This is a genomic window from Pseudonocardia bannensis, assembly GCF_012911875.1.
GTDB classification, from domain to species: Bacteria; Actinomycetota; Actinomycetes; order Mycobacteriales; family Pseudonocardiaceae; genus Pseudonocardia; species Pseudonocardia bannensis.
Genome location: NZ_JAAXKZ010000030.1, coordinates 1 through 50232 on the forward strand (window position 1 = coordinate 1; position 50232 = coordinate 50232).

At 71.1% G+C, this 50232-nt stretch carries 55 protein-coding genes and 4 pseudogenes; 24 read left to right on the forward strand and 35 right to left on the reverse strand.

Annotated elements, in window-relative coordinates; translation table 11 throughout:
• Nucleotides 1–325: 325 nt before the first annotated feature.
• The 4 genes from msrA (at nt 326) to HF519_RS10690 (ending at nt 3049) form a co-directional block, all read left to right on the forward strand.
• Nucleotides 326–841 carry a peptide-methionine (S)-S-oxide reductase MsrA gene (msrA, locus tag HF519_RS10675; protein WP_169412688.1) on the forward strand — a complete coding sequence of 172 codons (516 nt, stop codon included), beginning with the start codon at nt 326–328 and terminating at the stop codon, nt 839–841.
• Nucleotides 842–1286: 445 nt separating this feature from the next.
• Nucleotides 1287–1913 (forward strand): MarR family winged helix-turn-helix transcriptional regulator, encoded by a 627-nt coding sequence (locus HF519_RS10680; RefSeq protein WP_312860040.1) that lies wholly within the window; start codon nt 1287–1289, stop codon nt 1911–1913.
• Nucleotides 1914–1999: 86 nt separating this feature from the next.
• Entirely contained in the window at nt 2000–2479 is a 480-nt protein-coding gene (locus HF519_RS10685; protein ID WP_246243090.1) for a VOC family protein, read from the forward strand.
• Between the two features lie 54 nt (nt 2480–2533).
• Nucleotides 2534–3049 carry a nitroreductase family protein gene (locus HF519_RS10690; RefSeq protein WP_169412690.1) on the forward strand — a complete coding sequence of 172 codons (516 nt, stop codon included), beginning with the start codon at nt 2534–2536 and terminating at the stop codon, nt 3047–3049.
• A gap of 259 nt (nt 3050–3308) precedes the next feature.
• On the opposite strand, the gene HF519_RS10695 is transcribed toward HF519_RS10690, so the two are convergent.
• From HF519_RS10695 to HF519_RS33535, 5 genes and pseudogenes are all read right to left on the reverse strand, one after another.
• Nucleotides 3309–3575 carry a hypothetical protein gene (locus HF519_RS10695; protein ID WP_169412692.1) on the reverse strand — a complete coding sequence of 89 codons (267 nt, stop codon included), beginning with the start codon at nt 3573–3575 and terminating at the stop codon, nt 3309–3311.
• A gap of 46 nt (nt 3576–3621) precedes the next feature.
• Nucleotides 3622–3843, reverse strand: coding sequence for a ferredoxin (locus HF519_RS10700; protein WP_169412694.1), 222 nt, complete (start codon nt 3841–3843; stop codon nt 3622–3624).
• Nucleotides 3840–5051 (reverse strand): cytochrome P450, encoded by a 1212-nt coding sequence (locus tag HF519_RS10705; RefSeq protein ID WP_211169845.1) that lies wholly within the window; start codon nt 5049–5051, stop codon nt 3840–3842. The genes HF519_RS10700 and HF519_RS10705 overlap by 4 nt, the downstream gene beginning before the upstream one ends.
• A gap of 597 nt (nt 5052–5648) precedes the next feature.
• Nucleotides 5649–6125: a DoxX family protein gene (locus tag HF519_RS10710; protein ID WP_211169846.1), complete on the reverse strand. Its 477-nt coding sequence runs from the start codon at nt 6123–6125 to the stop codon at nt 5649–5651.
• Between the two features lie 99 nt (nt 6126–6224).
• A pseudogene (locus tag HF519_RS33535) lies at nt 6225–6371 on the reverse strand (DUF7455 domain-containing protein); the annotation flags it as partial.
• 469 nt (nt 6372–6840) lie between these two features.
• Between HF519_RS33535 and HF519_RS10715 the strand changes: the two are divergent.
• On the forward strand, nt 6841–7371 hold the full coding sequence (locus tag HF519_RS10715) for a hypothetical protein (protein WP_169412698.1): 531 nt from the start codon (nt 6841–6843) through the stop codon (nt 7369–7371).
• Nucleotides 7372–7524: 153 nt separating this feature from the next.
• Here HF519_RS10715 and HF519_RS10720 read toward each other — a convergent pair whose 3' ends face one another.
• Nucleotides 7525–7806 (reverse strand): hypothetical protein, encoded by a 282-nt coding sequence (locus HF519_RS10720; protein ID WP_169412700.1) that lies wholly within the window; start codon nt 7804–7806, stop codon nt 7525–7527.
• 518 nt (nt 7807–8324) lie between these two features.
• A complete protein-coding gene (locus HF519_RS33265; protein WP_169412702.1) occupies nt 8325–8741 on the reverse strand; it encodes a class I SAM-dependent methyltransferase in 417 nt (138 codons plus the stop codon).
• A 173-nt stretch (nt 8742–8914) separates the two neighbouring features.
• Between HF519_RS33265 and HF519_RS10730 the strand changes: the two genes are divergently transcribed.
• Nucleotides 8915–9352 carry an ATP-binding protein gene (locus HF519_RS10730; protein ID WP_211169847.1) on the forward strand — a complete coding sequence of 146 codons (438 nt, stop codon included), beginning with the start codon at nt 8915–8917 and terminating at the stop codon, nt 9350–9352.
• A 292-nt stretch (nt 9353–9644) separates the two neighbouring features.
• On the opposite strand, the gene HF519_RS10735 is transcribed toward HF519_RS10730, so the two are convergent.
• Nucleotides 9645–10406 carry an alpha/beta fold hydrolase gene (locus HF519_RS10735; RefSeq protein WP_211169848.1) on the reverse strand — a complete coding sequence of 254 codons (762 nt, stop codon included), beginning with the start codon at nt 10404–10406 and terminating at the stop codon, nt 9645–9647.
• Between the two features lie 804 nt (nt 10407–11210).
• Nucleotides 11211–11738 (reverse strand): bifunctional nuclease family protein, encoded by a 528-nt coding sequence (locus HF519_RS10740; protein WP_169412705.1) that lies wholly within the window; start codon nt 11736–11738, stop codon nt 11211–11213.
• A 132-nt stretch (nt 11739–11870) separates the two neighbouring features.
• Here HF519_RS10740 and HF519_RS32295 point away from each other — a divergent pair.
• Together HF519_RS32295 and HF519_RS10745 are read left to right on the forward strand one after the other, a co-directional pair.
• A pseudogene (locus HF519_RS32295) lies at nt 11871–11972 on the forward strand (hypothetical protein); the annotation flags it as partial.
• 3 nt (nt 11973–11975) lie between these two features.
• Nucleotides 11976–12275 (forward strand): hypothetical protein, encoded by a 300-nt coding sequence (locus HF519_RS10745; protein ID WP_246243091.1) that lies wholly within the window; start codon nt 11976–11978, stop codon nt 12273–12275.
• Here HF519_RS10745 and HF519_RS10750 read toward each other — a convergent pair.
• The 3 genes from HF519_RS10750 to HF519_RS10760 form a co-directional block, all read right to left on the reverse strand.
• A complete protein-coding gene (locus HF519_RS10750) occupies nt 12239–13435 on the reverse strand; it encodes a hypothetical protein (RefSeq protein WP_169412707.1) in 1197 nt (398 codons plus the stop codon). The two genes, HF519_RS10745 and HF519_RS10750, sit on opposite strands and share 37 nt — an antisense overlap.
• A 1218-nt stretch (nt 13436–14653) precedes the next feature.
• On the reverse strand, nt 14654–14941 hold the full coding sequence (locus HF519_RS10755; RefSeq protein ID WP_169412709.1) for an SHOCT domain-containing protein: 288 nt from the start codon (nt 14939–14941) through the stop codon (nt 14654–14656).
• A 40-nt stretch (nt 14942–14981) separates the two neighbouring features.
• On the reverse strand, nt 14982–15440 hold the full coding sequence (locus HF519_RS10760; protein ID WP_246243093.1) for a DUF6325 family protein: 459 nt from the start codon (nt 15438–15440) through the stop codon (nt 14982–14984).
• Nucleotides 15441–15551: 111 nt separating this feature from the next.
• Between HF519_RS10760 and HF519_RS30410 the strand changes: the two genes are divergently transcribed.
• Entirely contained in the window at nt 15552–15773 is a 222-nt protein-coding gene (locus HF519_RS30410) for an alpha/beta fold hydrolase (protein ID WP_211169849.1), read from the forward strand.
• Nucleotide 15774: 1 nt separating this feature from the next.
• On the opposite strand, the pseudogene HF519_RS31220 reads toward HF519_RS30410, so the two are convergent.
• Nucleotides 15775–15897: pseudogene (locus tag HF519_RS31220) on the reverse strand (IS5/IS1182 family transposase); the annotation flags it as partial.
• 35 nt (nt 15898–15932) lie between these two features.
• Between HF519_RS31220 and HF519_RS10770 the strand changes: the two are divergent.
• The 3 genes and pseudogenes from HF519_RS10770 to HF519_RS10780 all read left to right on the forward strand — a co-directional run.
• Nucleotides 15933–16034, forward strand: a pseudogene (locus tag HF519_RS10770) (IS5/IS1182 family transposase); the annotation flags it as partial.
• A 478-nt stretch (nt 16035–16512) separates the two neighbouring features.
• Nucleotides 16513–17586: an LLM class flavin-dependent oxidoreductase gene (locus HF519_RS10775; RefSeq protein ID WP_169412711.1), complete on the forward strand. Its 1074-nt coding sequence runs from the start codon at nt 16513–16515 to the stop codon at nt 17584–17586.
• 207 nt (nt 17587–17793) lie between these two features.
• Complete coding sequence (locus HF519_RS10780; RefSeq protein ID WP_169412713.1) at nt 17794–19023, forward strand: saccharopine dehydrogenase family protein; 1230 nt, start codon at nt 17794–17796, stop codon at nt 19021–19023.
• Between the two features lie 540 nt (nt 19024–19563).
• On the opposite strand, the gene HF519_RS10785 is transcribed toward HF519_RS10780, so the two are convergent.
• The 4 genes from HF519_RS10785 to HF519_RS10800 all read right to left on the reverse strand — a co-directional run bounded on the left by HF519_RS10785 (nt 19564) and on the right by HF519_RS10800 (nt 23096).
• Nucleotides 19564–20388, reverse strand: a complete 825-nt coding sequence (locus HF519_RS10785; RefSeq protein ID WP_169412715.1) for a hypothetical protein — start codon at nt 20386–20388, stop codon at nt 19564–19566.
• An 800-nt stretch (nt 20389–21188) separates the two neighbouring features.
• Nucleotides 21189–22148: a universal stress protein gene (locus HF519_RS32810; RefSeq protein WP_169412717.1), complete on the reverse strand. Its 960-nt coding sequence runs from the start codon at nt 22146–22148 to the stop codon at nt 21189–21191.
• Nucleotides 22149–22427: 279 nt separating this feature from the next.
• Complete coding sequence (locus HF519_RS10795; RefSeq protein WP_211169851.1) at nt 22428–22694, reverse strand: hypothetical protein; 267 nt, start codon at nt 22692–22694, stop codon at nt 22428–22430.
• A 126-nt stretch (nt 22695–22820) separates the two neighbouring features.
• The gene (locus tag HF519_RS10800) at nt 22821–23096 is read right to left on the reverse strand and encodes a DUF3040 domain-containing protein (protein ID WP_169412721.1); all 276 of its coding nucleotides are present in this window, start codon (nt 23094–23096) and stop codon (nt 22821–22823) included.
• Nucleotides 23097–23995: 899 nt separating this feature from the next.
• Here HF519_RS10800 and HF519_RS10805 point away from each other — a divergent pair.
• Nucleotides 23996–24415 (forward strand): hypothetical protein, encoded by a 420-nt coding sequence (locus HF519_RS10805; protein ID WP_312860036.1) that lies wholly within the window; start codon nt 23996–23998, stop codon nt 24413–24415.
• A 73-nt stretch (nt 24416–24488) separates the two neighbouring features.
• Here HF519_RS10805 and HF519_RS10810 read toward each other — a convergent pair whose 3' ends face one another.
• Nucleotides 24489–24731, reverse strand: coding sequence for an adenine nucleotide alpha hydrolase family protein (locus tag HF519_RS10810; RefSeq protein ID WP_169412723.1), 243 nt, complete (start codon nt 24729–24731; stop codon nt 24489–24491).
• A 193-nt stretch (nt 24732–24924) separates the two neighbouring features.
• On the opposite strand from HF519_RS10810, the gene HF519_RS10815 reads away from it, so the two are divergent.
• Complete coding sequence (locus HF519_RS10815) at nt 24925–25077, forward strand: hypothetical protein (protein WP_211169852.1); 153 nt, start codon at nt 24925–24927, stop codon at nt 25075–25077.
• A gap of 259 nt (nt 25078–25336) precedes the next feature.
• Here the strand turns inward: HF519_RS10815 and HF519_RS10820 are convergent, their stop codons facing one another.
• Entirely contained in the window at nt 25337–25618 is a 282-nt protein-coding gene (locus HF519_RS10820) for a hypothetical protein (protein ID WP_169412725.1), read from the reverse strand.
• A 335-nt stretch (nt 25619–25953) separates the two neighbouring features.
• Here HF519_RS10820 and HF519_RS10825 point away from each other — a divergent pair, with 335 nt between their 5' ends.
• The 3 genes from HF519_RS10825 (at nt 25954) to gvpJ (ending at nt 27236) form a co-directional block, all read left to right on the forward strand.
• Nucleotides 25954–26301 carry a carboxymuconolactone decarboxylase family protein gene (locus HF519_RS10825; protein ID WP_169412727.1) on the forward strand — a complete coding sequence of 116 codons (348 nt, stop codon included), beginning with the start codon at nt 25954–25956 and terminating at the stop codon, nt 26299–26301.
• Between the two features lie 85 nt (nt 26302–26386).
• The gene (locus HF519_RS31225; RefSeq protein ID WP_312860041.1) at nt 26387–26662 is read left to right on the forward strand and encodes a SulP family inorganic anion transporter; all 276 of its coding nucleotides are present in this window, start codon (nt 26387–26389) and stop codon (nt 26660–26662) included.
• Nucleotides 26663–26774: 112 nt separating this feature from the next.
• Nucleotides 26775–27236, forward strand: coding sequence for a gas vesicle protein GvpJ (gene gvpJ, locus HF519_RS10835; protein WP_169412729.1), 462 nt, complete (start codon nt 26775–26777; stop codon nt 27234–27236).
• A 96-nt stretch (nt 27237–27332) separates the two neighbouring features.
• Here gvpJ and HF519_RS10840 read toward each other — a convergent pair whose 3' ends face one another.
• From HF519_RS10840 to HF519_RS10850, 3 genes are all read right to left on the reverse strand, one after another.
• Nucleotides 27333–27782: a hypothetical protein gene (locus HF519_RS10840; RefSeq protein ID WP_169412731.1), complete on the reverse strand. Its 450-nt coding sequence runs from the start codon at nt 27780–27782 to the stop codon at nt 27333–27335.
• Between the two features lie 109 nt (nt 27783–27891).
• Complete coding sequence (locus tag HF519_RS10845) at nt 27892–28257, reverse strand: hypothetical protein (protein WP_169412733.1); 366 nt, start codon at nt 28255–28257, stop codon at nt 27892–27894.
• 168 nt (nt 28258–28425) lie between these two features.
• Nucleotides 28426–28770, reverse strand: a complete 345-nt coding sequence (locus HF519_RS10850; RefSeq protein WP_312860037.1) for a carboxypeptidase-like regulatory domain-containing protein — start codon at nt 28768–28770, stop codon at nt 28426–28428.
• A gap of 1 nt (nt 28771) precedes the next feature.
• Between HF519_RS10850 and HF519_RS10855 the strand changes: the two genes are divergently transcribed.
• Nucleotides 28772–29326, forward strand: coding sequence for a phospholipase effector Tle1 domain-containing protein (locus tag HF519_RS10855; RefSeq protein WP_169412686.1), 555 nt, complete (start codon nt 28772–28774; stop codon nt 29324–29326).
• 449 nt (nt 29327–29775) lie between these two features.
• On the opposite strand, the gene HF519_RS10860 is transcribed toward HF519_RS10855, so the two are convergent.
• The 3 genes from HF519_RS10860 to HF519_RS10870 form a co-directional block, all read right to left on the reverse strand.
• A complete protein-coding gene (locus HF519_RS10860; RefSeq protein ID WP_169412774.1) occupies nt 29776–31002 on the reverse strand; it encodes an RNA polymerase sigma factor in 1227 nt (408 codons plus the stop codon).
• Between the two features lie 24 nt (nt 31003–31026).
• On the reverse strand, nt 31027–31446 hold the full coding sequence (locus HF519_RS10865) for a YciI family protein (protein ID WP_169412735.1): 420 nt from the start codon (nt 31444–31446) through the stop codon (nt 31027–31029).
• A gap of 447 nt (nt 31447–31893) precedes the next feature.
• On the reverse strand, nt 31894–32790 hold the full coding sequence (locus HF519_RS10870) for an alpha/beta hydrolase (RefSeq protein ID WP_312860038.1): 897 nt from the start codon (nt 32788–32790) through the stop codon (nt 31894–31896).
• Between the two features lie 190 nt (nt 32791–32980).
• Here HF519_RS10870 and HF519_RS10875 point away from each other — a divergent pair, with 190 nt between their 5' ends.
• Nucleotides 32981–34630 (forward strand): flavin-containing monooxygenase, encoded by a 1650-nt coding sequence (locus tag HF519_RS10875; RefSeq protein WP_169412738.1) that lies wholly within the window; start codon nt 32981–32983, stop codon nt 34628–34630.
• Nucleotides 34631–35004: 374 nt separating this feature from the next.
• Here HF519_RS10875 and HF519_RS10880 read toward each other — a convergent pair whose 3' ends face one another.
• Nucleotides 35005–35865: a thermonuclease family protein gene (locus tag HF519_RS10880; RefSeq protein ID WP_169412740.1), complete on the reverse strand. Its 861-nt coding sequence runs from the start codon at nt 35863–35865 to the stop codon at nt 35005–35007.
• Nucleotides 35866–36121: 256 nt separating this feature from the next.
• Nucleotides 36122–36256 carry a hypothetical protein gene (locus HF519_RS32310; protein WP_281358490.1) on the reverse strand — a complete coding sequence of 45 codons (135 nt, stop codon included), beginning with the start codon at nt 36254–36256 and terminating at the stop codon, nt 36122–36124.
• A gap of 381 nt (nt 36257–36637) precedes the next feature.
• Here HF519_RS32310 and HF519_RS10885 point away from each other — a divergent pair, with 381 nt between their 5' ends.
• Nucleotides 36638–36859, forward strand: coding sequence for a hypothetical protein (locus tag HF519_RS10885; protein WP_169412742.1), 222 nt, complete (start codon nt 36638–36640; stop codon nt 36857–36859).
• A gap of 70 nt (nt 36860–36929) precedes the next feature.
• Here the strand turns inward: HF519_RS10885 and HF519_RS10890 are convergent, their stop codons facing one another.
• From HF519_RS10890 to HF519_RS30415, 5 genes are all read right to left on the reverse strand, one after another.
• A complete protein-coding gene (locus HF519_RS10890; RefSeq protein WP_169412744.1) occupies nt 36930–37253 on the reverse strand; it encodes an STAS domain-containing protein in 324 nt (107 codons plus the stop codon).
• Nucleotides 37250–38863, reverse strand: a complete 1614-nt coding sequence (locus HF519_RS10895; protein ID WP_169412746.1) for an ATP-binding SpoIIE family protein phosphatase — start codon at nt 38861–38863, stop codon at nt 37250–37252. The genes HF519_RS10890 and HF519_RS10895 overlap by 4 nt, the downstream gene beginning before the upstream one ends.
• 395 nt (nt 38864–39258) lie before the next feature.
• Nucleotides 39259–39948 (reverse strand): class I SAM-dependent methyltransferase, encoded by a 690-nt coding sequence (locus HF519_RS10900; RefSeq protein ID WP_169412748.1) that lies wholly within the window; start codon nt 39946–39948, stop codon nt 39259–39261.
• A gap of 177 nt (nt 39949–40125) precedes the next feature.
• Entirely contained in the window at nt 40126–41322 is a 1197-nt protein-coding gene (locus HF519_RS10905) for a zinc-dependent alcohol dehydrogenase (protein ID WP_169412750.1), read from the reverse strand.
• Entirely contained in the window at nt 41319–41537 is a 219-nt protein-coding gene (locus HF519_RS30415) for a hypothetical protein (protein ID WP_211169854.1), read from the reverse strand. Before HF519_RS30415 ends, HF519_RS10905 begins: the two co-directional genes overlap by 4 nt.
• 669 nt (nt 41538–42206) lie before the next feature.
• Between HF519_RS30415 and HF519_RS10915 the strand changes: the two genes are divergently transcribed.
• Both HF519_RS10915 and HF519_RS10920 read left to right on the forward strand, forming a co-directional pair.
• Nucleotides 42207–42608, forward strand: coding sequence for a hypothetical protein (locus tag HF519_RS10915; protein ID WP_169412752.1), 402 nt, complete (start codon nt 42207–42209; stop codon nt 42606–42608).
• A gap of 695 nt (nt 42609–43303) precedes the next feature.
• Complete coding sequence (locus tag HF519_RS10920) at nt 43304–43927, forward strand: hypothetical protein (RefSeq protein ID WP_169412754.1); 624 nt, start codon at nt 43304–43306, stop codon at nt 43925–43927.
• A gap of 237 nt (nt 43928–44164) precedes the next feature.
• On the opposite strand, the gene HF519_RS10925 is transcribed toward HF519_RS10920, so the two are convergent.
• Both HF519_RS10925 and HF519_RS10930 read right to left on the reverse strand, forming a co-directional pair.
• Nucleotides 44165–44917 carry an IclR family transcriptional regulator gene (locus HF519_RS10925; RefSeq protein WP_312860039.1) on the reverse strand — a complete coding sequence of 251 codons (753 nt, stop codon included), beginning with the start codon at nt 44915–44917 and terminating at the stop codon, nt 44165–44167.
• Nucleotides 44914–46341 carry an APC family permease gene (locus tag HF519_RS10930; protein WP_246243107.1) on the reverse strand — a complete coding sequence of 476 codons (1428 nt, stop codon included), beginning with the start codon at nt 46339–46341 and terminating at the stop codon, nt 44914–44916. Before HF519_RS10930 ends, HF519_RS10925 begins: the two co-directional genes overlap by 4 nt.
• A 252-nt stretch (nt 46342–46593) precedes the next feature.
• Here HF519_RS10930 and HF519_RS10935 point away from each other — a divergent pair, with 252 nt between their 5' ends.
• Both HF519_RS10935 and HF519_RS10940 read left to right on the forward strand, forming a co-directional pair.
• Entirely contained in the window at nt 46594–48573 is a 1980-nt protein-coding gene (locus tag HF519_RS10935) for a primary-amine oxidase (protein WP_169412756.1), read from the forward strand.
• On the forward strand, nt 48563–50104 hold the full coding sequence (locus tag HF519_RS10940) for an APC family permease (protein ID WP_169412757.1): 1542 nt from the start codon (nt 48563–48565) through the stop codon (nt 50102–50104). Before HF519_RS10935 ends, HF519_RS10940 begins: the two co-directional genes overlap by 11 nt.
• Here HF519_RS10940 and HF519_RS10945 read toward each other — a convergent pair.
• Nucleotides 50101–50232 (reverse strand): integrase core domain-containing protein (locus HF519_RS10945; RefSeq protein ID WP_169412759.1); only part of this gene is annotated, 132 nt, incomplete at its 5' end. The two genes, HF519_RS10940 and HF519_RS10945, sit on opposite strands and share 4 nt — an antisense overlap.

Genomic DNA, 50232 nt, shown 5'->3' on the forward strand with positions numbered 1-50232 from the left:
GCAGATCAAGGGCGCGGCGCCGGAACTCCGGCGGGTAGGGCTTCGGCACGACGGACGATCTCCTTCACAAGATCGTCGGACCCTATGTCTCCTCACGTCTGTGTCCGCTGAGCGGGGTCAACATCAAGGTGTCCGGCGTCAGGGGCCAAGCTCACCACGAGGCGTCGGCTCCGGCAAATGGTCCTGGGCTCCCTGACGGCGCCGCGGGCCGTTGTCTGCCGGACCGCGCAGCGGGCCACGGTACTGTCGTGTGGTGGCCAGGTCGGAACACCGGCCCGGATCAGGGTGTTCTTCCGACAGCGCGCGAGACCGAGGGAGGCACAGGATGAGTACTGAGACAGCGATCCTCGCCGGCGGTTGCTTCTGGGGCGCACAGGAGCTGCTGCGGAGGCGTCCTGGGGTGATCTCAACCCGCGTCGGATACTCCGGAGGCGACACCCCGAACGCCACGTACCGCAATCACGGTGATCACGCGGAGGCGGTCGAGATCGTCTTCGACCCCGAGGTGATCTCGTTCCGGGAGTTGCTGGAGTTCTTCTTCCAGATCCATGATCCGTCGACGAAGGACCGTCAGGGCAACGACGTGGGCCGGAGTTACCGCTCGGCGATCTTCTACACGAGCCAGGAGCAGCGGCGGGTTGCTCTCGACACGATCGCGGATGTCGACGCCTCGGGTCTGTGGCCGGGCAAAGTCGTCACCGAGGTGACCGCGGCCGGCCCGTTCTGGGAGGCCGAGGAGGAGCACCAGGACTACCTGCAGAAGTATCCCGCCGGCTACACCTGTCACTTCGTGCGGCCCGACTGGGTGCTCCCACGCCGCCAGGCGCAGTCCGCTCGATAGTCGAGGGGGGCCCGCGGCCTCGGGGCGAACTGGTTTTGGCCGCCGGATAGCGCGTCGGCGAGGCGCCAGGTGCCGCGCTCTGCGCGGATCTCCCGCGCGAGCTCGCTCGGATGCGCCGACACCTCAACAACCTCTGGCTGGGTGCCATCGGCGAGGCTCTGCCCTGGACCCGGCGTTCGCTTCGGGTGGGCCGGCTTGCCGTCACGGCCTACCGGCGAAACTGCGAATACCGGCGCCGCCAGGGCGAGCGCCGGGAACGGGGCGTGCTGTGGGGTGCCCCGGGTGCCAACAGCGTGGAGAACCCGTGCTCGACGGTCCGGCGTGCGGTGGCGAGCCACAGCTCGCCGGATCCGTGTGGCGCGGCGATGGCGCCGAAGCGGAAGGGGTGCATGCGTCGGCCTCCGCAGGGCGGGGGTGCGGCGGACCGGCGGTGGCCGGGGGCGCCGTGGTCACGACGGACGACAGCACTCCCGAGCCCACCCCCGGAGCTCCCGGGCCGGGCCCCGGATCCGCGTTCCTGCTGGCCCAGCTGGGCTCCTATGCCGCGGAGGGGTTCGGCGAGCGGATCGCAGAGCTCGGCCTGACCCCGCCGCAGACCGGCTTGCGCCGCGCGGTCGCGGCGCAGCCCGGGCAGTCCCAGCAGGCACTCGCGAAGCTGCTGGGCACGCCGCCGAACAGGCTCGTCACCCTCGTCGACGGACTGGACGAGCGGGGTGTCCTCGAACGCCGCCGCAACCCCGACGACCGGCGGGCTGCACGCGCTGCACCTGACCGAAGCCGGGGAGAAGTTGCTGCGCCGCATCGCCGATGTCGCCGGCGCCAACGACGACACGGTCTGCGCCGCCCTCGACGAGAACGAGCGGGACGCCCCTGCGCGCGCGACTCGATCGGCTCGCTGCCCACCACGGCCTCGCCCCCGAGTGCACCCGGGCTACCGCCGGCTCCGACCCCGCCCGCCTCGCCGCTGGTAGTTGATGTGCAGTCCTGTGCCGTCGGCGGCGCCAGGTCGACCAGCGCATCACCACCGCGGCGGGTGTCATGCAGGAGCAGGGACCGGCGCCGGCGTCGATGAGTCCGGGCCTTCCGCGGGGTCTACCTGGCATGGAGTCGAGAACGGGACGACGTGAGGCGGGTGCGGGAGCGCTGGCGAACGGTCGCGTGGCCACCAGGCTGCCGGCGCAGGACCTCGACCGGGCGCGGGCGTTCTCTGCGGAGAAGCTGGGCCTTGAACTCGCGGAGGAGCGCCCGGGCGGCCTGCTCTACCACTGCGCGAACGGCACATTCGCACTGTTCGAATCCACCGGAGCTCCCTCCGGCTCGCACACCCAGATGGCGTGGGGCGTCGACGACATCGAGGCGATGGTCGCGGAGCTGCGGTCGCGCGGCGTGGTGTTCGCGGAGGTGGATCTGCCCGGCCGCACCGCCGGCGGGATCACCACGGTGTCGGGCACCTACCCGAGCAAGGGCACCGGCGAGCGGGCGGCGCGCCCCGCCGCCACCGGCGTTGCGAGCTGTTCGACTGAACTACGGTCGCCGACGACGCGGCCGGATCGGGGGTCCAGCGGCGGCAACTGCCAACCACGAAGGTTTGAACGCGGATCTTCAGATCGTGACACGTTCGTTTCGAGCTCTGGCTGAAGGGGTTGTCCTCGCCCCTCGACCAGCGACCGCCATGGAAGGAGGATCGGACACATGGAGACATGGGATGCGATCAGGTCCCGGCGCAATGTGCGCAACTACGCGGACCGGCCCATACCCACAGAACACCTGGATCGAGTGCTCGAGGCGGCGCGCCGGTCGCCGTCGGCGAACAACTGGCAGCCCTGGGACTTCGTCCTGGTCACCGACCGGGCCCGCCTGACGGAACTGGCCCGGGTCTGGCAGGGCGCGGCGCACGTCGCGCGATCGGCCGCGACCGTGGCGATCGTCGCTCCCGTCCCCCAGGATGACCGGCAGCGGGAGCTGATCCAGTACGACCTGGGCCAGGCCACCATGAGCCTCATGCTCGAGGCGACCGACCTGGGAATCGGGACCGGGCACGCGTCGGTGGCCGACCAGGATCTCGCCCGCACTCTCCTTCGGTTCCCCGAAGGCAGGTTCTGTGCCTACCTCGTCGCGCTCGGCTACCCCGCCGACCGGCCACTCACACCCATCGAGCGACCGAACCGGCGCCCGTTCGACGAGGTCGTCCACCGCGAGCGGTGGTAACCGGAGCGCGAGTCATCGTGAGCGGCGATCCAGATGCCAACAAGGCCGCGGGAGCGGCCGAGGTCCGGTGTCGTTCGTAGCCGACCGGCGAGCGGTAGTCCAGGGCGGGGTGCCGCCGGGCCCGGGCGTACCGGGTCTTGATCCATTCGAGGATCGCGTTCGCCAGCTGCTGGGTCGTCCACGACGGGTGGAGAACAGCCGGCGGACCCGCAGCCGAACCAGCACCTCCCGGCCGGCGATCGGGGTGTCGGACAACCGCCTACTCCTCGCTCTTTGCCGCGGGTGGTTCGTGGCGCCGCAGGAAGAACCGAAGCCGGGTTCGTACCGTGATGATGCCCGTGCCCGGGCAAGTGGTGTCGATGAGTTGGAGCAGCTCGTGTGATTCGTCGAAGAACACCGACCTGGCGTCGAGGAACGCGGCAGCTCGTCCACGCCGCGCCAGCGGTGAGCGTCGGCAATGGCCGACCTCGGTCGCAAGGCGGACGGAGTTGCGCTGCGCGTCGATCCGGGGCGGGGTCACCTGCACCGGAGCACACTGACAGCGCGAGCCGGACATGCTGGTCATCCGGCGGCTACGCCCCAGCAGGGGTGCCGGTGCTGATCGAGAGCGCGCCGGACGGGCAGTTGGCCACCGCCCGGCGGACGGCGTCGATGTCCTCGGGCGTCTCGTCGAGCACCGCGACGACGCCGTCGTCGTCCTGGTCGAACACCGCGCCCGCCGTCAGCACGCACATTCCGGCCCCGATGCAGACATCACGATCCGCCCGCACGCGGAGGAGCTGCTCGTCGCTCACCACGCCACCTCCAGCGACGTCAGACCGTAGATCACGTTGAACGAGCGGAAACCCGGCTCGGTGCCGGCGGCGCGCAGGGTCGGGAACCGCTGCAGCAGCGCAGGGAACGCGATCCGCATCTCCATCCTCGCCAGCGGCGCCCCGAGACAATGGTGAATACCGTGGCCGAACGCCATGTGCCCCATCTCGCCGCGGGTGACGTCGAGCCGCTCCGGGTCGGGAAGCAGCGCCGGATCCCGGTTCGCCGCGGGCAGCGCGAGCACGACCAGCTCACCCGGGCCGATCTTCTGCCCGGCGATCTCCACCTCTGTGGTGGTCACCCTGGGGATGCCCGAGTGGACGATGCTGAGCCAGCGCAGCAACTCCTCGACGGCCGGCTCCACGGCCTCGGGGTGGTCGCGGACAAGCGCGAGCTGGTCCGGGTGCTTCAGCAACGCGAGCGTGCCGAGGCCGAGCATGTTGGCTGTGGTCTCGTGGCCCGCGATCAGGAGCAGCGAGGCGATGCCGATCAGCTCGTCGGTGGTGAGATCGTCACCGTGCTCGCGCACCAGCATCCCGAGAATGTCCTCACCCGGCTCGGCCTGGGCCTTCGCCACCAGCTTCGCCATGTACGCCCGTGACTCCCGGGCGATTCGCGTCCGTTCCTTCGGCGGCACGGACAGGTCGAGCATGCGGTTGCTGCGCGCCTGGAACTCGGCCCGGTCGACGTACGGCACGCCGAGCAGCTCACAGATCACCAGCGACGGCACCGGAAGCGCAAAGTTCGCGACAAGATCGGCCGGCGGCCCCTCCTTCTCCATCGCGTCGAGATTCTCGTCGACGACCTCGCGGATGCGCGGTTCCAGTCGCTTCATGCGACGAACGGTGAACTCCGGAATGAGGAACCTGCGCAGCCGGGTGTGGTCCGGCGGATCCTGCGCGAGCAGGTTCCCCGCGCGGGCCTGGGCGATCTCCTCATCGCTCAGATCCGCCATCCCCGGCGGCCGGCGCTCCAAGAAGCGGGCATGGCTGAATCGCTGCTGATCGCCGAGCACCTCGCGGACGTCGGCGTAGCGCGTCACGAGCCAGGCCTGCGAGCCGACCACCGTGTGGATGCGGGCGATCGCCGGCCCGTCACGCAGCTCAGCCAGCTCCGGCACCGGGTCGAACTCGGCGCGGCGCATGTGGACGGGCAGTTCCGACTTCTCCGTCATGACTGTGTCGGTCATGCAACCCTCCTCGATGCGTACCTCATCGGCGCGCTTCGACGGAGAAACGACAGTGATCTATCGAATGGTTCCGCGGGGGCGAGACTGCCTCAACGGTCCGTCAGGGGGACGAGCCGACGGAGATGACTACCGGCTTGCCGAACACGATCCGCATGGGCCGTTCGAAGGTGCGGAGCCGCCGCCGAGCACGGCGGCTACGTCCTGGCCCAGGACCTCACCGGTGAGCCGGTCGCCGCGACACCTGCCGCCCTGGGTTCCGGTCGGCTTCCACGGAAGCCGGTCGCTGACGAGTGGACCGTGTCGGAGCGAAGGGCCACGACTCCTGGAGGCCATCGACATCCGTGGAGCCTCCCGTGCAGGAGAGCCATGAGAACCCGTGATCTCGCAGTGAAGCAGGCGAACCAGGACCGGGTGCGGGCCGCCTTCGACGATCGGGCGGCCGGCGCCGGTGGGCCGTTCGCCCTGCTCGCCGATGACGCCACCTGGACCATCGTCGGGAACAGCCCGGTTTCGCGGACCTACCCCGCACTCGTGACACCACCTCAGAGCCGTTGGTGGTTTTCGAGCCGCGCATCCACCGGTCGGGGCCGGCCGCTGTCAGGCCGTCGTCCGCGACCTCCGGCGCAGGCGCCGGACGATCAGGTGGTCGAGCCCGAACCGGCCCGAACCGGTCACGGCGAGCACGAGGCTGAGCAGGCCGAGCGCGATGACCAGCTCGGGGCCGTTGTGGTCCATCGAGAACAGGCCACTGGTGTGCACGAAGATCCAGGCCCCTGCCATGTTCAGCGCCATCAGGACGCCGACCACCGGCACCGCGAGGCCGAGGATCATGGCGATGCCGCCGATGAGTTCCCCGAGCATGTTGGCCGGCCCGGTGATCGCGGGCAGCGGGACACCGGCCTGCTCGAAGAGCTTGCCCACTCCCGCGAGGCTGCCGCCGCCGAAGTCGTACTCGAGCTTGGCGTGCACCACCATCATCACCCCGAGGCCGACCCGGGCAACCAGGAGGACGAGATCACGAGCCATCTGAACGAGGGCTGTGTTCCGGACGCCGGTGATGTCCGTGGTGGTCATGTTCATAGTCCTTTCTCCTGGTGGAGCCGGTCGCGTGCATCGGGCGGGTCCGTACCGACTGCATCGGCCGACGGGGTGGTGCGTCGGGAACCGGGCCCAGCCGGGCCCGATCTCGAGCAGGCGGGCCAGGTGCTCGCGGGTATGGTGGCCGCAGAACAGCAGCTCGCCGGCGGGCAGCACCGCCCTGTACCGGGCGATCGCGGGACAGCGGTCGCAGCCAGGGACGGCGGCCACGGCGTGGAGCACGGCGCGGTCGCGGTGACTGAGCCCCGGTGGGCATGGTGCTCCCTTCCGGATGTCGGATCTCCGGGCCGGTCGCCCGAAGCCCTCACCAGGTCGACGAAGCCGGGGTTCCCGGTTCGACACGCTAAAACCTGAAGTGGGCTCGAGGTCAATGCCGCGCAGCGCCATCCGTAGCGACCCTGCTGCGGCTGTCGTGTTCAGACCGGGATGGCGACGCGGACGTCCCGGGGTGACTGCTGGTGGGCGCCGCGCTCGCCGAGGCGGCGCCGCCTTGCCGACCCGGCCCGACACGGCCCCCGACCTTTTCTGGGACCCCGGAACGGACCACTACGACGAGAAGGAACTCGCCGGACTGATCCTCGGCATCGCTGCCCGCAATGTCTGGAACCGCCTCAACGCGGTAGTCCGGATGGCTCTTCCGCGCTGGCCGCCCGGGCCGCCACCGTGGAGGCTCGCCCGGAGGAGGGTCGGGATGGCCGGGAAGTCGGAGGAGGAGATCCGCGCCGCCGCGGAGCGGGTGAAGCAGCAGCTGGACTTCTACGAAGCGGAGGCCAAGGCGCGAGGTGAGCGGTTCGAGCGCCTCGACGAGGAGACCCTGCTGAGGAAGCTCGCCGGAGACGAGGCCAACACTCCGTTCATCAGCGGGGCGGCCTGGAGCAGCAGCGTTCCGCCGGGAGGCACGGCCAACTTCAGGGTCTTCATCCAGAACCCCGATGCGTGGAGCTACTCCGGGAACTTCCTCTACGGCTACCTGTTCTTCGGGCCGGCCAACTTGGTCCAGTCCACCGACCTGTCACTCACGGCTGTGGACACGCGGTTCCCGCGCTACTTGCACCGGTTGGGGGTCCCCGCCGGTGGCAGCGCGGACACAACATTCACGATCGTGGTGCCCGCGGGCCTCGCCCCGGGTGTCTACGTCGCCAACTGCTATTTGGTGATGTTCGCCTGGTACGGCTCGGGCGGCCTCGCCGACCGGGTCGCCTTCGACATGACCGTGCTGTAGCTTCCCGATGCGCCCGCGCACGGCAATTCGAAGACCAGCAGTAGGGCCGCGACCCAGCTGGGCCAGTCGAGCAACCAGCCCGCGGCGAGCGCTAGTGGCGGCCAGAACCCAGCCCGTCTCGGGGCCAGGGGGCGTTCGTGCTCGGTGAGCAGCTCATCGGCTGGGGCCGACGCCGCCACGGAGCCGGATGATGCGGTCGATCACCGGCTTGCCGCCCGCCCAGCCGCACCCGGCAGCCCGCTCTCCAACCCGGCCTTGCCTGCCTCGACGAACCGATCCCGCCACTTGGCCACCGCCTGCGGTGAGGTGCCTCGCCGCCTCGCCGCCTCGCCGCCTCGCCGCCTCGGCCAGCGACAGCTCCCCGACCGGCGCCGCCAGCACGACCCGGACCTTGTCCTCGATCGGCAGCTGCGGCCGGCCCTTGAACCGGCTCATCAACGCCATCCTTCCCGACGGCCCCAACCTCGGGACCTGCCAGAAGGTCTGACTCACTGGAACGCAGGAATTGCGAACGTATGTTCGACCGGCTACGGTCGGCGGCGTCGCGGTGGCAGGGTTGGGGGAAGCAACCCTGCCACCGCGATCCTCGGTCAAGACGCCCGGATGTTGCCGCGGGCACGGCCGTGTACGGAATCGTCCGGGAGGCGAGCTGCGCAGTGCCGTCCCGTAGGCCGCCCGGACGGCAGTGGACGGCCACCGAGCCGGCGTCCGGCCGGTTGATAGTCGCGGGCATGGAACCGAACGGGCTGGCCCACCCACTGCCCGGCAGGCCATGAGCTGGGGCCGAATCGGGAGCTCAACGGGTGGCGGCCCTGTCGCTGCCGCGGCCACCGCACCACGACGTTCTGGGCGGGGGAGTGCCGGGCGACCTGGTACCGGCCGCCGCTACTCAAGACATGCCGGTCAATGGGGATCGATTGAGGTCCCGGTGACCCGAACGGCTTGCCGGGCTGTCAGCGGCTCGGCGAACCCGCTGGCCTCCACGTCGGCCTGCAGCTGCTCGGGTGGAACGCCCAGCACATGCCGGTGCACGCTGAGCACCAGCCGGCCGCCCGGACGCAACACCCGATGCAGCTCCGTAGGGCGACGGGCTGGTCCCACAGCATGACGTTGTTGACCGAGATCACCGCCTCTACCGAGGCCACCGGGCCGCCGGCGGCCTCCGCACCGCTCTCGCGGACCTCCACCACGCCGTCGGCGACGAAGGGGGCGCAGCGGGCCGCAGCCATCCGCCGCAGGGTGGCCGAAGGGTCCACGCCGATCACCTGGCTGGTGGGACCGGCCGCGGCCGGCGCCAGCACCACCCCGGGGCCCGGGCCGAGGACCGGAACCCGTTGCCCCGCCGCAGGCCGGCCTGCCCGATCACCCACTGCTCCTGCTCGGCGTTGCCCGCGCCATCAGCGCCCCGCCGACCGGGACGAATGACCCACGAGTAAACGGGGGCGGGTGATCGTGGCCGTGGCGCGAGCAGCGCAGAACCGCACGGCCGGAGCTCGGCGAGCTGGACACGTTTCTCCTGGGCGCCGGTGGGAAGCACGGGCCGATGGAGCTCGTCGTCATGGTCGGCCTGCAGGGGTGCGGGAAGTCGAGGTGGGTCCGGGAGCACCTCGCTCCGACGCACGCGGTGGTGAGCAAGGACCACTGGCCGAACGCGCGGCGCCGTGAGGCTCGGCAGCAACGGGTCGTCGACGAGTTGCTCGCCGCTGGACGCGACGTCGTGGTCGACAACACGAACCCTGCGCTCGAGGACCGGGCGCCGCTGATCGCCCTCGCGCGCCGACACGGCGCCGCGGTTCGCGCCGTGCACCTCGATGTCCCGCTCGAACTCTGCCTCCAGCGCAACGCCGGTCGGAAGGGTCGGGCCCGAGTGCCGGTCGTCGGCGTGCTCGCCACCCGGAACCGCCTCGTCGCGCCGTCGACGGAGGAGGGCTTCGATCGCGTCGACGTCGTCCGTCCGCCCGAGCAGGTACGGCCTGCGTGACGCGACGACCGGTTCCCCGGTGCCACCGTGTCCGCGGTCAGGTCGGGCCGGCGCGGCCCACCGGGTGGGAGCTCGGGAGGCGAGCGGCGCAATGTCGCCTTTCCGCGCCCCCCATCGGCCAGCAGTGCGCGGCCGCTGATCCGGTGTCCGATCAGACGGTCCCGCCGGGGGCGTGGAACCGCGCCGGCGAGCCCACTCACTGCCCGGCCGGGCATGAGCCGAGACCGGGCCGCGAGCTCAACGGGGCGGCTGCCGTGCTGCTACAGGGTGAACTGGGAGAGGGTGCCGTCACTCAGACGCTCGGCTGCGCCTCGAGTTCCCGCTTGGTGATCTGCTCGAGAACGGGCATGAGGTACTTCTTGAAGGTCACCGGGTTCTCGCACATCGGGAAGTGCCCGATCTCCTCCATGATGATGGTCTCGCTCCCCTTGATCTTCTTCCCTGTCTGGGCGGTCATCTCGGGCGTGCAGGCGAAGTCGTAGACGCCGGTCATGAGGTACACCGGCACGTTGCCGCTGATCTTCTCGGCGAACTGCCGAAAGTCGTGGTCAACGCTGTAGAAGTACAGGTCGCCGCGGAAGATGCCGGGGCCACCCTGGGCGTAGTACCACCAGGTCTCCCAGCGGTAGTCCTCCGGGCTCTGCGGCGCCATCAGCCCGAACACCGATGTAGCGCACGCCTCCCCGCCATGTACCTCGGGGTGGTAGAGCCAGTCGATGAACCAGCCGGGCGAGTAGTCGCACGCCTCGATCGCGATCAGGGCGCGCACCTTCTCCTCGAAGTTGAGTGCCAGGTGCAAACAGATGTTGCCGCCCATCGAGCTGCCCATGATGACCGGTCGCTCCAATCCGAGGGCGTCACAGAAAGCCATGACGAACTCGTAGTAGAACTTCGCGGTCAGCCGATACTCATCATTCTGGAAGCCCGGCGGGGGAATTGACTTGCCGTGCCGGGGAAGATCCAGTGCGATCACTCGGAACTGGCCCGTGATGTCGGGATCGGCGAGCTGGTGGCGGTACTCACGAGAATCGGTTCCGGCCGTGTGCAGGCACACCAGAGGAATTCCTTCGCCAGCCTCCTCGTAGAAGACCCGGTATTCTGTGCCATCGTGAGGAACGTAAACGTAACGACCGACAATGGGATCGTGCTTCGTCGCCATCTTCCTGAGCTCCTACCCTCGTGCAGTGCTCATGCGGCCACCGGCCGGCGAGCTCCACACCGGCGTGGGCGGCGCGAGATCCCGGAGCGCGGTACGGCGGCCCAGCAGGGCGGAGCGGTAGTTGACCCCCGCTGCCCGCTGTCCTCGGCGTCGACGTGCTCCTCGACGTCGGGCACCGGCGCGCCGGGGTTCCCGGCCAGGAAGAGCCGCAGTCCGTCCCTGCCAGAACAGCACGCATTCGTGCCCCGGACCGCCGGGGCCGGTGAGCACGGCCTCCGGCCCGATCCAGCGGTCCGGGTCGTAGCCGTCCGGTTCGATGACGATCGCCCCGGTCGGCCCGTGGTGGCCAGTGCGCTCTTCAGTCGCCCAGTGCTCGGTGCCGTCCACCACCGGGCGGGGTGGGAGGTCCTTGCTCCGGTGTCCGGCGAGCGCCGCGCTGAAGCGGTCGCTGGGAGATCGGGCTACCCCCTCATCCGGCTCCCGGCAGTCCCCGCGCCCTGAGCCAGGGCGGGACTGTTGACGGTTCGATGGCCACGGCGGCGCTGCCCCGAGCAGACCGACGAACGGCCGGATAGCACAGCCACCTGGGTTGGCGGTTGTCGTCGAGGCCCGCCAGGCACGGAGGCGTTCTCGTGACTGTTCCGGAGAGCCGGCCCGCCCCGCCGGGGCGCCCGTGCGGGCTCTGATGGGGAGGGCGGTTCAGCTCGGGTCGAAGTCCTCGGGGAAGATCGAGTTCAGGAACCGGCGGAACTTGGACACCTCCTCCTCATCGGGCCGCATGCCCCCACCGGCATCCGGGCCACTGCCGGCGACATCCTCGTCCAGGACCCACTCGACGCCGGCCACCCCCGCCGCGTCGAGCACTGTGTCCTCGGCCCAGATTCCGACCCCGGCGTGCAGCGCCAGGGCCACCGCATCACTGGTCCGGGCCGACACCACCGTCCCGCCGGTCACGCCCAGCTCGGCACGGAACACCCCGCCGCGCAGTTCGGTGATCCGCGCCCGCTCCACCTGGTGGCCCAGCGCTCTCAGCACCGCGAGGATCAGCTGGTGGGTCAACGGCCGCAGCGTCACGACACGCTCATAGCCCAGCACGATGGCCTCGGCCTCCGGCCGGCCGATCGACACCGGCACGTAGCGGCCCAGCCCCGCGATCTCCTGCAACACCAGCACCGCCCCGGTCTCGGACGGGCTCACCCCGATCCCCACCACACGCACCTCGGGCATGCCGACCATGCTGCCCACATCCCGCCCGGTTGCCCACCCGTACACCGCCTCACCCAACGCCTCCCTTCCCCGCGTGAGCGAGTGCCGACTGTCGGTTCTCAATCACGTTGAGCCTGATCGGGGTTCCCCGTCTCCCTGCTCATCGGTGAGCTGGCCTTCGGTGCCGGCACCGGGCGCGACGGCCAGGTCAAGGCCGGTGTCCTGGTCGGCTCGCTGCTCACCGCCCTGTTCGCGATTGTGCTGCTGCGCATCCGCAATCGTCACGACCGGCGGCTGTGCGCCGAGGAGGCACGCGATGCCGACGCCGTCCCCGACATCTACGCGAGCGGCGACGCACGCCTGACACCGCAGCCCGCGGCACGAACCGTCCCGGCTGAACTGTCCGCGGTGGTGCGGGCGCGTCGCCTGCGCGACGAGCTGCTCCCCGGCGCCATCCGGGTCGATGGTCGCGTGAGAATTTCGCAGCCGGGCGAACCGATGCAGGGGGGCAGCAGCAGCGGTCAGCCGTGCCGGGAGAGCTCCCTGTCCGGGCGGTAGGTGTAGGCCACCTCCCGAATCCGGCTGCTCTTCTCCAGCCCCGCACCGAGCGCACCGCCGACGGTGGCAAGTGAGGCGGTCAGCCAGGCGATCGCCAGCAGGTTTGCCGCGTCTATGGGGTGGCCGAGTTGTCTGGCGATTTGGTCGGGAGGCAGGAGGAGAAGGCTGACGATGACTGTCAGCGCGAACAGGATGAGGTAGAGCGCGACCACGCCGATGACGACGGTGATGACGGTGACGGCGTTGAACAGGATGACCTGCTCCTTGGCCCCGGGGAGCTCTTTTCGATCCTCGGATCGAGGGATCTCCTCCGGTAGCTTGCCGCCGATGACGAGGGTCAGCACCAGCGCGAGAACGGACGCGATGGTGAGCGCGGTCAGGCGCAGCACACCCCCACTGTCGGCGATCATCCAGATGAAGCCGTTGACCAACGACAGCACCGCAATGCCGAGCGCGGCGACCGCGACGGACGACAGCCGGATGACGGCTCGCCAAGGACGGTTGGCACGCAGCATGCCCAGCAGCAGTCGGAAGTTGCCGCTGATCACGTTGGCGAGTAGCCGGATCCCGTGTTGGTCTTCCTCGACGTGGCGGCCGAGTTCTGCCAGCTCCTGGGCTGAGACGGGCCTCCGCTCATGCCCGGCGCCTGTGCCCCAGCCGGTATCGCCGTATTGGGTGAGCAGGGCCGACACCAGGCGGACGATGGCCCGCAGAGCGCGTCGGCGCACGTCAGCCGGGCCCAACGCGGGGAGGGACAGCACTGCCACACCGTGTGTCGGACTGGTGTAGGCGATGACCGGCCGTCGGTCCGTCTCCAGTGGCAGGTCGGTGATGTACACCGCGAGGTGCCAACCCTCGTTGAGCAGCTTCTCGCGTGCGGCCTGGATGACACCATCGGGGTCGACCGGCGGTTGGACGAGCCGGTCCGAGACGAGCTGGACGACCCAGCGCACGTTCGGCACGCGGAGGGCCAGCTGATCGGGAAGGTCGGGCAACAGACTGCTCGCGAGTTCGGTCGCTGGGCCGGGAGCCGCGATCAGGCCGAGCACCAACTCCCGGTTCTCGTCGTCCGCGCCGCTGCCGGAACGATGATTCGACGATGGCATTGCATCACCCACCTCTTCCGACGAGCCACGTCCGGACCGGAAAGCGCGCTGCACCCGCGAGTCCTTCACAGGTGGCACGTGTGGCGTTCACCCGGTACCCGCCCTCGGGCGAGTCACTCACCGGTTCGGCTCCCGGTTCGCGCTGCTGTGCGGCTGGGTAGTGGCGCACGGTGTGCTGTGCCTTGGGGGCGCCCTCAAGCTGGATGCCGCGGTTCATCCCCACACCCGGTGGGCCGCTCGTCCGGCGTCGAGCCTGATCCCGGGGGTGCCGTGACTGTCCTGTACCCCAGCGATCCCGGTCGCGCTGGCCATCGCGTTCCTGTGCGAACGCCCCATCCCAGCTCAGGCCAGCCGGCTGGCGATGAGTGACTCGGCGATTATCGCTGTTGTCGGGCGACCATGAGCGCGCCCCGTTTGGTCACAGTGATCGGCACCGGTGCTTCCCGCGACGCCCGCGTAGCGACCGAGGCGGGGACCTGCCACCCGAGCAGGGCAATTGCGTACCGGCTGCCGGTCACACCCAACCCGACCAGGCGAGCGGCGACCGAATAGAGGCCGGCCACCGCGTGCCTGCGCGCGACCGCGATCCTGCGCCGGACTACCGAGAGGCCAGGATCGCCCTTGGCCCGCGTGCGCCCCTCGGGCTACAGCGACACGGCCTCGTCCGCCGCCGTACGGTGGACAGGTACTTCGAGGCCACCGCTGACCTCCGCCCCTCCGTGCCGGTCCGGTGTTGCCTCCTCGGAGGGCAACCACCGGGGCAGCGACAGCAAAGCACCGGTGGTTCGGCCTCCGACAGTCGCGTTGAGTCATGCCCGCAGCGACGAACGCGCCGAGCACGTTGCCGGCCGGGTTCGTCCAGTCCTCGACCGCCTCGAACGACAGCTCGATCGTGCCGGCGTCAGGATCGATCGCGAGAAGCCGCAGCCCGAGCGTCTGCGCGGCCCGTGGCATCGGCGCCGGCCCTCGACGCCGTCCCCGAACGGTCCGGTCCGCCCGCTCATCCCGCTGCTCCGTCCGGTGCCGTCCGCCGACAGCACCGACGCCACCGACGCCGGCCGCCATCCCGATGACGTTGCTCGTCAAGGTGCTGCTCGTCGACACCGATCCACGGCCGGGCCGGGTCACGGCGCTGATCCGGTCGCCGGACCGGCCGGGCCGGGCGGAGCAGAAGACGGCGAAGGCGCAGGCGTCCGGCCCGGCGGACGGCGCCGGGCCTGACGGGCTCAGGCTCGATGTCAGCGGCGGTCGAGGGCAGGCCGGGTCAGCAGGTCAACTCCCGAGGATGTGGGCCTTCTGGGCTTCGAACTCTTCCTCGGTCAGGATGCCCTGCTGCTTCAGCTCGCCCAGCTGCTTGAGCTGGGCCAGGGTGTCGGCCATGCCTCCGCCGCCGTCGCCACTTCCCTGATCGGGAACCTGCTGCGGCGGTGGCGACTCGGCGACTGCCTGCTCCTGCCGGGCCCACCGGCCCGCCTGTCGGCGGGACACCCGGTTGGACACGGCGGTGGCCGTCCCGGCGACGACGGCGGTACGGGCGATTCCGCGCAGCAGACCCGGCATGATGTTCCCCTCCTCTGATCGGTGATCGACCGACAGGCGGTCAGACTTGGGCCTCGACCGTGTCCAGCGATGCGAGCAGCGCCTGCACCGGGATCCGGCCGCCGGCGACCAGTTGCGCCCCCGTGCGGCGCAGCGCCCGGGCGAGCGGCGCGGCCCAGCGGTTCTCGTAGACGATGATCCCCGCCGCGCTGCCCGGTTCCAGCACATCGGCCGCCTCGGTGATGTCGTCGGCGTCGAGCAGACCGGACCGGGCGCCCTCGAAGATCGAGAGGTCCAGATCGGCGAGAGCGTCGGCGTCGTCGATCTCCAGCGCGGCCACCGTGCCGTCGGCGTCCTTGGCCAGGAACACCAGGTCCAGGATGCGGATGATGTCGCGCTCCACGAGGTCGACGAGCAGTGGCAACCCCTCGCCGGTCATTCGGCCCCCCGGGAACTCGACGACCAGGTAGTCGATCGGGCCCATCTCGTCGAGGACGTCGGGCGCGTCGGGAACAATCATCTGGCCCACCCCTGTCGGCTCTCACGCCATCTCTGGCCGCGCCATCTCTGGTGGCGACGGCACCTGCCGATCCTGGGCGCGTGGCGCCGTCGCCGTCGTCACCCGAGCGGGATGAGCCGCGACCGCCTCCGCTGCAGGCCCGACGGCGACCTTCTCGGCGAGGCGAGCGCCGGCAGGCCCCGGGTGGCGAAGGCGACGGCGTACGACCTGCCGAACTCGCCGGCCGCATTCCCCAACGCAAGCTTTCAGCCCACCCCCGACGCCGGGCACCTCGTGCAGGAAGACAACCCCGCCGAGCTCACCGCAGCCGTTCTGGCCTTCCTGCAACGTTGAACGAGAGGGCGACACGATCGTCGACGGGCTTGCGCCCCGGAAACCGGCGACAGCGCGGTGGACGAGCAGGCAGCAGCGGCGCCACCCGCTGCCACCGTGAGTCCGGAACGAGCTCCGCAATCACCCACAGGCAGGGTCCTCGAATGCGGCTTGGTGTAGCTGCACGCCGTCAAGCGGTTATGCACCCGCTACGAGCGCCCCGCCGACATCCACCTGGGCCGGCTTCAACTCGCCTGCGCCCTGATCCGCCGTCGGCAACTGGCACTGCACCGTCGATCACGCACACCTCGTCAGGAAGCGCGGCGGAGTCCGGAGGGCCGACGCGAGCACGGTTGGGACGAGAGTTCTTGCCAGTGGCGTGGATCACCCCTACGATTCATTGGAACGCTAGGATGCTAGCTATTGGGGGAGTGAACATGCTGCTGGCGTTCATGTGCGCTCTCGCGCACTCTGCTGATGGGCGGCGGTTGCCGCCGAGCGGTGCGTCAGAACTGCTCGGCCGTCGAGCTGGGCGAGATATGTAGTCCGTCATCCTCCGTCGACGGCACCCACCACGCCAGTTCGACGTTTCATGAAGCAATCCCGAACGTCTTGCGAAGTGACCCGGAGGGGATCTCCGGGTTCGCCGTTACTGCCGCCCGCGGCTGATCCAGTGCAGTCGCGCACAACTGATGCAGCGCCATCCGGGTGGGGACCGACTCTCCTCCGGCTGGACCTCCCGTCCGCAGAAGGAGGCCCCGTGGAATTTGTCGTCTGCTCCCTTGCCAAGATCGATGAAGTAGATACCGTCCGTCATGCTGAGGATGTGGGTGTCACCCACTTCGGAGCGGGGGAAGGGCCGCTGCTGTTCAGTGATCCGTACCAGTACCTCGCGTTGGCGGCGCAGCAGACGTCGTCGATCAAGCTGGGTCCGTACGTCACCAATCCGCTCACTCGGATTCCGGCCGTGACGGCCAACTCGATGGCGACGCTCAACGCGCTCGCCCCGGGCCGGACCTTTCTGGGTCTGGGCGCGGCCAATAATGCCCTGAGGTCTATGGGTAATCGCGTGGCTCGGATGTCCGAGCTCGGCGATGCGGTTCGGATCAGCAAGGGTCTGCTCAACGGCGAGCGGCTGACCCAGACCTGGCTCGGCCAGGAGCGTGAGATCATGTTCCTGGATCCGGACAGTGGCTGGTACAACATCAAGGACGAGGTGCCGATGTGGGTCTCGACCGGCGGCCCGAAGGGCCTGAAGATCGCCGCTGAACAAGCCGACGCGGTCGCATTCTGCCTCGGGCCGGACCCGGAGATGATCAAGCTTGTTCGGTCCGAGCTGGACAGGGCCGTCGCCGAAGCGGGACGGGCCCCCGGCTCGGTCAAGCTCATCGGGGTCTCGTGGTTCTACCTGCTCCGCAACGGCGAGACCTGGGTGGACGCCATCACCAAGGGTTTCGGTTCTGGCCCGATCAGCTCCTGTCTGACCAATCTCCCGATGATGAAGGCGCACGAGGACAAGCTCGATCCGGTCATCGTCGAGGCCTCGCGCAAGGCGGCCATGGCCTACCTCGGTGACCCCAACGACCCGAACCCGCCACACTACCTCGACGTGTGGCGCAGTTACATGCGCGGTTTCCATGCCGATCATCTTCCGCTCATCACCAAGGAACTCGTCGACTACTGGTGCCTCTACGGGTCGCCGGACGACCTGCAGGAGAAGGTCCAGCTGATGCAGGAATGCGGTGTCGATATGGTCAGTGCGGTCCTGTCCAATCCGGCAACGGTAAAGCGGGACATCACCGATATCGGTACCAGCATCATCTCGCGTTCCTGAGCTGAACAGAACGGAGCCCGTCGGCCCCAGTGGCCTCGGAATTTATGCGCCCAATAGACAGGCCATGGACGATGGATTGAGCAGCCGACCCGGCGGGGCGCGAGGTGTGCCGGGTGGTGGTGTGCCGGAGTGCGGGCTACGCCACGGGCGAGTGTCAGGGTTGCCCTGGCCCACCATCGCCACTCACGGGCACGCGATGATCGCACCATGTCGGACGCACCGCGCGAGCATGATCTCGTCGTCTACGGCGCCACCGGGTTCGTCGGCGCCCTGCTCGCCGCCTACCTCGCAGAGCACGCGCCGCCGCAGGTGCGGATCGCCCTCGCCGGCCGGTCGCGGGCCAAGCTGGAGAGGGTGCGGGACGGGCTGCCGCCCGCCGGGCGGGCGTGGCCGCTGGTCACGGCCGACTCGACCGACGCCGGCTCGCTCGCCGCGCTGGCCGCCTCGACGCGCGTGCTCGCCACGACGGTCGGCCCGTACGCGCGGTACGGGCTGCCGGTGGTCGAGGCCTGCGCTCGCGCCGGCACGCACTACGCCGACCTCACCGGTGAGGTGCTGTTCGTCCGCGAGGCCATCGACCGGTTCGACGCGATGGCGCGCGAGACCGGCGCGCGGATCGTGCACTCGTGCGGCTACGACTCCATCCCGTCCGACCTCGCGGCGCTGCTGCTCCACGAGCGCGCCATGGCCGACGGCGCGGGCGGGCTGCGCGACGTGCGGCTCGTCGCCACCGCCCGCGGGGGGTTCAGCGGCGGCACGATCGACTCGCTGCGCGGCCAGATCGAGCAGGTCCAGCGGAACCCGGCGCTGCGCCGGACCGCCGCCGACCCGTACGCGCTCAGCCCGGACCGCGCCGCCGAGCCGTCGACGCCGCAGCCGCCGGACGCCGGGCCGCCGGCGCGCACCGCGGATGGCACGTGGACCGGCCCCTTCGTCATGGCGCCGTACAACACCCGGATCGTACGGCGCAGCAACGCGCTGCAGGACTGGTCGTACGGCCGGTCGCTGCGGTACGGCGAGGCGATGGGCTGCGGCCGGGGCCCGGTGGGGGCCGTCGCAGCGGCCGGGCTCACCGCCGGGCTGGTCGGCTTCCTTGCCGCGATGAGCGTCCCCCCGGCCCGCGCGCTGCTCGACCGGGTGCTGCCCGCGCCCGGTACCGGACCGAGCGCGCAGTCCCGGGCGAAGGGCTGGTTCCACATGGCCGTCGACGCCACGACAGGCGACGGGCGGCGCTACCGTGCGACCGTGGCCGGCACGGGCGACCCGGGGTACGCCGCGACCGCCGTCATGCTCGGGGAGAGCGCGCTCGCCCTGGCCCTCGACGGTGATCGGCTGCCCGTGCGCGCCGGCTCGTTGACCCCGGCGACGGCCCTGGGTGGCGTGCTGGTCGAGCGGCTCCGGGCGGCCGGGCACATCTACGAGGTCGCGCCGGCCTGACCGCGCAGGACGGGCACAGGACCTCAGGGAGGCCAGCGGATCGTGTGTCCCGACAGCTCGGCATCGAGCACGACGATTCCGTTCGGCAGAACCCCATCCGGCGGCGTGGCAGATCACGAGCCAGGCGCAGGTCTACGTGCTCCCACACGGCGACCAGTCGTGTCGCGTACAACGCCGACGGTAGTACCCCCAGTGCCGCCACCGCGTCACCGGCGTCCGCTCTGCGGCAGAACCCGGCCGCGTAGCAACGCTGCGCAGGTACGGCGCACCGCCCAGGCCGTCCTGCATACCTGCAGTGGGCGCCCGACCACCGACGATCCAGAGCCAGCAGGGCGAAAGACCCCAGGGGCTCCACCCTCAAACTCCCGTCCCTTCCTCCGGCGGGGCCACGACACCACGACCTGCTGGGTTCGGGAGACCGGGGCAGAACCGGTGTCGGCTCCGGCGACTTGCGCAGCAGACGATCCGGGTAGGTGGAGCCCCGGCCGGCGGCGGAACCCGCATGAGTGGGCGTCGAGGCATGGTCTCCGCCGGGACCGCTCAGGTGCCGGGTGCGGGCAGCCAGTCGGCGGCCACGGGGAACAGGTAGCGGTCGGCGACGAGGGTGAGCATCCGTCGCGCCGAGCGCGGTGCCTCGGCGACGGTCCGCGGCATGCCTGCGCCGACCCTTTCGTAGGCGGCGGCGGCCAGCTCCTCGAGGAGGTCGCAGACGTCGCCCTCGGCCGTGGCGAGCCGCAGGCCGGTGGCTCGTTGCAGCCGGGCGACCTCGACCAGGCCGAGGGAGCGCCGCGCGTACTCGGGAAAGACCCCGGCCAGGAAGAGAGCGCCGTCGCCGATGCGCCGCCAGATGCCCGGCTGTTCCCGGGTCGGCACGGCCCCGAGCAGAGCGGCCAGGCGGGGCAGGTCCAGCTCGTCCCAGCGTTGCCGTCGCCAGCCGTGCTCGTCGCGCCGCCAGACGACGCCGGAGGCGATCCGTGCGTAGGACGCGAGGAGCTCGGCGAGGAACAGGCGATGCGCCGGCTGGGTGGCGAAGGCCGCCAGGACCGGTCCATCGAAGACCGGCACCCGGAAGCGCGGACCCGCGCGGTCGGTGACGTAGGAGCTGCCGACCAGCGCGTTGCTCACCCGGTGCACGGCCGCGGCGAACACCAGGAACGGCGACAGGTAGCTGAAGCGCCCCGCCTCCGCGCACCGCGCCGCCATGACGGCGTCGGCGACGCCGGGCCGGTCGAGCAGGTCCAGGACCAGCGTGGGCTCCCGACGCAGAACTGCCACCTGGTCGGCGCGACCCCCGGCGAGAGTGAGCAGGTCGTGGTCGGTCAGGTGTTCGCTGTACCGCCGGCCGACCGTCTCGCGTTCGTCCACGGCCACCATCTTGCGCCCGTCACCGGCCCGGGGGGAACGTGTCCGACTCCGGAACGGCAGGCCCGGATCACCTCGGACCCGTGTTCGAGGTGGCCACCTCCCGTCAGCAACGCGCGACGATGGCGCCGTTCTTGCGCCCATGGCTGGGAGGGCCGTCAGACCTCCCGAAAGCCGGCCCGCGGATGATCCTGATGAGGCTGTTCGATCTCGACGGCAGACGCCACTCATGACGTCATTGATGCGTTGACGCTTCTTATCGTCAACCGTAGGTTGACAATAAGACCCGGCGACGTCGAGGCCGCAGGCGTGCAACCGGAGAGAAAGCCCCGCGCGCGGACCGAGGGTCGGTCGCGAACGACGGATGCTCGACGAGGTCGATGAGCGGGGGCCACCCGCGGCCGCCCGCACCAGCTCGATGAGCTGCTCGACCGCCACCTCGAGTGTTCGTCGTCCGGAGGTGGGGCTACGTGGTCTCGGATTTCTCTGCGGAGGTCGACCACCCTCGGCGGTGATGCGGGGGTGCGTCGGCGCTCGCGTGGAAGCCGGCGGTCAACCGGGCCACGTAGCGCAGCGAGCCGTCGCAAGGGGCGGAGACGTCGCTGATCCCGAGGCGGACGTCGGGGGAGAGCCGGCGGTTGAGCGTGAGTTGCGACGGCAGGCGACGAGCCGCCGGCCGGGTGTGCTGAAGTCCAGGAACCCCGTGCGCTCCGGTTCCTTCAACTTGTAGCCGCGGTCGCCGAGCAGCACCACGCCGACGTGAGACCCACGGACTGCCGCGCACCCGGCGGTGGGCAGAACCGTCACCACAGTTCGCCACGGTCGTGCGGGTGGTTCGTCCAGGCGGGTGTGCTCGGTGTGGTCACCGCCGACGGGGCTGGAGCTGCGGTAGCCGGCGTGGTGCCGCTTACCGCATGCCAGGCGCTGGGGCGTACCACCTCGACGGGGCATGAACAGGCGCGGAGTACCTCGCGGCTGGTGGATCCGAACACCGCGCGCGCCGCGGCCCCGCGCCCGTGCGTGCCGAGCACGACCAACCGCGCGTGTACGGCCTCGCGCAGCAGGAGGTCCACCGGGTTGCCGAGCAGCAGGCGCAGGCCGGCCTGGACGTCGGGGTAGCGGGTGCGCCACGGTGACAGCGCATCGGTGAGGTGCCCGAATGCCTCGGCCTGTGTGTCGCGTTCGTGGAGGTGCCCGCGCCACGGGCCGGCGCCGTGCCGGGCGTGCAGCACGGTCAGCGGGGTGCGGTGGCGGCGGGCGTCGTCGAAGGCCGTGCGCAGCGCGGCTGAATCGGTGGCCGGGTCGTCGACGCCGACCACCACCGGGCGGCCCGGGGACATCGGGACCCGCCTGCCGCGCACCACGACCACCGGGCATCCGGCGCGGCTGCTGACCGGCAGCGCCGTGGACGGGATGAGTGCGTCGGTGAGCCGCTGCCCGCCCGCCATGCCGAGGACGAGGAGCTGGGCGCGGTCGGCCGCCTCGAGCAGGGCCTGCTCCGGTTCGTGGTCGGATCGTTGGGTGTGGACGTCGACGGCGTGTCCTTGGCGGCGCGCGAGGGTGTAGGCGCGGGCCAGGATCGCGTCGGCGCGGCGCCGGCCGGGCCCGGTCGGCTCGGTGGCGTAGGGCGCCGCGTGCACGATCCGTAGTGGTGCGCGGCGCAGCCGGGCCTCGTGCGCTGCCCAGAGGACCGCCCGCAACGCGGTCTGGGTTCCGTTCACGCCGACGACCACGGGCGGTTCATGGGGGGTCTGCTCGGTCACGAGATCTCCTCTGTCCGCAGCTCGTCGGCCCGGTCAGGGTGCGCTCGACCCGATACCGGCCAGCAGGGCCGGCAGGCCTGATCGTGCGGGTCCTCCTGCCCGCACGATCAGGCCTGCGGGTGGTCGGAGCATCTTGCCCTCATCGGTGACGGCCGATGAGAGGGCGGACAGGCATCGGGCGGCCTCCGCCCGGCTCACCGGTTCCCTGTAGGCGACTTCGACGTCTGACATCGCGGCCGATGGAAGGAGCGTCCTGCCGCGGCCGGGCATCGGCGCCGGTCAGCGGGAGGTGAGGGCCTGGTCGACGACCAGGTTCAGCCGGGCGAGCAGCTGCTGCGACTCCGCCGTGCTGATGACACCTGCGCGAGCAGCGGCGTCGATCTCCGAGCGGAGCAACGTCATCAGCTCGTCGGCCCAGGCGCCGACCGTCGAGAGGGGTGGGGCGAGGTCGACGCGGCGGTCGGGAACCGCGTCCGGCGGCCCTGCGGGGACAGCCCGCAGCCGCCGGGGGTGCACGGGCCGGTCGGCCCGGGGGTCCATCATCATCACTCCTCCCGCAGCACCCGCGCCGGGGCCACGGCCGTCGTCGCAGCGGTGGCGCGGAGCAGTGTCCGGCCGCGTCCGGCGGTGCACCTCATCGGTTCGGGGTGGCGTTGGCGAGTGGGCGTGTGTTCACGATCCGCGGGCACGGTTTCGGCGGGGGCCGCCGACCATCCAGAACGCGAGCCCGAGGAGCGCCACGCCGCCGAGCAGGACGATGCCCTCCGCGACCACGAGTCCGAGCAGGATCCAGAGGACGGACAGAACGGCCAGCAGGGGACCGGCTCGGCGCCTCCAGCGCGTGGGCGTCCGTGGCCCCCACGCGAGCCGATCGGCCAGGTCCGGGTCGTCGTCGCGGAGCCGCCGCTCGATAGCGGCCAGCAGGCGCTGCTCATCACGGCTCAGCACGTTCCGAGCCTTCCTCGTCAGACGGGGTGGCATCCTCGCGGCGCTCCCGGAGGGCCAGCCGTCGCACCGACACGGGTCGCAGACCCATCCCTCTGCACCGTTCGAGGAGCTCGTGCAGGCTCGATTGGTCATCGAGCTCAGACAGCCATCGAGCTCCGCACAGAGGGAGGTCTGTGGCCGAACGGCCGCCACCCGCATGCTCGGGAAGGCTCCGCGCGCGGTCGGACAGCCATCCCGCGACCCGCACCGCGTACCGCGCGCCCGCCATCGAGACCTCCACTCCACGTACTCGCCCCCAGCTCGCCCACGATGGACCGGGCGCCCGGCGGACGCCTCGCCCCCCGCGGGTGAGGACGGCCGATCCGCACCGGGGAACGTTGAACCCGCTGGTGCATCCGTGACGTTTCGCCCTCGATTCGGCAGTCGCTCGGAGTCACCCTGCCGGGTCGGGCGCGACAAGGGTGGCGGAGGGGGACGCAGTCCAACCTCGAATCGGCAGTGGATCGCGAGGTGGGTCCCGGCCGGATCGGGCCGGTCGACGTGAGGGCCGGCGGCGAGCCGAGCGTGCGCACGGCGCGGCCGGTGCTGGTCCTGCTCGGGGTGCTCATGGTGCTCTACTCGCCGGCCGAGCTGTCCGGCGTGCGATGCCGTCACCCCTTCCGGGTGAGGTGCGGAGAACCCGCGGCCGGGACAGTGGGTGCTTGCCACCGGACCTCGCGCGGCGATCGTGCTCCGTCCCAGGGACCTGAAGCACCATGAGCGAGCCCCGCCACGAGGCTGCGGCGACCACGTCGCAGCCGTTCCGACCCGGACCGGTACGCCGGCTGCTCGGGGCGGCCCGCCTTCACCGGGACCGGTGGTCCGACGAGCGGGAACTCGCTCACGCGATCCTCGGGACCGTGGTCGGCGCTGCGGCGATGGCCGTCGCGAGCCTGCACGGGTCGCTGGGCGAGGTGGTCGTGGGCGTGCTCGTCACCGTCGCGGTCTACTGGGCGGCCGAGCGCTACGCCGCGGTGCTGGCGGCGGCGGTCCGTGGGCCTGGCCGGTGGAGCCGATCGGTTGCGGTGCTACGCCGGGGATGGCCCATGATCGAGGCGGCGTACACGCCGCTCGTTGTGCTCATGGCAGCCGTGCTCGTGACCGGTCGCCTGCAGACTGGTGTTCTGGTGGCGCTCGTCGTGGCAACCCTGATGCTCGGCGGGTTCGGTCATGCTGCTGCGCGGCGAGCCGGAACGAGCCGCGCCGCGGCGATCGCATGGGGCGCGGGCAGTGCGATGCTCGGCGTTGTGGTGATGCTGCTGAAGATGTTGCTGCATTGATCGACCCAATGACTGCACCGGGGTGACGCCCTGCCGACGGGGCAGGGAGATCTCGGGCTCCGAGGCGGGAGTGTCACCGGAGCCCGCCGCGCTCGTGTCGATGGGTCCGGTCGCGCCACGGTGCCATCGCTTCGGTGAGCTGAGGCAGCGTCTCGGCCTGAGCCTCGGCGTCTCGACCGATGACGTGTTCGCTGAACGGACCGACGCCGTGCCGGGCATGGATCACGACCAGCGGCGTGCGGTGACGCCGGGCGTCGGTGAAGGCCACGTCGAGAGCAGCCGCGTCGGAGTGCGGGTGTTCGACGCCGACCACCACGGGTCGGTCTCCGGCGAGGGGCCCGCTCCCGCGCACGACGACCAGCGGGCAGCCGGCGTGGCCGCTGACTCGCAGCGCGGTGGAGCGGCATAGGGCGCTGCGTGCAGGAGGTGACCCGTGACGAAGAAGTCTGACAGCGCGGCCTCGCGACGTCGGTTCCCATCGGCCTCGGCAGATCCTCGCTCTGGTCGTGATGGCGGTGGTCGTGCTGTTCATCGTGCAGAACCGCGACACGGTGCGGATCGAGCTGTTCGCGCTGTCCCTGACCGCTCCGCTCTGGTTCCTGCTCGTCGTCATGGTCGCGTTGGATGCTCTCGTCGGCTTCCTGCCGGCCCGGCGGCGGTAGCCGCACACTCATTGGCGGATGTACCAGCTACCGACTGCGCACCGTTGCGCCCAGGGCCCCGTCAGGAGAACCGCCGGTCGGTGCGGGCCGGCCTTCTGGCGGATCCGCGCGCTCGTCGGTGTCACCGGTCGTTCACCGCTCGCCGGATTGCAGGAGCACTGATTGCCGGCGCGGGGTCGGCGTCGGCGCGCGGCCAGCCCTTGGGAGCACGGTCCACCACCGAGGGATCGGCCGCCGAGTCGGACTGGTACAGCGCTCCTCACGGGGCCGTGACGCCGCGGCGACGGCCGTAGACGCCGCCACCGGCGTAGCTCGAGAGGTCGACCAGGACGGCGAGCGCCAGCCATAGGGTGTCGAACCCGCCGATGCCGCCGGGCGCAACGAGCACGTATATCAGCGTCGTCCATGGCAGGAAGATCAGACCCAGGAGCGGTACCAGGACCGTGTCGAACGTCGTGTCCCACCGCAGCGGGTCGAACAGCCACCACAGGATGCCGACCAGGCGCGGCCCGAACAACAGTAGGAGGAAGAGCAGGCACATCGGGGCTGCCTCCCGTCAGTTGATCCCGTGATCGGCGATCGCAGCCTCGGTCATGGCTGCTTCCTCCGCGCCGCCACAGGGCCGGCGCCCGGTACGTCGTCAGACACCACCGTTGCCGCCGGCCGCGGACTGTGCATCACCCGCGGCGAACGAGCGGGATCACCCCCATGGGAGCCATGCGCATCCCGTGGAAGAGAGAACGGTCAGGCGCTCCTGCGACTCCGGTCCTGCAGCCGTGTCGCTCACCCGGATCGGATGAGGTCGAGCCGGTCGCGCAGTGCCACCGTGTTCGCGTCCGCCGACTCGAAGGCAGAGCAGAACTTCAAGGAGGAGCCATGACCACTGAAGCCACTCCTCAGGAGACGTTGAGCAGGGTCGCCCAGGGTGACGCGCCCGTGCTGGAGCGCCTCGTCATGATGAATCTCGACTCGCTGCAGGCCTCGGGGCTCGACGCGACGTCCTACTTCCTCGTCCGGCTCGCTGCGCTCGTCGCGATAGACGCCGCACCGGTGTCGTACCTGATCAACCTCGGGCTGGCCGCCGATGCAGGCGTGACGCTGGAGCAGGCGCAGGGAGCGCTCATTGCCATCGCGCCGGTCGTCGGCAGCGCGAAGGTGGCGTCGGCCGCCGGCAACATCCTGCGAGCGTTCGACGCAGCGATGGCAGTCGAAGAAGGGGTCTGAGCTGGTCCGGGACGTCGGTGATCGCTGAGGTGACCGGCTTCGCCGGCTTGCCAGGAGCCAGCAGCTCGGTCCCGCCGATTCGTCGATCAGCGTCGGGGCAGGCCTCCCGCGCACTGTCCTCTACGCGGAGCCCGGCCGACTCGGCTTCGTCGCAGACCTGGTCTCGAAGCCCACCATGATCGGCTACATGAACGGCCTGGCCCTGACGATCCTGGTCGGCCAGCTCCCCAAGCTCTTCGGCTTCTCGGCGGAGGGGGAGGGTTGCTCATCGGGGAAGTGCCCCAGGCGCCGGCGGAACGCCTCCTGCAGTGACCGGACGCTGACCATCGCGATACAGCTGCCGTCGAGGAATCGCACCTGACCCAGGAGCGGGCGCCCAGGTTAGGGGACCTTGCAAACCGGGGACACGCAACGCAGAGGGCGAGCGGTGTAGGCGGCCCCGGTGCCGGGGCGCCGGACGGAGGCGATGACCGGTGACTGTGGGGGCTCAGCACGGTGGCGGGGGCGTTGTCCAGCGGTCCTCGGGCGGCGGCCCGAGTGGACTCGCGGATGTCGTCGAGCTCATCCTGGACAAGGGCTTGGTCATCGACGTGTTCGTGCGTGTCGCCTTGGTCGGCATCGAGATCCTGACCATCGACGCGCGGATCGTGGTCGCCAGCGTGGACACCTACCTGCGGTTCGCTGAAGCGACGAACCGGCTGGACCTACAGGCGGGCGGCCCGGTGGGCCTGCCGGATCTCGTCGAGAAGGTCACCGAGGGTGGGATGCGCAAGAAGGGCGCCGCTGAAGTCGAGAGCTGGAAGGTCCCCGAGATGCTGGAGGCCGCCGCCGGCAAGGTCGGGGAGTTCTTCGACCGCCGTGCCCGGGGCGACGATGAGGAGTACGAGGAGGCACCGCGGCGCCGACCGCAACGGCGGCCCAGGGACCGGGAATGATGACCGCCCCCACCGACGTCCACGGTCTCCTGCGCCCTGACGCCGTCGAGGCGGGGCACCTGAGCCGGGGATCTGCGCCGGTCCGGGTTCCCAGATCTAGGCGCGACCGGCGCCCCTGTCCTCAGCGTCGGCATCGGGGTCGGCCAGGCCGGCGGGCCGGTCGGACGAGTCTTTGCGCTCGACGTCTTCGCGGTCGGGCGCGAGATCCTCGGCGCGCTTCCCGGTGCTCTCACCGACGCCGAACCTGGGCTCCGGTTCGGTCTCTGTCGCCGACATCCCGGTCCGTTCTTCTTCCGAGACCGGCGGCGGGGGCCCGGGAGATCCCGCGTTGTCGGCGTCGAACGCCTTGGTGCCGCCTTCCGCCGCGGCGCCGGGGCGGGGTCCGTTCCCGCCGGTGCGCCCTTCGTAGGGCGGGACGGGTCCTCGAGGTCGGGGCTCGCCGCCGGGATCGACGGCCGGTCCGCGGCTGGACCGCCCGCCGGGCTGTTGCCCCCGGGTCTGCTGGCGCTCGTGCTCGTCGAGCGTGCGGTGGTCCTCGTCGCCCATGGCGTCACCCTCCTCGCGTGAGCCTTACCGATGCATGACGGCGGAGAAAATCGCCGGCTGTTCCGCTGATGTGTCGCACATGGCCCCGCCCCGTGAAATTGACGGCGGATCAACCTCGAGCGCGGGGGCCACCCGAGATGCGCTGGATCCGCCGGAGGATTTCGTTGCTGGGGAAGCCTTCCTGGCCGGCCTTCTCCATCAGCACCTGCGCGTAGTCGGAGAACATGTCGGGCGGGAGCGACTCCTCGATGAGGTCAAGTTGCTCTCTGCTGGGGAAGGGGTCCCCGCGGACCTTGTCCAGAAGGAACTGAACGAACTGGGTTCGGAGCTCGTCGGAGGCCTGTGCCTCGCGGACCTTGTCCACGAGCAGCTGAACGAACTGGGCCCTGGCCTCGTCAGAGATCTGTTCCGGGCCATTGGCACGCCCCGTGGAAACGCTCTGACCAGGACTTTGACCCGTTGCGTCTGAGGCCACCGTGGTGCTCCTCTTCTCGTGGTCGCTTCACCGGAACGTGTGATGGGCGTACCCGACGCCACCACAACCTACGCATGCCGAAGCCATGCAGGTGGTGTCCGCCTCTCCGCCTCCCATGTGGTGGCTTGGGTCGGCACAGGGCGTCGACCTTCGACCGGTGTCCCGAGCTCAGCCGAGGTCTGGGCCGTCGGCGGTCGTGGCGAAAGACGCGTACGCCCTTGCCGGGAGTCCGTCCGCCGCGCCGAGCACCACCGTCACCATCGCCGAAGTACCCGCCATGACCTGCACGAGTTGCCCCACCGGCGGGTACCCGCTCGCGGTGAGGGTGTAGGTGCCCTCGGCGAGATCCTCGAACACGAACGCCCCGTCCGGCCCCGTCACCGTGGAACCGACGACCGTGCCGTGCTCGTCCACGAGCGTGGCGGTGGCCTCCGCGACCGCATGCCCACTGGTCGCCGACGTGACGGTGCCGGTGAGCAGCGAACGCCGCGGCAGGTCGAGGTCGCGGTGCACGGTGGCGCCGGCCTCCAGGTGGACGCGCGCCGCGACCGGCTGGTGGCCGCGTCCCGAGTTCGAGCCGACGCTGTGGACCGCCGTCCCGATCCCGATCCCGGGCCACCAGACCTCGATCGAGCAGCGTTGGTTCGTCGGCGCGCACTCCGACGGCGGCGGCGGCGAGCGGTCGCGCAGGCGCGCCCCGCTCTCGGTGCTCGCCCGCGAGTGGATCGCCGACGAGGCCCGCGCGGCCGGGCTGGACGTCGAGGAAGCGCAGAGGCCGTTCACCGATGACGAGTGGAAGTCTCCGTACGGGGACTCTTTCGCGACGTGGCTCCGCCGGATCGCCTGGCTCGTGCCCGGTCGCGAGCCCTACCTGCGTCCGGTGAACACGACGGAGTGCGAGACGCTCGACCCGTCGGCGCTACAGCGCTGGCAGGGCGATCCCGAACACCACGGTGAGCACGGTGGCGGCCGCCGTCGAGCCTGCCGTGTGACCGGCCGGGACTCGGAGTGCGCGGGCGTCGCAGCAACGGCTTCCACGCCGGGTCGAGGTGTCGCTGGATGTAGATGACGGGGCGCAGGACGGTGTACTGCGCCTGATCGGCGGCGATCGTCATCCATCGCAGGGCCCCAGTGCGGCTCGACCGGTGCGGTCCCTGGCGGGGTGATCTCCCACGGCCCGGGGCCGGTACGCAGCTCGAACGGGGCGTCGCGCGCCGAGAAGCCGTCGCGCTCGGCCCAGCCGAGAACAGCGGCGGCGATCCGCTGTCCGCGTGCCGCAGAGCCCTGACGTCGTCGGACGATCCGGCCGCCGCCTGTTGCCCGCGCAGGTCGGCGTAGAGGGTGTCGCGCTCGGCGGTGCCGGCGCATCGTTTCTGACGTGGGTGGGTGCGAGGGAGGTGCTCGCGTGGCCTGGAGACCTGTTCACCGTCCGGGACGAGAGCGCTCGTCGGTAGCGCCGCAGGTCGCACGAGGTTCCATGATCTGCTCGCTCAGCTCGTGTGCCCGCTACGGCGGGAATCAGAGTGCGGCGGCCTTGGCGAGCAGCACCTCGCGTTGGCGCCGGTTCGCGGCGAGACCGGCGGCGGTGGTGAGCTCGGACCGGGCCTCGTCGGTGCGCCCCAGGCGCGCGAGCAGCTCGCCACGCACGCTCGGGAGCAGGTGTGAGCCGCGGAGTGCGCCCGCCTCGGCGAGCCGGTCGACGATGGGCAGGGCCGACGCGGGACCGGTGGCCATCGACACCGCGACCGCGCGGTTGAGCTCGACGACCGGGCTCGGCGCGATGCGGCCGAGCGCCTCGTAGAGCAGGACGATGCGCTCCCAGTCGGTGTCGTCGATGCTCGGCGCGATCGCGTGGCACTGGGCGATCGCCGCCTGCAGGGCGTAGTTTCCGCGGCCGCGGCCGAGCGTGTCCGCCCGGGCGAGCGCCGCCTTCCCGCGGCCGATCTGGGCGCGGTCCCAGCGCCGCCGGTCCTGGTCGGCGAGCAGGATCGGGCTGCCGTCGGTGGCCACCCGCGCGGCGAAGCGCGAGGCCTGGAACTCCATGAGCGCGACGAGGCCGTGCACCTCCGGCTCGCGGGGCACCAGGCCGGCGAGGACCCGCCCGATCCGCAGCGCCTCGTCGGCCAGCTCGGTCCGGATCCATCGTTCGCCCGAGGTGGCGGCGTAGCCCTCGGTGAAGATCAGGTAGACGACGCCGAGCACGCCGCCCAGCCGCGCCGCCCACTCGTCGGGCTCCGGTACCTCGAACGGCACCCGCGCCGCCGACAGCGTCTTCTTGGCTCGCACGATGCGCTGCTGCATCGTCGCGAGCGGCACGAGGAACATCCGGGCGATCTCCTCGCTGGTCAGCCCGCCCACGACGCGCAGCGTCATCGCGACCTGGGCCTCGCGCCCGAGGACGGGATGGCAGGCCGCGAACACCAGGCGCAGGAGGTCGTCGTCGATCGGCTGCCAGTCCTCGACGATCTGTTCGTCGAGTTCGTGGGCGATGGCGTGGTAGCGCTCGTCGAGCCGCTCGCGGCGGCGCCAGCCGTCGATCGCCTTGCGCTTCGCGACGGCGGTGAGCCAGGCGCCCGCGTTGCGCGGAACGCCTGACTCCGGCCACTGCACGAGCGCGTCGGCGACGGCCTCCTGCGCAAGGTCCTCGGCGAGGCCGACGTCGAGGACCATCTTGGCCAGCGTCGCGACGATGCGTCCGCCTTCGATCCGCCAGACGGCGTCGACCGTGCGCCGGATGTCGGACATCATCGGGCCCTCAGCTCGCCCGTCTCACTCGGTGCCGAGCTCCTTGCGCCACCCGGCCTCCTTCTGGATGTACTCGTTGTCGGCGAACTCCGCGAAGTCGCTCGCCTCGGTCACGCGCCGCACCTCCAGCTTGGAACCGGGGCCGAGCGGGCAACGGGTCGCCCATTCGAGGGCCTCCTCCTTCGAGGAGGTCTGAATGATCCAGAAGCCGTTGAACAGCTCGTGGGTCTCCCCGTACGGGCCGTCGCTGACGATCGGCGTCTCGGCGTCGAAGTCGACCACGAAACCCGCCTCGTCGGCGAGACCCTCCCCGGCGAGGAGCACCCCCGCCTTCATCAGTGCCTCGTTGTACTCGCCCATCGCGGTGATGATCTTCTCGAAGTCCATGGTCTTCGACGCCTCGACGGCCTCGGCGGTGGCACGCATGATCAGCATGTACTTCACGGGGTTTCTCCCTCGGGTCCGGGGCGCGGCTCGCGCCCTCCTGCTCCCTCGTCGAACGGGAGCCGCCAGGATCGACACGGACGAGCAAGTTTTTCCGACCGTATCGTCGCCGGCGCGCACGCCGATGGTGGAGCGCACCGAGTCGCTACCCGGATCCGGGGGCTCACCGGCGGGTCACGGTGACCGGCGGCACCGACGAGGCCGATCTGCACGCCCGGGCACGGTCCGTCCGAAGGAGACCGACGAGGTGACGCGCCGGCCGGCCGGCCAGGTCGGCAAGCGGCGTGACCCGCGCACGAACGCGCCGTCGGACCGCTGTCGATCGAGGAGCTGATCCACGAACGGCTGCAGGCCGGTCGTTCACGGCGGACAAGCGGGAAGCGGTCGACACCCGAGATGGCAGGTGACCGCTCCCGGTCGTCGAGCGGCTCGGAAATGCTCACCGGGTCACGGCAGCAGGTCGTCGAGTGCGTCGAGCACGTCTCGGCTGCGCCTGTCCGCCCGGTCCACCACGCCGAGGAACGCGAAATAGCCGTGGATGAGTCCCGGGCCGGGCAGGTGCCGTACCGGGACACCGGCCGATCGCAGCCGGTCGGCGTAGGCGTCACCCTCGTCGCGCAGCGGGTCGAACTCGGCCGTGGCGACGACGGCGGGGGGCAGGCCCGCCAGGTCGGGGGCGTGCAGCAGGTCGACGGTGGGTTCCTCTCTCCGGCTCCGCGCCGGGACGTACTGGTCGTAGAACCAGGTCATGTCGGCATGGGTGAGGAAGTAGCCCTCGCCGTTCTCCCGGATCGAGGGCATGCTCATGCCCGGATCGGTGCAGGGGTAGACCAGCAGCTGGGCGGCGAGCGGCGGCCCACCCTCGTCGCGCGCCCGCAGGGCTGCCCCGGCGGCGAGGGCGGCACCGGCGCTGTCCCCGGCGACCACGTGCGGCCTGCCGGGGAAGGTGTCCGCCGTCCAGGCCAGCGCGGCCATCGCATCGTCGAGTGCTGCTGGATGCGGGTGCTCGGGTGCCAGCCGGTAGTCGACGGCGACAACGGTGGCGCCGACCGAGTTCGCCACCCGCCGGCACACCGGGTCGTGGGTGTCGAGGTCGCCGACCACCCAACCGCCGCCGTGGAGGTAGGTGATGACCCGTCCGCGGTCCTCGAGCGGTGTGTACAGCCGGACCGGGACGGGTCCCGCCGGGCTGTCGACCTTGCGGTCCTTGACGTCCCCCACCGGCTCCGGGCTGTAGCCGCCGCCGCGCCGGGCCATCGCGAGCGATCGGTAGTGGCTTCTGGTCGCCTGAGCGGTCTCACGGATCAGGGGGAGGGCCCCCGCTGTCGTGAGCTGATCGATCACGGCGCGGAACTGTGGGTCGAGCGGCACTTGGTTCCTCCACGGGGGACGGTCGGCATCTGAAACGGCGGACCCCCTCGCGCGCTCGTGGCCCGCAGGCCGATTCGAGAGTTCGCGGGGGAGGTGCTCACCGTGACGATCACTTAGCATGCCAAACGAGAGACCTGGCTCACAGGCTAAGCGAGGAGAGACGATGGCCATCCCACGGGAGAACATCTCGCAGTCCGAAGCGGACGGTCAGGCCCGCGTGCTCGATGCGGTGGTCGTGGGCGCGGGCTTCGCAGGCATGTACATGCTCCACCGGCTGAGGAGCCTCGGGCTCTCGGTGTCGGTCCTGGAAGCCGGCGGCGGCGTCGGAGGGACGTGGTACTGGAACCGCTACCCCGGCGCCCGGTGCGACTCCGAGAGCTACTACTACTCCTACTCCTTCTCCGAGGAGCTCCAGCAGGAATGGCAGTGGACCGAGCGCTATCCCGAGCAGCCGGAGATCCTGCGCTACCTGAACCACGTCGCCGACCGGTTCGACCTGCGTCGTGACATCCGTTTCGGCCGGCGGGTGACCGAGGCGGTCTTCGACGACGACACCGGCCGCTGGCAGTTGCGTACCGATGGCGGCGAGCGCTACGCGGCACGCTTCTTCATCACCGCGGTGGGGTGCCTGTCATCGGCGAACATCCCGCGCATACCCGGGCTCGACACCTTCGAAGGCGAGTGGTTCCACACCGGCAGGTGGCCGCACGAGGGCGTCGATTTCACCGGTCGGCGGGTGGGCGTCGTCGGAACGGGGTCGACGGGCATCCAGACCATCCCGGTCATCGCCGAGCAGGCGGAGCACCTCACGGTCTTCCAGCGGACCGCGAACTACAGCATCCCGGCGCGCAACGGGCCGATGGAACCGGCGTTCCAGCGCGAGGTCAAGGCGAACTACGACGCGATCCGGCGCAAGCAACGCGATTCGACCAACGGCCACCCCTTTGACGTGAGCCCGCGGTCCGCGCTGTCGGTGTCCGAGGAGGAGCGCCGGGCCGTCTACGAGGCCGCCTGGAAGCGGGGCGGACTCCAGTTCCGGGCCACCTTCGCCGACCTGCTCACCAGCAAGGAGGCCAACGACACGGCTTCCGAATTCATCCGCGCCAAGATCCGGGAGACGGTTCGGGACCCGGCGACGGCCGAGAAGCTCGTCCCGCGCGATCACCCGTTCGCGACCAAGCGTCCGCCGATCGACACCGACTACTTCGAGACCTACAACCGCGACAACGTCACGCTCGTGGATGTGCGGGAGTCGCCGATCGTCGAGATCACCCGGGACGGGGTGCGCACGTCGTCGGCGTCGTACCCGCTCGACTGCATCGTCTTCGCCACCGGTTTCGACGCCCTGACCGGGCCCTTGCTCGACATCGACATCCGGGGCCCGGGCGGTCGCACGCTCCGCGACAAGTGGTCGGAGGGCCCGCGCACCTACCTCGGCCTGCAGGTCGCCGGATTCCCGAACATGTTCACCATCACCGGCCCCGGCAGTCCCTCGGTGCTCACCAACATGCCCACCTCCATCGAGCAGCACGTGGACTGGATCGCCGACTGTATCGAGTACATGCGCGGGCATGAGCTGGAGCGGATCGAGGCCACGGAGGAGGCCGAGGACGCCTGGGGCGAGCACGCGGACGAGGCCGTCCACCGCACGCTGCTGCCGATGGCCGCGACCTCCTGGTACCTGGGGGCCAACGTGCCCGGCAAGCCGCGCGTGTTCATGCCGTACGCCGGCGGCTTCGCCACCTACACCCGCAAGTGCGACGAGGTGGCCGCGGCGGGATACGAGGGGTTCCTCCGCACGCCCGCCCGCTGAGCGGGCCCGCGCCCGGGCCTCTCCCGCGTCGGGACGCCGGAGCAGCAGCGGGGTCGAGCCCGGGCGCGGTGCTGGTCCATCTGTGACGTCGGCGTGCATCGCCATGGCGGTGATCCGCCGGTCCGGATCCGCGCCGGCCCGGCTGCCACCGGCACCCGCCATGCCGAACACCCGCGGCGAGTCCTCCTCGTCCGCGATCCGGCCACCGACCCGGCTACTCGTGTCGTCTGCGGTGTCCACGTCGAGGCTCGTCCGCCCTGCCCTGCGCGCCGCCCGTCCTGGCCACGAAGACCGAGTAGCGGGACTGGCGCCGGTCACGACGGCCCCGGCCCACAACAGCGGGGCGGGGGCCGTCGCCTGATCGCGGTGGGAGGCTAGGAGTAGCTGTCGCAGCCCGTCCCGTCGTCGTCGGCGTCCAGGCGGTACGCATCCGGCCCGACAACCTTCACCGAGTGCCCGATGTCGCCGCAGTCCAGATCCGGTCCGTCAGGAATGCACGGCACGTAGCTGGGGTGGCAGCCCGACTCCCGCGCGGGCTCGGGCGCGGGCTTCGGCTCGGGCTTGGGCGCGGGCTTCGGCGCGGGCGCGGGCTCGGGCTCGGGAGCCGGCGCGGTAACCGGCGCGCGAACCGGGGCCGGCCGGCGCACGTTGTCGTCGGTGTCGGCAGGTCGGGCCTGCTCGCTCGTCGGCGCGGGGGTCGCCGAGGGCGGGGCCGGCGTCGTGCAGTGAGGGAGGCCCCAGATCCCGAGGCGCTGCCGTTGGGCGCCGGCCTGGGCGGCTTCGATCGTGGGGGCCTTCAGCACCGGGTTGTTGTCGAAGATGTAGTGCTCGGCCCATCCGGCACCGGTTACCGCAACCGAGTAGTCCCGTCCGTCGACGGAGATGTAGAGCAGCGCCCGGCCGTAGGAGTCGGTGTCGTCCTGGGTCGGGTCCGGGCTCACGACGACCGGCCGGTTCAGCAGCGTCGAGCGGGCGAAGGCGCTCGCCTGCTCGGACCCGCACTCGCCGCGTTCGGGCGTGTCGACCCCGAGCAGTCGGACCCGCCGGCCATCGCTGAGATCGACGGTGTCGCCGTCCACGATGCTCGTCACGGTCAGGGCCGGCGCGGCCGCAGCGACCGCCGCAGCGGGTGCGGCCGGCTCGTCGTCGCCGCTGAGGCCGGCACCGCCACAGCCACCGGCGGCACCCATGATCAGGGCCAACGCTCCCACGACGGGAACGATCAACTTGCGCATCAACTCATCCCCTCTGCGCCGGATGCGTCATTGCATCCGCCGGGAGTTCGGTGAAACGTCAAACTCCGTTACCGAGCACCGGCCGCGGCGATGGAGTGCAACGGGTGGCGTATCGGATTCGTGCGCGCCCGACCCGGGGGGCGGCGAGCCTGGGGCGCAACCACCTGCTCGAGCTGCTGGTGACGAAGCGGGTCTCGATCTCGGCGAGGAACGCGTCGGCGAGCGCTCGAGCTGAGGAAGGTCGAGCTGGATCGGATCACCTGATCCGATCTTGGTCACCGACCTCCGGCACCCACTTGACGACCTTCCCGGGCCGGAACACCCCGGCGTTGTCCATCAGCGACTCGGCCAGCAACTCGACCTCGGTGAGCGGGTCGGGGTCCTTACCCATCCGCGGACAATCACGATGTCGTTCCAGCTCGCCGGAACGTGACCGAGACGGTGTGAAGGAGCCCGTGTCGCCGGTGACGAACGACGGCCCCGCGCGGGAGCCCGCGGCGCTTCTCCTGCTGCCGGTCGGGACCGCACGCCCAACGCGGGCTCGGCCCCCTGGGTGCGCCGCCCCGGCTCGCTGGCGCCAGTGCGGCTCACGGCCTCCGGCGCGACGCCGGAAGCCGTGACGCGAATTGCCGTCGGTGCCGCCGCCGGGGCCGCCTCGCGGCCCCGGGTTCATCCACCTGTTACACGCGGTCTCCGCGCCTCTCACCTGCGCCCGGGAGCCTGGATGTCGAGTGAGGGCAACGCCGAAGGCGTTCGAGATCCGGGAGAACCAATGCCTGACATGCGGACCATCGAGTTCCCCCCGCAGCGCGAGGACGAGGCGCTCGCGCGGACGGCGCGCACCGGGGACCCCCTGCCCGGACGGCGCCCGGCCAGGCTCGGCCGGGACGTTCAGGCGGGCCCCCGGCCCGAGGTGGAGCCGGCCGACGGTTCCGCGGCCGCCTACGCCGACTGGCGGACCGAGGTGCTGGGGCTGGTCGGCCTCCGCTCCTGACACCCACGCCGCGCGCCCCCGGCCACATGTTCGATCTCTGCCGGGCCGGGGTGTCGACGGCGCCGGGGCATCATGTCGCGCGGAGGGTGACCACCGCGCCGAGGCCGGACAGCTCGGCCGCCTTGCGAGCCGGCGAGCCGACCGGCACGACGACGTCCAGCGCGATCTGCAGCAGCTCGAGGCGGTCGGCGAGGGCGAAGAGCACGCGCAGGCCCGCGCTGTCGAGGTAGTTCAGCCCGCCCAGGTCCAGGGTCACGGACTCGGCGCGGTTGGTGATCACCTCGCGTAGGCGCTCCTCCACGGTGAGAGCGTTCTCCAGGTCGACCTCGCCGTCGAGCCGGACCAGCAGCCGTCCCGGCTCGATCTCCTCCGTGCGCACGTCCGCTTCCGTCATTGCCCCACTCCGCCGAGAGTCTTGTCCATCACGACCCGGGTCCCCCGGCCGTCGTGGTCGACGCGCACCGCGTCGACCAGCCCGTGCATCAGTGTCGTGCCCCGGCCGCGGTTCGTCCCGCGCGCCTCGCGCCAGTTCCCGGTGTCCCGGACGGTCGCGGTGACGGTGCGGCCGTGCATCTCCAGGTGCACCTCCAGCAGCCCGCCACCGGGTCCGTACGCGTGCTCGACGACGTTGGCCGACGCCTCGCCGATGGCGAGCACGATGTCGGCGAGCTCCTCCTTGGTCGCCCCGGCCCGCCGCAGGTAGTCCCGTACGGCCTGGCGGACGCCACGCAGCGCCCGCGGGACGGCCGGCTCGACCAGGGTCAGCGGCGCGACCTCGTGCTCGGCTTCGCGCGCCAGGACGAGGACGGCGACGTCGTCAGCCGACGGCTCGTTGCCGATCAGCCTGCTCATGACGGCCGCACACACCGTCTCGGCCGGGCCCGGCATGACGGCGGCGGTCAGCCGGGCGAGGCCGGAGTCGAGCGGCTCACCCCGGCGTTCCACCAGGCCGTCCGTGTAGAGCACGACGTTCGCCCCGGCCGGCAGCCGAATGGTCGTGTTCCGACGCCGGCGCGGCAACGTCAACCCGATGGGCGGGTCCGCGGGCACCTCGACCAGCTCGCTCGGCACCCCGGGCAGGGCGAGGACGGGCGGCGGGTGCCCGGCCGAGGACACCGTCACCTCGACGTGCCCCGGCTCCGCCACCGCGCACAGCACGGTGGCCATGATGTTGTGCTCGAAGTGCTGCACCTGCCGGTCCAGCCATCGCAGCAGTTCCGCGGGATCCTCGGTCAGCAGCGCGTAGGCGCGCACGGCGTTGCGTATCCGGCCCATCGCCACGGACGCCTGGAGTCCCCGGCCCACCACGTCGCCGACCACGACGCACAGCCGCCCCGACGGCAGGCCGAACACGTCGTACCAGTCGCCCCCGACCTCACCGCCCCCGCCGGGCACGTACCGCGCCGCGAGCTCGAGGCCGGGCACCGTGGGCAGCTGCCCGGGCAGCAGGCTGCGCTGCAGTGCCCTCGCAGCGGTCCGCTCCGTCTGGCTCATCCGGGCCCGGGTAGCCAGTGCGACCCGGTCCGCGGCCAGCTGCAGCAGCATCGCGTCGTCGTCGGTGAACGATCGCGACCGCAGCGTCCCGACGTGCAGCACCCCCATCACGTCGTTGCCGACCATCAGCGGCACGCCCAGCAGCGATCGCACACCCTTCTCGCGCAGGATCGGGTTCAGGACGTTGGAGTGGTCGACCTCGGGGATCGTCACGGCCCTGCGCTCCGCGGCGATGCGGCCGGCGAAGCCTCGTCCGATCGGTATTCGGACCCCTTGCCGGATCTCTTCCTCGAGGCCGTGGGTGGCCGTCGCGACGAGATAGTTCGCCGACGGGTCGAGCAGGAGCACCGCCACCGTGTCGACCTCGAGCAGCTCCCGTACCCGACCCAACAGCTCATCCAGTAGCTCCTCGACCTCGAGGCGCGCGAGCCCGATGTCGGTGAGGGCCTGGATGCGCCGTAGGTGGTCGGCGGGCAGGCCGGGACCGATGCCGTCGGCGGGGGACACCATCGGATCTTAGGCCGCCCGGGCGCGGGCGCCCCGCCCACCGCCCGTGCTCACAGCGGTCCGTTCCACCGAACGACCTCTTACCTGCCGGACGGCCGGGGGCCGGGTCAGGGCTCGACACTCTCGACGAGTGGATTCTCCGCGCGGACGCGCCGGCCGGCTCCGCGACGCCGCGGTCAACCGGTTCGCCACCCGCCATGGGATCGCGGGCTCCCGGCGTTCACCACCGGCCGGGCCGAACTCGGGCCGGCCCCGGTCGCGCACGTGTTCGACCAGTACGACACGGCGGCGCGGGGTGCTCGTGCTCACCTCCCGGGCGGCATGGCGCCCAACCCCCGCCACCCCGAGGGACGGGCCAGCAGGTCCGCTCGGTTCGCGAGGCGCGGGGCGGGCATCGGTCACGGCGCGGCTGTACCCGGCCGTGATGGGTGCGCGAGGCGGTGGATGCGGATCTGTGGCAGTCGGGTGGGTGTGGTTTCGACCGAGCGCCACGCCGCACGCGCGGCCGCGAGGAACTCTCCGGTGAGGGGACGTTGCGGGTCGGCGATCCACACAGCGCCGGTGTCGTCGACCAGCCGGGGGAGAAGGTCGAGCAGCTGGTCGACGTTCCGCTGGCCGTACAGGACGTCGGCGGCCAGCACGAGACGCCACGGAGCCCGGGCGATCAGCGGGGCGGGGTGGGCCCAGGAGCACACGGCGGTCTCCACGACGGCCCCGTTCTGCTCGGCGTTGACCGCGGCGAACGCGACCGCGTCGGCCGAGCGGTCGATCGCCAGCACGTGTGCCCCCGCGCGAGCAGCCGCAATGGCCGGCAGACCCAAGCCGCAACCGAGCTCCAGCACCGGTGCGTCCCGCCAGTCCCGAGCGGATACGGCGTGGGCCAGCTCGATCCCGCTCGGCCAGAGCTGGGCCCAGTACGGCGGGTGGGCCTCGTCGGTGGAGATGTCCTCCTCGGCCGGCAGCGCCTCGGGGTCGCGGGGGTGCACGAACCCGATCCGTCCCCGGTACAGGTCGATGGATCCGGCCATGAGGTCCAGCCGGGGATCGGGGGTGGCGGCGGAGCGCACCGCCCGGCGTTGCCGAGGCACGTCGGCGGGCGATGGCGACCGGTGGCCCACCCGGTCGAGTCTGCCCTGTGGATGACGAGGAGACGTCGAATTCGGTTGGGCGGCGAGGGCACCGCCGGGCCGGTCGCCGGCTACGGACCGGACTCCGAGCGCGGCTGGAACGGCGTTCCTGCGGGGGCGTCGGGATCCGTGACGGGGCTACCCGCCGTTGGGGCTGAACCCGTCGGGACCGAACACCGCGCGGAGGCAGTTCTCCTTCTTGTTCTTGAACAGGTCGTAGCCGCGTGGGCCCTGTTCCAAGGACATCGGGTGGGTCGCGAGGTGCGAGGTCTTGAGCTCGCCCGCGGCTATCCGATCGAGCAGCATCGGGATGTAGCGCTCACCGTGCTGCTGGGCGCCGCGGAGGGTGAGGCCCTTGTTCATGAGCGCGCCCATGGGGACGCGGTCGACCAGACCGGCGAAGACACCGAGGACGAACACGCTTCCGCCCTTGCGGCACGCGAGGATCGCTTCGCGCAGGGTGTGCCCACGGTCGGTCTGGAGTACCCGGGTCTGTTGCTTGAGTTGCTCGAGGCGGTACTGCGGGCCCGGGGTGTGGCACTCGAGGCCGACGGCCTCGATGCACACGTCGGGCCCGCGGCCGTCGCTGCGCTCGCGCAACACGGCATCGACGTCGACCTTCTCGTAGTTGACGACCTCCGCTCCGACGTGGCGCTGCATCATCTCCAACCGGTAGTCGAAGCGGTCCATGGCGATCACGCGCTCGGCGCCGAGGATCATCGCCGAGCGGGCCGCCATCTGCCCGACCGCTCCGCAGCCCCAGACGGCGACCACGTCGCCGGGTTGCACGCCGCCGAGGTGGGCGCCCATCCAGCCGGTCGGCGCCGAGTCGGAGGCGAAGACCGCCGACTGGTCGTCGACCCCGTCGGGGACGGTGAACGCCGTGTGGTCGACGAAGGGGATACGGACGTACTCGGAGTGGCTCCCCTTGAACCCGCCCATCGCATGCGAGTAACCGAAGATGCCGCCGGGAGCCTGGCCCCACATGGTCTCCGTGATGGCCGGGTTGGTGTTGCTGTTGTCGCAACAGGAGTACAGCTCGTGCTCGCAGTACCAGCAGCGGCCGCACGCGATGAACGAACAGACCACCACCCGGTCGCCGACGTTGTGCTTGCGGACCTCCGAGCCGACCTCGACGACCTCACCCATGAACTCGTGGCCGAGGACGTCCCCGGCCTTCATCGCAGGGATGTAGCCGCTGATCTGGTGCAGGTCCGAGCCGCACACGGAGCTGAGCCCGACTTTCAGGATGGTGTCCTGCTTGTTCAGGATCTGCGGGTCCGGAACCCGCTCCACCGAGACCTCGTTGACGCCTTCCCGGCACAGTGCCTTCACAATCGCCCCTCCGCTCGTGCGCGGCGTGTCGCCAGTTCGAGTGGCAGGTTGGTGAGGGCCAGTCGCGTCGACCCCGGCTTGTCCGGGCTGAGCACCTCGCCGGTCTCGATGAGCTGCTTGGAGTGCCGTAGCGCGGTCCGGACGGCCTGGCGCGGGTCGGTGCCCAGGAGGCGTGCGGTGGCCTCGCTCAGCCCGGCGGGTACCGGCGTCCGCACCCGCGCGGCGAGCGCGGTGCCCCGGTTGCCGGCCGCCCGCCGGACCTGGACCTCGACGGCGTCACCGATCTCCCTCCATGGCCTGCGCCAGCGCGCGGTCCAGGACGATGTACCTCCTGGCTGTGCTCGGTGACGACGCCCCGACGGGCCCAGGCCGTTGGTCGGCCGGTGACATCCCGCCCATGGCGGTTCTCCAGCACCATTGCGGCTCGGCACGGTGCCCGCGTCCTCCCGCCAGGTCCAAACCTGCGCCGAGACTCCGCCCAGGGGCCGGGGCATCGGTAGTGCTGCCCGTGGTGGGGCCGGGGGACCGGGTTCTTGCCCACCGGTCGGAGGGCACCGGGGACGGAGACGTGGTGCACCGCGGTGCTGGGACGGTCTCCGTGCACATGAGGACTACGTGCGGTGGACGGGGCGCTTCTCACTCCAAGGGAGTAACGGCCGACGCCGGCGGGTACGCCATGGTTGTCCCGACGAGCCGCCGAGACGTGTGGCTTGCCTACGCCTGGTCGGCGGGAACGACTTCCGACCGGATCGGAGCATGAGACGGATTCCATGGCTCGCTGAGCAGACCGGCACCGTCCCCGTGACGTGGGCGGTACCGGGCTCGCCGCAGGCCGATGCGGCTGAGCAAGCGGACCCCAGTCCGAAACAGGGAGGATCAGTTCGATGACGACGTCCAGCAACCAGTTCGCCGATATCGCCAAGCGCAGCCAGGAGGCGCTCACCACGGCTGCGCGCACCTGGGCCGAGACCCTCCAGGGCTTTGCGAGCAGCGTCACCGGCGGCCAGCGTTCGGTGCCGGACGCGCACGCTGTCGTGGACAAGACGTTCAACTTCCTCGAGCAGATGCTGGAGAACCAGCGCCAACTCATGCACACGCTGGTGTCCTCAGGGGCTCAGGCCACCGAGGCGGTCACCGAGCAGGCCGCTCGCGCCGCCGAGTCGGGCACTGCGCGCACGGCCCGCGCCGCAGAGACGGTTGCGGACAAGGCCGCGCAGGCCTCGGAGGAAGCCGGTGCGAAGGCCTCGAGTACCGCGCGTTCCGCGCGCGACGCTACGAAGAGCTGACCCGAGGCCGCCGGGGGCGGCACCGTCCGCGGCCCGAGCCCGGCCGTCGCCCACGACGACGTCCGAAGCCCGGGAACGCCGGTGCGGTCGGGATCACTCCAGAGCCACTCCGTCGAGGCGGCCAACCAGTCCTCGGGCTCACCCGTGGCGGCCGGGCCCGCGCTCGCGCGCGGGGATCGTGCGGACCGCTGCGCCGAGTTCGCCTCAATCGTTCGAACGGAGATGTTCGTCCTCCAAGGGGACTGCGGACCCGATTGACGGGATCTGCTCGCATGCTCGTCGTGGTGACGCCGGCGGGACTGCCAGGGTCTTTCGAGCGGCTCGGCCGCCTTTTGATTGAGCCGCCTGACGAGACGGCAATAGCAGACATTTCGGTTGGGTCCGGTAGTCAGGACGTTCCGCCGCTGATGTGAGATCGCGATGGCCGGGCAGGAACGGTGACGGGCGGGGTGGGCGCGCCTTCGGTCAGCTCTACTCGGCATGACCGCTATGAGCTTCTCGCCCGTCAGTGCCGAGTGTATCCGCTATGCTTTATTTGTTTTTCGGAAGCGGCCGTATGGGGCCGCCGTCTCCGCTTGGCTCGTCCTATAGTGAGACGCCCGCGCGCCCCTGTCACCGCGGCGGCCCACGTGTCTCGGATCCGGCGTGCGTCACAGAAAACACGGAACCGCGCTTTCTGCCAGAGGAGGGCTGCAATGCCTTTTCATACGCTACACCGGGCGCTCGTTGTAGGCCTTCTGGGCGCCGGCGTCTCCCTGGCGCCCACGACGTACGCCGCGGCGACGTCCGACACAGCTGAAACATCCCAGGGCGGTCCAGCCCAAGCGGACAATGCCGTCGACTGGAAGAACGCCACCTATCGCATCACCTGTGACGGCATCGTCGAAGGCGGGTTCGAGGTACCGCTGGTGGATGGAAGAGCGACCAGCTCGGGTGGAGGGAGCGGCGCATCTGTCTATGACCACTTCGACATCGCGTACGAGAATTCGGCGAGCGGGGACATGACCGGTGATGGCCGAGCGGAAACGGCGGTGCTCCTCTCGTGCTCACCACAGGAATCGAACTTCTCGGTCCAGGAGGTCCCGGTCTTCTCGGCAGACGGAGATCTTCTCGGCGAGCTTCCGTCTCCGAAATCGCTCCAGGGACCGGACGCCGTCCTGCCGCCCGTGTACGTCCCGTCCGAGTTGAGCATACGGGGTGGGGAGCTCTCGGCCGGCATGAACTTCTACGGGCCGGGCGATTCGCACGCAAGCGGTCCCTCCATCCATCGGACGGTCGTATGGAGGTGGAACGGAAGCTCGTTCGAAAGGGTTTCATGACAGAACGTGCGGCTGGTGACGCTGTGGACTACCGCTCGACCCGGCCGGCTTTGCGCCACGCGCTCCAGCCGGCTCCGGTGGTGCTCCCACCGCGCCTGGTCACCCGCGGCCATGTTGCCGTTGTCCTTCCGGAGCCCGGCGGCCCGTCGATGAGAGGCCGCCCGCGAAACCGCGTCGGCGCGCCTCGATGGGCAGTGCTGCCCGTGGAGAGCCGGACGGACCTCGTCCGGTAACGGTTCAGGCCAGCAGCGGGGCGAGCCGTTCGGCGTGCTCACGCAGGAGTTCGACGAGCTCGTCGTTGGGCTCGGCGATGCGGTGGGGCGGGCCGGCGAGCGCGAGCCCGGCGACGAGCGTCCCGTCGATCGGGCTACGGATGGGAACGGCGATGCAGCCGCGGTCGGCGCGGAGCTCGCCGCACTGCCGGGCCAGGGCCCCGGTGGCCACCGTGCGGAGCTGCCGGTCGAGCGCGGTCCCGTCGACGACCGTGTGTTCTGTGAAGCGCCGGAGGTCGCGGGTCAGCGCGCGCCAGTCGGGCTGGCCGGCGAGCAGCAGCTTCCCCAGGGCGGAGGCGTGCGGATAGCGGGCGAGGAACACGGGCTCGGTGGGCGGGTGGTCGGGATCGGGGTCGGCGAGCGTGACCTGCCCGGTGACGAACGACGCGAGGTGGACGCCCCAGCGCACGAGCCCGCGAAGGTGGTCGACGACGGCACGGGCCGCCGTGGGCGGGACCGGTGCGACGGGCACTGCCAGCCGGGCGGCGCGCCGGCCGAGGGCGAAGCCGCGCAGGTCGGGCAGCCGTACCAGGTACTCCTCATCGACGAGCAGGTTGAGCAACCGGTAGGTGGTGGCCTGCGGCAGCTTGAGCGCAGCGGAGATCTCCTTCGCGGTCACCCCGGGCCCGGCGGCGACGACCTCCTCCAGCATGGCGAGGGCGCTGCGGACGGCGCGGGGCTGGCGCCCGGACAGTGGCAGCGGGTCGATACCGGTCACGGCAGCCGCCCGAGGTGCACGTCGGCCGCGGAGGTCTCGTCGTAGACGCCGATCGCGGCGAGCTCGGCGGGGCGGCGCATCCGTAGCCACCCGAACCAGCCGAGCGCGGCGAGCAGCAACGCGGCGAGCACCACCGGGACGGGACCGCCGAGCGCGGAGACGACGAACGCGCCGCACGCCACGGCCAGCGCCGGGACCGTGACCGCGGTGACCAGCACCGGGGCGGGGGTGAGCTCTCCGATGCGGCGGAGGAACAGCGGCGCGGCCAGGCACACCAGCAGGTATCCGACCAGATACCCGGCCGTGGCGACCGTGAGCAGGATGCGCAACGCGTCCGGACCCGGCACCCCGGCGACGAGCAGCGCCGCGGGTACCGCGGCCGCGACCGGCAACGCGACCGCGATCGCCATGTGCGGCGTGCGGTACCGGCGGTGGGTCGCACCCAGAACACGGGGCGCGATGCCGTCGCGGCCCATCGAGAACAGCACCCGGACCAGCGCGTTCGCCGTCGCCAGCGTGCAGGCCACGAACGAGGTCGCGATACCGAGGTCGAGCAGCACCGCCAGCCACGGTGCGCCGCGGGCCGCGGCGAGCGCGACGACCGGTTCGGGTTGCCCGCCCAGCCTGCCCGCGAAGCCTGCGACCTGGGTGTAGGCGGCGACGACCGACAGCAGCCCGACGACCGCGGCCGTGCCCAGCACCGCCCGCGGCACCGACCGGAACGGGCGGCGGGCCTCCACACCCAGCGTCGTCGCGGCCTCGAACCCGATGAAGGCGCCCAGCGCGGGCAGCACGCCCGCGGCGGCCGTGCCGAGCCCGGCGCTCGCGCCCCCGTCCGGGTCCGGTACGGGCAGGCTGCCGAGCAGGACCGCGAAGATGATGAGCATCAGCGCGATGGACACGGCCTCGACGGCGAGCACGATGCGCGCCGAGACCCGCACCCCGCGCAGCACCAGCGCCCCGGCGAGCGCGGCGAGCAGTACGACGATCACGGCGCCGACCACCGGCGGGGCCCGCCAGCCGAACCGGGCCAGCAGCGCGTCGAGGTAGATCGCGGCGCCGGTCAGCGCAGCCATGACGAGGATCGTGTAGCCGGCGAGCAGGGCGGTGCCGCTCGCGAACGCGGCGGCAGGACCGAGGCCCTTCGCAGTGAGACTGTAGAGCGAGCCGGCGGCGGCCATCCGGCGGGTGAAGCGGCTGATGCACGTGCCGACCAGCACCGCGAGTGCCGTCGCGAGCACGAACGACCACACGGTGGCCGTGCCGGCGGAGGTGGCCACGATCGCGGGGACCGTGGCCATACCTGCCGCCGGCGCGGCGCTCGACACCGATTGAGCGAGTACCTCGACCGGCCCGAGGTTGCGGCGGTCGAGCCCGTGCACCGGCGAGCGGCGCCGCAACCCGGACATCGCACCGTTGGGCATGCACACCTCCTCGACCAGGAGCCTCGGACGCTGGAGCGCAGACGCTAACCCGGCGCATCACCACCGTGACAGGAATGGTGGTCCGAATGAGAATCGCCGCCCGCGGCTTCTCGCACCGTGAGAGTGCTCACACCGAGCTTTCGCGGTAACGGAGACGGGGCTTTGACCGTGCGGCCATGGAGCGCTCACCGTCCCAGGTCAGGCTCTCGCCCGGCCCTTCCGCCCCACGGGCGACCACCAGGGAGGACATCCATGACGACCGTCGAGGATCGCCGCGACGCTGCCGCGACCGCCCCGGCCCATCCACTCGACATGACCACCGCCACCGAGGTCGACCGCGTCCGGGAGGCCCTGACCGGCGCCGGACTGCTCGGCGAGACGGTGCGCTTCGCCTTCTTCGCACCTGAGGAGCCGGCGAAGGACGAGGTCCTCGCGCAGCCCGACGGTGCTCCGGTCGAGCGCCGGTTCCGTGCGGTGCTGCTCGACCTGGCCAGCGGGCGGTCGTGGGACACCATCGTCTCGGCGACGCGCGGCGAGGTGCTCTCGCGCCGCGAGCTCGACCCGCCCCGTGAGGGGCAGCCGCCGATCATCGACGCCGAGTTCGAGATGATCGAGGACGTCCTCAACGCCGACGCCGGCTGGGTCGAGGCGCTCGGCAAGCGGGGGATCGAGCCCGCCTCGGTGCGCGCCGTCCCCCTGTCCGCGGGGGTCTACGACTACCCGGACGAGGTCGGCCACCGCATCGTGCGCGCGTTCGGGTTCCGCCAGGACCACGCGAAGGACTCGCCGTGGGCGCACCCCGTCGACGGCCTGGTCGCCTACGTCGACCTGACCGACCGCCGCGTCACCCGGATCGTCGATGCCGCCGAGCTGCCGGTCCCGGCCACGTCGGGCAACTTCGACGACCCCGCGGTCGTCGGCCCGGAGCGGACCACTCTGAAGCCGATCGAGATCACCCAGCCCGAGGGGCCGTCCTTCACCGTCGAGGGCAACCGGGTGCGGTGGGAGAACTGGGACCTGCGCATCGGGTTCAACGAGCGCGAGGGCCTGACCCTGCACCAGATCAGCTTCGACGGCCGCCCGATCGTCTACCGGGCCTCGGTCGCCGAGATGGTGGTGCCCTACGCCGACCCGGCGCCGGTGCGGTTCTGGCAGAACTACTTCGACTGCGGCGAGTACATGTTCGCCCGCTACGCCGACTCGCTGCAGCTGGGCTGCGACTGCCTCGGCGAGATCCACTACCTGGACGCCGTGATCGCCGACGACTTCGGCCGGCCGAAGACGATCACGAACGCGATCTGCATGCACGAGGAGGACTACGGCGTCCTCTGGAAGCACTCCGACATGTTCACCGGTGTGCGTGAGACGCGGCGGCAGCGGCGGATGGTGTTCTCGTTCTTCACGCCGATCGGCAACTACGACTACGGCTTCTACTGGTACCTCTACCTCGACGGCACCATCCAGCTCGAGGTCAAGGCGACCGGGATCGTGTTCACCGCCGCCTACCCGGAGGGCGGCAACGAGTACGCGACCGAGATCGCGCCCGGACTCGGCGCGCCGTACCACCAGCACCTCTTCTCGGCACGGCTGGACATGACCGTCGACGGGGTGCGCAACGTCGTCGAGGAGGTGCAGGCCGAGCGGGTCCCGATGGGGGAGCGCAACCCGTACGGCAACGCGTTCCGGCAGCGGCGCACCCGGCTGACCCGCGAGTCCGAGGCGCAGCGCCGCGCCGACGGCTCCGTGGTCCGCGCGTGGCACATCGTGAACCCGGAGCGGACCAACGCGCTGGGCCAGAACGTCGGGTACGCGCTGCTGCCGGAGGGCAAGGCGACGCTGCTCGCCGACGAGGCCTCGTCGATCCACGCCCGCGCGACCTTCGCGACCAACCACCTGTGGGTCACCCGCTACGACCCCGCCGAGCGCTACCCGGCCGGTGACTTCGTCAACCAGAACCCCGGTGGCGCCGGGCTGCCCGCCTGGGTGCAGGCCGACCGGGAGCTCGACGGCGAGGACCTCGTCGTCTGGCACACCTTCGGCACGACGCACTTCCCGCGACCCGAGGACTGGCCGATCATGCCGGTCGACTACACCGGGTTCACGCTCAAGCCGGTCGGCTTCTTCGACCGCAACCCGGCTCTCGATGTGCCGCCGACGCGCGGGGCGCACTGCCACAGCGGCGGCCAGGACGTGCACGGCCCGGCGAAGGAGGGCAGCGGCGATGGTCGCTGACGCGTCCACGACCCCCACCGGCGCCACGGCCACGACGCAGGGAGGCTTCCACCGGACACTCGGATTGCGCGACGTCATCGCGCAGAGCCTGTCGGTGATCGCCCCGGCGATGTCGGGTGCGTTCCTGACCTACCTCGCCTCGACCAAGGCCGGTGGCGCGACGCCGCTGGCCTACCTGCTCGGCACCCTGGCCATGCTGTGCGTGGGCGGCACGGTCGCGATGTTCGCGCGGTCGCTGTCCTCGGCCGGGTCGATGTACACCTACATCACCCGCGGCGCGGGCAAGACGCTCGGCTTCCTCGGCGGCTGGTGCTACGCCGCGGCCTTCCTCCTGCTGGGCGGGGCGGTCCTGTGCGGCTTCGGGTTCTTCACCGCGAGCCTGGTCACGCTGCTCACCGGGGCCGACCCGTCGTGGTACTGGTTCTCCCTCGCGGGTCTCATGGTGATCGCGCTGATGAGCCTGTTCGACATCCGCACCTCGACCCGGACGCAGCTGGCGATCCTGCTGGTCACGATGCTGGCGCTGCTGGTCGTCGCGGTCGTGGTGATCGCGATCGGGTCGCCGGCGGTGAGCGTGATCGACAGCACCACGCCGGTGGCCGATGCCGGGCGCAGCATCGACCTCGCGGCGTTCTGGCCGTCCGCGGCGGGCGTGACGTGGACCGGCGTCCTGTTCGGCCTGTCGTTCGCGATGCTGTCGTTCACCGGGGCCGAGGCGAGCGCCGTGCTCTCCGAGGAGACCCGCGACCCGCGGCGGGCGATCCCCCGCGCGATCATCGGCTCCATCGTCTTCGCCGGCCTGTTCTACTTGGTGATCACCTACGCGACGGCGGTCGGGTTCGGTGTGCAGCAGGCCGCGGCCGACTGGCCCGCATCCGTGGCCGGGCTGGCCGCCGTTGCGCCGAACAACGCGGTCGCCGCCGTCGTGCTGGGCTGCGCGGCGCTGGCGAGCCTGTTCTGCGCGCTCGGCGTGCACATCGCCGTCTCGCGGGTGCTGTTCGCCATGGGCCGCGAGCGGGTGCTGCCGGCGTGGCTGGGTGTGCTGCATCCACGCTGGGGCACACCCTGGCGCGCGATCGGGCTCGACCTCGCGGTCTGGGTGGTGCTGGCCGTGGCGTCGGTGCTGCTCACCGGGCGGGAGAGCCAGGTCGCCCTGGCCGGCGGGGTCGACAACGGCCTGACCGGCGGCGTCTTCCTCTTCACCTTCCTCGCGGGCATCGGGACGCCGCTCGTGATGGGCGTGTACCTGATGCTCGGGATCGCCGGGGCGGCGCAGGGCCGGCGCACGGGCCGTGCCGGGTTCACCGTGACCGGCGTGCTCGCCGCGCTCGTCGGGGCCCTGGCGGTGTTCGGCGGGCTCTACTACTCGTTCGTGCCGGCCGCACCGGGAGCGGAGATCCCGCTGCAGATCGCGATGGTGCCGTGGGTGTGTGCCGCGGTCGCCGCGATCGGCCTGGCGCTCGCGGTCTGGACCCGGCGCTACCGCCGCCCGGTGTGGGCGGACATGGGGCGGATCTTCGACGAGATCTAGCTGTGCTGCCCGGGGACGTTGGTCAACCGGGTGATGGGTGGTTGACCTGCCAGGGCGGTGTGGGGCCTGTGGTGGTTGTACTCGTGGAGGAAGCCTGGGAGGGCTTTCCGTCGTTGCGACTCGCTGAG

What these genes read in the sequence shown, in the direction of transcription:
- HF519_RS10875 (WP_169412738.1), top strand. Translation starts at nt 32,981, where the DNA reads ATGGCCATCCCACGGGAGAACATCTCGCAGTCCGAAGCGGACGGTCAG.
- HF519_RS10720 (WP_169412700.1), bottom strand. Translation starts at nt 7,806, where the DNA reads ATGAGCCGGTTCAAGGGCCGGCCGCAGCTGCCGATCGAGGACAAGGTC.
- HF519_RS10690 (WP_169412690.1), top strand. Translation starts at nt 2,534, where the DNA reads ATGGAGACATGGGATGCGATCAGGTCCCGGCGCAATGTGCGCAACTAC.
- HF519_RS10755 (WP_169412709.1), bottom strand. Translation starts at nt 14,941, where the DNA reads ATGCCGGGTCTGCTGCGCGGAATCGCCCGTACCGCCGTCGTCGCCGGG.
- HF519_RS10780 (WP_169412713.1), top strand. Translation starts at nt 17,794, where the DNA reads ATGTCGGACGCACCGCGCGAGCATGATCTCGTCGTCTACGGCGCCACC.
- HF519_RS10815 (WP_211169852.1), top strand. Translation starts at nt 24,925, where the DNA reads ATGGCGGTGGTCGTGCTGTTCATCGTGCAGAACCGCGACACGGTGCGG.
- HF519_RS32310 (WP_281358490.1), bottom strand. Translation starts at nt 36,256, where the DNA reads ATGGGTAAGGACCCCGACCCGCTCACCGAGGTCGAGTTGCTGGCCGAG.
- HF519_RS10795 (WP_211169851.1), bottom strand. Translation starts at nt 22,694, where the DNA reads ATGATGATGGACCCCCGGGCCGACCGGCCCGTGCACCCCCGGCGGCTG.
- HF519_RS10890 (WP_169412744.1), bottom strand. Translation starts at nt 37,253, where the DNA reads ATGACGGAAGCGGACGTGCGCACGGAGGAGATCGAGCCGGGACGGCTG.
- HF519_RS10860 (WP_169412774.1), bottom strand. Translation starts at nt 31,002, where the DNA reads ATGTCCGACATCCGGCGCACGGTCGACGCCGTCTGGCGGATCGAAGGC.
- HF519_RS10915 (WP_169412752.1), top strand. Translation starts at nt 42,207, where the DNA reads ATGACGACGTCCAGCAACCAGTTCGCCGATATCGCCAAGCGCAGCCAG.
- msrA (WP_169412688.1), top strand. Translation starts at nt 326, where the DNA reads ATGAGTACTGAGACAGCGATCCTCGCCGGCGGTTGCTTCTGGGGCGCA.
- HF519_RS10840 (WP_169412731.1), bottom strand. Translation starts at nt 27,782, where the DNA reads ATGGGCGACGAGGACCACCGCACGCTCGACGAGCACGAGCGCCAGCAG.
- HF519_RS10895 (WP_169412746.1), bottom strand. Translation starts at nt 38,863, where the DNA reads ATGGTGTCCCCCGCCGACGGCATCGGTCCCGGCCTGCCCGCCGACCAC.
- HF519_RS10935 (WP_169412756.1), top strand. Translation starts at nt 46,594, where the DNA reads ATGACGACCGTCGAGGATCGCCGCGACGCTGCCGCGACCGCCCCGGCC.
- HF519_RS10760 (WP_246243093.1), bottom strand. Translation starts at nt 15,440, where the DNA reads ATGATTGTTCCCGACGCGCCCGACGTCCTCGACGAGATGGGCCCGATC.
- HF519_RS30410 (WP_211169849.1), top strand. Translation starts at nt 15,552, where the DNA reads ATGAGCCGCGACCGCCTCCGCTGCAGGCCCGACGGCGACCTTCTCGGC.
- HF519_RS10710 (WP_211169846.1), bottom strand. Translation starts at nt 6,125, where the DNA reads ATGACCACCACGGACATCACCGGCGTCCGGAACACAGCCCTCGTTCAG.
- HF519_RS10940 (WP_169412757.1), top strand. Translation starts at nt 48,563, where the DNA reads ATGGTCGCTGACGCGTCCACGACCCCCACCGGCGCCACGGCCACGACG.
- HF519_RS10740 (WP_169412705.1), bottom strand. Translation starts at nt 11,738, where the DNA reads ATGCCCGAGGTGCGTGTGGTGGGGATCGGGGTGAGCCCGTCCGAGACC.
- HF519_RS10730 (WP_211169847.1), top strand. Translation starts at nt 8,915, where the DNA reads ATGGAGCTCGTCGTCATGGTCGGCCTGCAGGGGTGCGGGAAGTCGAGG.
- HF519_RS10880 (WP_169412740.1), bottom strand. Translation starts at nt 35,865, where the DNA reads ATGCGCAAGTTGATCGTTCCCGTCGTGGGAGCGTTGGCCCTGATCATG.
- HF519_RS10820 (WP_169412725.1), bottom strand. Translation starts at nt 25,618, where the DNA reads ATGTGCCTGCTCTTCCTCCTACTGTTGTTCGGGCCGCGCCTGGTCGGC.
- HF519_RS10920 (WP_169412754.1), top strand. Translation starts at nt 43,304, where the DNA reads ATGCCTTTTCATACGCTACACCGGGCGCTCGTTGTAGGCCTTCTGGGC.
- HF519_RS10705 (WP_211169845.1), bottom strand. Translation starts at nt 5,051, where the DNA reads ATGACCGACACAGTCATGACGGAGAAGTCGGAACTGCCCGTCCACATG.
- HF519_RS10825 (WP_169412727.1), top strand. Translation starts at nt 25,954, where the DNA reads ATGACCACTGAAGCCACTCCTCAGGAGACGTTGAGCAGGGTCGCCCAG.
- HF519_RS10715 (WP_169412698.1), top strand. Translation starts at nt 6,841, where the DNA reads ATGGCCGGGAAGTCGGAGGAGGAGATCCGCGCCGCCGCGGAGCGGGTG.
- HF519_RS10885 (WP_169412742.1), top strand. Translation starts at nt 36,638, where the DNA reads ATGCCTGACATGCGGACCATCGAGTTCCCCCCGCAGCGCGAGGACGAG.
- HF519_RS10930 (WP_246243107.1), bottom strand. Translation starts at nt 46,341, where the DNA reads ATGCCCAACGGTGCGATGTCCGGGTTGCGGCGCCGCTCGCCGGTGCAC.